This window comes from Methanobacterium aggregans (assembly GCF_017874455.1).
GTDB lineage: Archaea > Methanobacteriota > Methanobacteria > Methanobacteriales > Methanobacteriaceae > Methanobacterium_C > Methanobacterium_C aggregans.
In genome coordinates, this window is record NZ_JAGGLN010000008.1 from 1 (window position 1) to 57,274 (window position 57,274).

The following is a 57,274-nucleotide window of genomic DNA, read 5'->3' on the forward strand; positions in this document are numbered from 1 at the left end:
AAAGTAAGAAAGTAAGAAAGTAAGAAAGTAAGAAAGTAAGAAAGTAAGAAAGTAAGAAAGTAAGAAAGTAAGAAAGTAAGAAAGTAAGAAAGTAAGAAAGTAAATATTCAATAGGTTTATTATAAAATACTTTAAAATATTAAATACTGCTTTTATTTTGATGGTAAAATGAAGGTGTTAATATCCATGACAGCTGATAAAATCGTTTCTACAATCTTAATCGTTTTAATTATCCTTGGGGTTTCTGCAGTTATTTATATAGTGTTTAACCCTCAACCAAAGGAAGGATTCACAGAACTCTACATCCTCGGTGAAAATGGGAAGGCAGGAAATTATCCAATTAACATGAGTGCCGGTGAAACTGGTAAGGTGACTGTTGGTATTGTGAACCATGAATACAACAAAACATCCTACAAACTACTTGTAAAATCTGGAAACAAGACACTCTACCAAAAATCCAACGTAACACTTCAACCTAATGGAGAAATAGAGATTCCTGTTGAGTTCAGCCTGACAAAAACCGGGAACAGCACAGTTGAATTCCTGCTCTACAAAGTTCCAGATGAAATTAAGGTTTACAGATCAGTTTATTTAACTGTGAACATCTCCTGATCCAATATTTTATTGATCTGGATTTTTATTGATCTGGATTTACTTTCTAGGTAGGTTTTATTTTGAATTTTTTTATTAAAAATATTGAAAATTTAAATCGAAAAAAACCTGTAAATTCCCTAAAATTTTTTTTGGTATAAAAATTGTTTTAAAATTATTTTCGTTGCACAAGGATTATTAGTTATAAAATTAAAAGTCATTCAAGAGATTAAACTTAAAAAACCAAAGAAAACATATTTTTAAATATCCTTTATTTATTGAATAGATTATTGTGGATACTTTTAGGGATACAATTAAATATTAAGTTATTTTAAGTTATAAAAATTGAGAATTATAAGATTTGAGACTTAATAATTCTTACTTAATGAGACTTAATAATTCTTACTTAATGAGACTTAATAATTCTTACTTAATAATTCTAATTTGAAGGACAACTTGGAAGATATTAAAAAAATTAATCATAAAATGGAATCATTGAAATAAACTTCAATAACGTGGAGAAAATTATAATGAAGGACAAAAAGGTAGTTGTAACCGGCGGTCTTGGTTTTATTGGATCACACATAACAGAATCTTTGATTGAGGAAAATGAAGTCACAATAATAGATGACATGTCAACAGGGAAACTTGAAAACCTAGAACACCTCCCACAGGAAAATATTGATATAATAAAGGGAAACATAACTGAACTGAATCTCAAGGCAATATTTGATGATAAAGACTATGTTTTTCATGAAGCTGCAATGGCAAGTGTGCCTGAGAGTGTTGAACTCCCTGAAGAATACAACGATATTAACATCGGTGGGACTCTGAAGGTTCTTTTAGCTGCCAGGGATACTGATGTTGAAAAGGTGGTTATGGCCTCTTCATCAGCTGTTTACGGTGAAACAAAGAAACTTCCAATAGCTGAATCTGATGCAATCAGTCCAATGTCACCCTATGCAGTTACCAAGGCAACAGGAGAGCTTTACTGTAACTCCTTCAGGGAAGTTTACGGCCTCGAGACTGCAGCACTTCGCTACTTCAATGTTTTCGGGCCAAGACAGGACATCAATTCCCAGTACGCAGCTGCAATACCCAACTTCATCCATGCAATACTCCACAATGAAAGACCAGTTATATACGGTGATGGGGAACAGACCCGGGACTTCATCTATGTAAAACATGTTGTGGATGCCAACATCCATATATGCGAATCCAGTGCAGCCGGAATCTTTAACATAGCCCTAGGGAGGAGCACCAGCATAAACCAGCTCGTTGAGATCATAAATGAAGTTCTTGGAAAGGATGTTGAACCTATACATGAAGATCCAAGGCAAGGAGATATTAAACATTCCTTTGCAGATGTTTCCAAGGCCCGATCCATTGGTTTCAATCCAGAAGATGATTTTAAAGGGGAACTTGCAGAAACTGTGAAGTGGTTTACAGGTTGAATTTCAGGAACATTGAATGATCCTAATTTTATAATTTTTCTTAAAAATTTATTGTAGACAAATTTATTTGCAAGAGAAGAATTGAAACGATTTTTTTTTAAAGTAACAATAGATCCAAAGGGTGTATAAAATACAAAGGGTGTAAAAGTAATGACCACAGTTCAGAGAATAGCTAAAAACACCGGTGTGATGTTCATATCCCAAATCATGACCTATTTAATTGGCTTTTTCATTACCATGTACACTGCAAGGTATCTGGGAGCTGAAGGTTTTGGTATACTTTCCCTTGCACTGTCTATAACCGCAGTATTCGGAATTACTGCAGATCTCGGATTAACCACCCTGATGATAAGGGAAGTTGCCAGGAATAAATCACTTGTCAACACCTACATCTCCAACACCTTTCTTATGAAGATAGGTTTATCTGCGTTAACATTAGGTATTATGTTCCTGTTGGTGAATGTGATTGGTTACAGCGGCACAGTCAGCACCGTCATATACCTCATCACATTTTCAGTGATTGTAACGGCATTCACAGGAGTTTTAAGTGCTGTATTCCAGGCACATGAAAAAATGGAGTACATCTCAGTAAGTACAATACTGAACAGTATCTCAATGCTGGTAGGTACTGGAGTTGGTATATACTACCACATGGACGTTGTGTATTTTGCAGCACTTTACCTAATTTCATGTGGACTCGTTTTTATCTACATCCTCCTCATGTACCTGTGGAAATTCTCATTGCCCAATATCCACATCGACAGGACTTTCTGGAAGCCAACAATAAAGGAGGCATGGCCATTTGGAATAACCAGCCTCAGTGGAACGTTGTATACCTACATAGATTCAATAATGCTTTCCATAATTCAGGGTAACACAGTTGTTGGATGGTACAGTGCAGCCTACAGACTCATGCTAATAACTCTCTTCATTCCAAACACCGTGAACACTGCTATTTTCCCGGTTATGTCCAGGTTTTATACATCTTCAAGGGATTCTCTCAACCTCATGTATGAGAGGTACTTCAAATACATGATGATAATCGGTATTCCAATGGGCTTTGGAACCACGTTACTTGCAGATAAAATAATCCTGCTGGTATTTGGGCCAGGCTACACCCAATCTGTACTTGCTCTGCAGATACTCATATGGACCATGGTCTTCACATTTGCAGGAGCATCATTTGTACAACTTTTACAGTCCATAAATAAACAGATCGTAATAACCAAGATATCTGCAATATGTGTTATAATCAACATTCTGTTGAACCTGATCTTGATACCCAGGTACAGTTTCATTGGGGCAAGTTTTGCAACACTACTAACTGAAGTGGTACTTGTGGGTTACATCATTTCAACCAGCTACAAGTTAGGTTATGGGCTTCCTAAAAAAACAGTTTTCACAGATTTTCTCAAGGCCCTGGCTGCAACCATGATCATGAGCCTGTTTGTGATTTTCTTTAAAAATTTGAATCTGTTCCTCCTAACCATCACGGCCATAATAGTTTATTTCATCTCCCTTTACATATTGAGGGGAGTTGATGATGTGGATATGGCTTTAATAAAGGAATTAAGATAAAATTTAATGTTAGTAAAGGCCTCAACCAAAAAAAAATTAGCTTCAAAATACAGATTTTATCCCCCAAGGTGAATTTAACATGATTTCAATTGTATGTGTCTACAACAAAATGGATATTCTAGATGAATTTCTTATTAAAAGCTTAAAAAATCAGTCCGTTGAATATGAACTCATATTAATAGACAACACAAAGGGCAGGTTCAGTTCTGCTGCTGAAGCCCTTAATGACGGAGGTAGTAAAGCTAAAGGAGATTACATAATGTTCGTACATCAGGATGTGGACCTGAAATCAGATACATGGCTTGAAGATGCAGAAAAGATCATGAATTCCCTTGATAATCTGGGAATTGCAGGTGTTGCTGGTAGGATCAAAAATAGAAAGGGAACCATAACGAATATGGAAGATGGAACACCTCCAACAAGAATATCAGAGAGCACTGTTAAAGTACCTGTAAAGGTTCAAACATTAGATGAATGTCTTTTTATAATCCCTAAAAATCTATTTGATTCATCTAATTTTGATGAAAAAACTTGTGATGACTGGCATTTATACGCTGTGGATTATTCATTAAATGCAAAAAGAAGTGGGTTTGATGTTTATGTGATTCCAAGTTTTATATATCATAGGTCTCCAGGTTACTCCTATTCAGAAGGTTTTGATAGTACATTGAGCAAAATATTAAAGAAATATGAAAAGGATTATAAAATAATTTCCACATCAATGGGTGACTGGGTTACATTTTACCCCTTAAAACTTCAAAAACTGCCTTTATTAAATAGAATAACTAGGTATCTTTTAAAAAAACTCCAATGAATCTAAAAAAAAGTTTGGATCAGGACTTTTTCACATTCATAACCTCTATTTAACGCATGTAAAGAGAAAGATTCTTATAAATTTTTTATAAGTTTTTTAACTTCAATGGCCCATACATCCCAGTTTAAGCTTTCATCAAAGGTTTTTCTACTGCTTTCAATAAGTTTTGAGTAAATTTCATCGTCAGAATATACTTCCAGAATTATCTGGGCAAAATCTTTTCCCCCAGCATCCAGGGGCAACATGTAACCATTTTTTCCATTACAAATCACTGAGGAGATTCCCCCAGTATCCGTTGTTATAACTGGAAGGCCAAATGCATTTGCTTCACAAAAAACCACAGGAGTGCAGTCCCCCCTAGTTGGTAAAATCAGAAAATCATTCTCTAGAAAAAGTTGGTTCAGTTCTCTGCCTTGTTTTTCATCATTTTTATCCAAAAAGGGTATCACCATCAATGATTCGTGTTTAAACTCTTCTGGAGGAACACATCCACAGACAGTAAGTTCTGATTCAACACCCAATTTTTCAAGTTCTAAAAGAGCATCAAATGCTATACTTCCACCTTTTCGCTCCCAATCAACTCCTAAAAATAGTAATCTGCATTTATCCGATCTTTTCTTTTTAAAAACTTCTTCCTGAAGGGGTACATATTCAATATTTGCTCCAAAGGGCAGTACATGAACTTTAGATTCATCAGCACCATAATCTTTTATAGCAGATTCAGCAGCCCATCTTGAGGAATAAATCAGCAAAACAGATTTTTTTATTGCTTTTTTTTCTATTTTATTCCCTTCCCTAAGGGATACATCCCTGACATTAGATAGATCTCCATAATAATTTTGTAAAAGATGGAATGTTGTGTCTGAAATGTAGATCACAGGAATTTCAGTTTCTAAATAAGCTATTTCCGCAGATGCAGCTGGAGCAAAGATCAGATCAATATCCTGCTTTGAAATTCTTTTTTTTATGATCTGAGCATAACGCTTTGAAAGCAGAGTGCTGTGACCCCCTTCATATCCTTTTTTAGTAATTAGTAAGGATAACCTGTTTAAAAGTCCTGTGATCTTATTCACATTGGTGTTTATTGGACCAATGTACTGAACATCACCACAGTGCTTCTCCAGTGCTCGAGCAATGCTATAATTAGTTCCAGACCATGAAGATTTATTCTTTGGATCTTCTGCTGTTAAAAATGCTATTTTAAGATTTTTTTCCGTGAATTCCATGATTCCATCCTTTGAATTTAGAGCATGATCTTAGTTGCTGAATATTATTCTTAAAAATCCTTTGATACTCAAAATAAATATATGTTTAAGTCCAGATCAAATATTATCCAGATTAAATTTATTAAACCACATTGAAATAATAAAAAATTTAGTGAGTGCCCCATGGAACCCAAAGTTACAATAATAATACTCAACTGGAACGGCTGGAAAGACACCATAGAATGCCTGGAATCAGTTCAAAGGATAAATTACCAGAATTACCACGTTTTAGTTGTTGATAATGCTTCAGAAGATGACTCCATAGAAAAGATTAGGGAATACTCAAGGGGAGAAATAGATGTTAAATCAAACTTTTTTAAGTACGGTGCTGAAAACAAACCAGTGACCATATTTGAATTATTTAAAGAAGATGTGACGTCCCAAAAACCAATTCCAGATGAAATAGTTGAATTACCTCCAAACAGAGTAATCACCCTTATCAAAAACGATTTAAATCAGGGTTTTGCAGATGGTAACAACATTGGAATTGAATATGCATTGAAGAGTCTTGATTCAGATTATGTTCTCCTTCTAAACAATGACACTGTTGTTGATCCAAATTTTCTGGAGGAACTTGTTGATTTTGGGGAGAAAAATGAAAATGCTGGTTTTATAGGTCCAAAAACCTACTACTACTCCAATGATAATATGATACAGATGGCAGGTGGGGGTAGAATAAACTTAAAAACAGGGGAACCCTACGGAATTGACCTGGAAGAAGTGGATAATGGCCAGCACAATGAAAACAGGGAATTGGATTACATAAGTGGTTCCTGCATACTCTGCAAAAGAGCAGTGCTTGAAGAGGTGGGTTTGATGGATCCAAAACACTTCATGTACTGGGAAGAAACTGACTGGTGTTTCAGGGGCCGTAAGGCAGGATATAAATCTTTTTATGTTTTCAAATCACAGATATGGCATAAAGTAGGTAAATCGAGCCAAACTGAGCTTAAAATTTACTATCATAACCGTAACAGATTGTATTTCATGAGAAAGAATGCAGATAAAAGGAACATGTTCATATTTTTGTTGTACTTCTTTTTATTCTATTTCTGGTTTATGTCCGGAGTTTACCTCATATACAGACATGACAGAAACAAATTCATGTCATTTCTAAGGGGAACAAGAGAAGGTTTTAAGGTGAAACCAGATATTGAAATGATGAAGAATTTAAGGTGAAACCAGATATTGAACTGTGAAGATCTTTGCAGCTAGGAACTATAAATAATTAGGAAGGATAATAAAAAAATAATATATAAAGAATGATCAGTGATTAGTTTGATGGAGTCAATATAATATGAAAATTAACTTTACATTATGGTCCACAATGATGAATGGAGGTGTAAGGGCCACTTTTGAGATAATTAACGGCCTTTCAAGGAGGGGGCATGATGTGCAGGTTACAGCTCTGGATGGTGATCATTCCTGGTTTCCACTGGATGCAGAAGTTAACTACATAGAACCACCACGTCCTTTAAAAATATTAAACCCCCTTATCAGGAAAAGATATAGAAGGCCGTTGAGTTATGCAATGATGGATGATGTAACAGGAAAAATTGGTCTTAACTTTGACCTTGTAAAGAAATTATCAGCTGCCACACCCCAATGTGATGTAAACGTTGCAACTTGGTACCCCACATCATTTGCAGTTTATAAAAGTGGTAAGGGTGTTCCATTTTACTTCTTCCAGGATTTTGAAGAACTTGCTAAAATGGATGGTCCAGATGGCTACAAACTATTCAGGGAAAGCTTGAAACTACCCCTCCATATAATCACAATATCTGGCTGGCTTAAAGAATGGATAAAGCAGGAATATAACAAAGATGCCTACGTTTGTGGTGATGGTATAAACCACCATGTTTTCTATCCACGTAAAACCAGTTTAAATCTTAAAACCCCAAATGTAATGGGATTATTTGCTGAATTAGAGTACAAAGGTAACGTGGATCTGATAAAGGCCATGAACATCCTGTCAGAAAAGATTGAAAACATCCATTTAGTAGCTGTCAGTGCTAAAAAACGTACCTTTGAGGGATTAATTGAAAGGGAAAAACCTGAATTTGAGTACACCTTCTTTGAAAGACCTGATGATGATGAACTTGCAGAGCTCTACAGTTCTGCAGATGTTTTTGCATTCCCATCACATGTTGAAGGATTTGGATTACCTCCCCTTGAGGCCATGGCCTGCGGATGCCCAGTTGTAACAACAGACTGCCTTGGTGTGAGAGATTATGTGCTGCAAAACGAAAACGCCCTTATGGTACCTCCTAAAAATCCTTTAAAACTTGCAGAAAGTATTGAAAAAGTTTTAGATAGTACCGAACTCCAGGAAACTTTAAGTGAAAATGGTGTTAAAACAGCCAAAGAATTCACATGGGACGCTGCAGCAGCCAAATTTGAAGATTCATTGAAACATGTTCTGGATGAATTGTAAGAATTGAATCTGCAGTGGATATTTTAATCCTATGAATAATAATACAAGATTTAAATTAAAAAAAGTTTTACAGGGATAAATTTGACAGAAACCTACATAATAACTCCTGATTACAATGGAACCAAATTTCTTGAGGGTTACTTCCATTCCCTCTTCAATCAGACGTATCATGATTTCAAGGTAGTTTTTGTTGACAACTCTCCAAATGATGATTCAATCAGGTTCATAAAAGAGAATTACTCCCTTGAAATTAAAAATAAACAAATAATAATGGTAAAAAATCCTGAAAACTATGGATTTGCCAGGGCAAATAACATAGGTATTCAAAAAGCCCTTGAAGATAAATCCTGCAGGTACCTGATCTGTCTAAACAACGATACCACTTCTGAAAGGGATTTTTTAATGGAACTGGTGAACTGTGCTGAAAGACATCCCGATGCTGGAAGTATCCAATCAAAAATGATCTGGGGTTTGAATCAGGATATGCTTGATTCTGTTGGAATAGAGTATGCAAAAAATGGTCTGAGTTTTAACAGGGGAGAATACCAACCATCAAATTCTTACAATGAAGAGGAAGAGATCTTTGGATCTTGTGCAGGTGCAAGTTTGTACAGAAGAAAGGCCCTTGAGGAAATTGGGGATGATGGAGAATACTTCGATGCAGACTTCTTTGCATACTACGAAGACTTTGACCTTGCATTGAGATTGAGGTGGGCGGGCTGGTCTGCATGGTACTGTCCCCATGCCCTTGTTTATCATTACAAAGGCGGTACAAAGGATGCTAAGAGTGATTTCACTGTTTACCACAACTGGAGGAATTACACATGGACCTTGTTCAAAGAACTGCCCACAAGTTACATTATAAGAAACCTTCACAGGGTGTTGGTGGCAGAACTGGCACAGATAGGTATCAATCTTGTCCGTAGAAAACCCATAATTTTCAGGGCAAAGTGGGATGCCTACAGGAATATTGGAAAGTTTCTTAAAAAGAAGAAAAATATTAAAAGAGTTGTTCCGCTACAGGAACTGGAGAAATGGTTTATAGACCGCTGGAAATAAAAAAAATAGGTAAAAAATTGGCTTATTTAATATATGAATCTTGTTAAAGCGATATAGTTAACTGGTACTATTCAAACCACTCTTTCCCAGAAATATTTCAGATCCACCACTGTCGTACAATTTGTTTTTACCTTTAACAAATTCTGGGAAGTTTCTTATTTTAATAGGTGTATCTGGGTTTTTGTATATCTTAAGCTTTTTAACGTTGGCATAGCCAAGGTAAAGGTACATGTATTCTGTTTTATTTGTATTGTACATTCCCCTGTAACCTAAGAGCATTCTTGAATAGCTTATTCCATCTGCCTGGATTCCAATATCTTCCAGACCGAAGGTTTTAAGCCAGGAAGCTGCTGCAATCTCATTATCATGAACAAAATATTCATCCCTCAAGGGCCCATTTTTCTCGTAGTAAGGGGAGTAGGATGTTCCATAGAGATGGTACTGTAAATAGGTTCCTGTTGAGAACAGTGCTATTATTAAAAGAACAGCTATAACAATTCCTGCACCTGGTTTTTTAATAGTTTTTCCAATTGATCTGGTTCCAACAACGAATATTGGTGCTAAAAATATTAGAAGTTGCAGAAACAACCTTTGAGGTCCGTATGCCATTGAAATGTAGGGAAGAACTACAAATGTAACCAACAAACACACGGATAAAATTGCTCCAAAGAAGTATTCCTTTTCCATGACCCCTTCTTTTCCCCTTAAAAATTTGCGAAAAATGGATATGATTCCAATGCCCATGACAAGGAAGATCAGATCGTTGACTAGGACACTTATCATGTTTGGGACTGAACTCGTTCCTATTCCAAATATGGTTAAAACCGCACTGTCACGTGTGGGTATGGAAGATAAACCATGTGATCCTGGAGAGGCTGTTGCAGCCACTATTGTACTGCTCATTACATCATTACCAGCCTGTACCTGTACATCAGCCACCAAAAAGTACCATAAAGCCAAAAATATCAGTAAAACTATTATGATATCAAAATTTTTGAAATCAAGTTTATCTAAAAGATTTTTACCTGATGATTCAACCCTAGATCCTGTTTTCCTCATTAATTTAAACAGGCTTTTAAGGAAGGGTAAGATTAAAACTGGCAGTATCAATGCCATTGAGAAGTAGGAAGTGGAGTAATGTGAAACAACCACAGATATCATTAAAATGATAAAAAGCAGCTTTTTAATGTTTTTATTAATTTCAGAGTCAAACATTACCATCACTGCCAGGAAAAAGAATAGAAAGGCTATTTCCTGCCTTACCAACCCCAGGACGTATATAAAGTAGGTCTGGAATACCAGAAGGAAGGATGCTATAAATGCACCTCTCTTTCCAACGTACTTCTGGGACACAGTATAAAGAACCAGGGGAATGAATGATCCTATTATTCCAAAGAGTAATTTGAAGATGTACTCACTGTTCAACGCTGTGAAAACTTTGTAAATAACAGGGAGTATTGTAACACTCAAGCATACATTGTAAGGATTGTAATAGTCCATTAGGTTCCAGTGAAAGTTTTTAAGAACCAACTGGAAACAGTAAAATTCTGATTGAACATCTCTACCTATCACATGGTAGGATGTAAGGCCATGCATGAGGATCATGGTCATTCCAATCATCCAAACTGCGAATGGGTAGGTGGCACTGTGAACCCTGTCTTTGAGGTAGACAACTGAAACTAGGTACACTGGTATTAAAAATAGCATTACCATGAGGATTATGTTGTTCTGGTTGGTGTTCATGAGGTAAGTTCCAAGAACCACCATTAAAGGGAAGATAATTGGAAAGATCAGAGGGGCCAGTAGTTTGCCCTGCATTTCCATCTTGAAACTGGGTAATTTAAATGATCCCATGTTCTCTTTGTTTCTCCAGTATGCAAAGAAAACCAGAACCAGTGTTAAACAGTTGAAGGTAACCATAACAGGTACAAAAGATAGGGGTTTTATTAGGAATGGATAAAGACTGTTTAAAAACAGTCCTGTAAACATCAGAAAAGTTATACTTAATCCAACAGATAAAACAACTTTTTTTATAAGTTCTATTTTATTGAGTCTCAGTACGTTTAAAATTAAAAGTCCTGGAATAACTGTGAAGAACAAAAATGAGGTTATCTCCCTTAAAACTGGTACATTTAACAGTACAAGGATATCTGTAAGGAACAACATTGAAATTATGATTAGCAGATAGTTCCTGGCTTTGCTGTTTATTTTACTGAACATTTCCCCTATTTCTCCTAAAAACCTTACTTCCCTTAGTTTTCAGCATTATACCTCTTTAAATGTGATTATAGTATTTAGTTTACCTGGATTTATTTTTGAAAACCAAGACCGTATGCTAAACTAAAATGAGGAAGGATTCCTTAATACAGTATCACAATACTTCATTATAAACCTTTTCCATCATCTCTGCAACACCCTTCCAGGTGTATTTTTTTGAAACAAGTTTCCTACCATGTTCACCCATCTTCTTCTGAATAGCTCCATCTTTCAGTATTTGTATTATGGCATCTGCAAGGGCCGGAAAATCCTTGGGTTCAACTATTATCCCTGAATTGGAAGATTTAACATCATCTGCAACACCCACAATCTCTGTGCTTATAACGGGTGTTTTACATGCCATGGCTTCAAGGGCAACTATTCCAAAGCCTTCCTGGAGAGAAGAGATCGATGGAAGTACAAAAACGTTGCAGGTACTGTAAAATTCAACTATTCTTTCATCGGGAATGAATCCACAGAATTCAATGTTATCTCCAAGGCCCATTGAATCTGCCTGGGCTTTGTAATGATCCAGGAGAACACCTTTACCCCCAACTAAAAGTTTAACATCAGGAATTTCCTTCTTAACCAGCATAAGAGCTTTCAATAAGTAGTCAAGTCCCTTGTACTTGTGAAATTCATCCAGAAGACTTAAAAAGAATATTGTGTTCTCAGCCCTGTGTTCTGATAATGGTTTGAACCTTTCGATATCAACACCGTTGGGTATGACCTCAATTTTATCCCTGTAATCTTTGAGATGAGATGATGAGTTCATGTAGTTGGGCTGGGTTATTATAATTTTATCTGCCTGTTTTAGAATTGATTTGAGGCATGTTGAATTGTAGAAATTTGCTATGCTTCCTGCAAATCCCTCTCCAATTATATCGTTGTGGTAGGTTACGATCAATGGTTTTCCACGGATTTTGGATATGATTGAACTCCAGTCTGCACTCCAGGGGGTTGGGATGTGGGTGTGGATAAGATCAAAATCTTCCCGGAGCAATGTGAAGGGAAGTCCTGGAGTAACGTTGGTGTTTGCAATTTTACCAGTGTATGAAAGTCTTTTAACACTAATATCATTAACACTTTCATTATGTTCTGAATCAGGCTCATTTGCACATACAACAGTTACTTCGTGTCCAAGTTTCACAAGTTCCTTTGAAAGGTAGTGCACGTAATTTTCAACACCACCTATGAAGGGATAAAATCTGACTGGAGTTTGGATTATCTTCATTCAATCACTTACAATTTTTAATGATCCTAACAAGGGATTTTAATCAATCCTAATATAAATAAAACTATTCTTCTCTTTAAACTCTAATTTATCCCTAATTTTCGGTGCACGATGATCTGTACACATCTTCAAGGGACTTGACTATTCCATCCCAATCGTAACGCTTTGCAGAGGCTATGCATGCATCCTTCATGGTATCATGCCTAGTTATTCCTTTAATTATCTTTTCGGCCATGTCCTCAGGACCTGTTGATATGAAGCCATTCGAATCTTCAGTTATGAGGTCGCATGCAGCATTCATGTCATGTTTAAAAACAACAACAGGAAGTCCGCAGGCATTTGCTTCTATAACAACCATTCCAAATCCCTCTCGTTTTGAGGGGAGAACAAAAACTTTTGATGACTTCATAAGGGATATCAGGGTTTTCTGATTCTCCAGAAATCCCATAAATTCTATGTTCTGGTTTAAATTCTTCTTTGAAACAGTTTTTTCCAGTTTTTCCCCCTCTGGACCTTCACCAACGATCAAACACTTGATTTCAGGCCTTCTGGATCTTATGATTTCAATGGATTCCATTAGCAATCCAAGGTTTTTCTCTTTTATGAGTCTTCCTGCAAATATAACATCAGAACTACGTGCAGAATGCTTAGTTTCAGAATCACCTGTATCTTCTACTTTTATTGCTTCAATTTCTTTGAAGTCTATGCCGTTTGGTATTACAGTTGAGTTAACACCACTTAAATCTTCCAGATCCCTCATTGTCTTTTTGGAAACTGTTATGACATGATCTGTGAGTTTGAAGGTTAACTTTTCAACTACTTTACCGAATATTCCCATTTTTCCCAGGTATTCATACCAGTAATCACCCCAAACCTCGTGGAAGGTTATGAAAAGTGTGGATTTTCCAAGAAGTGAATGTAGCTTTGCTGTGAAACATGAAAAGAATGGAAATCCCTGACAGTCCACCACATCAAAATGTTCATTCATAAGGGGTCTTGTTAGTTTCAGAGCAAAATATATGGCTTCTTTTATGGATCTCCTCCCAGAAGTGTAGAGTTCAACAGGTTTACAGACACTGTGAAGATGTATTCCATTTAATTCCATATTTTCAGGCATTTGAGAAGTTTCATCCATCCAGAAGCCCATGGTGTACCAGTGTACCTCATGCCCATTCTCTACAAGCCTTTTAGCCAGTTCGTAAACCCTTCTTTCAGCGCCGCCCTTAACCCATGGATAAACAGAGTCATATATAAAAGCTATTTTCATTTTACTGCCTCTAAAACAATTAAAAATGGAATAAAAAAAAGTAGAGTTGGTTTATTGATGATTTCCATAGCTGTTTTCATTTGAATTTATTGATGATTTCCACAGCTGTTTTCATTGGAAATTCTGATGTTACTCACTTGAGAACTTCCTTTTCAGCATGTACTTGGAGTGTCTCCAACCGTCTTTAAAGGAGTTTAATTTAGCCTGTCCCCCTCCTCTTTTTCTGTAGATTATTGGGACTTCTTTAATTTTAAGGTTTTTAACTGATGCTTCAATAACCATTTCAATTGCAAATTCCATTCCTGGAGATTTCAGATCCATTTTTTTGAGTGCATTCCTTGTGAATGCCCTCATTCCACAGTGTGTATCTGAAAAATCTGCTTTGAAGAGTTGGTTCAACATCTTGGTTAGCATTGGATTTCCAATGTATTTGTGAAGTGCGGGCATTGCTCCATCCTGTATTTCTCCATTGAATCTAGAGCCTATAACAAAATCAACCCCTTCATCCAGTATGTATCTGACAAATTCTGGTGTTCTCTCAAGGGGGTAGGTTCCATCTGCATCACCCATTACAATTATGTCACCTTCTGCTTCCTTAAAACCACGCAGGTAAGCATTTCCATAACCTCTGTTGGACTCATAAACAACTCTGGCCCCTGCTTCCTCTGCTTCCTTTGCAGTGTTGTCTGTGGATGCATTGTTAACAACGATTATCTCTGTATCAAATCCCATATCATTTAATTGAGTTAAAGGGACTGATTTAACTGTTTGCCCGACAATTCCTTCTTCGTTTAGGGCTGGAATTACAATAGAAATCTTCATAAAATCACTTTCATTTTTTTTTATATGCCATGGAATGGCATTGAATTTTTTTTTAAAATATTTGGGTTAAATTAATGTTTAAACTATGGATTCATTTTCATTGATTGAACTCGTTGATCTTGGTAACTCGTTTCCTGAGTTTAGTTCAATCTGCTTTAAAAGGGTTTTTCATTAAATCATATGTATTGAGTTTCCTTAATAAAGTTTTATTTTAGATGTGATTAATTGGAACATCATCTCTCCCATTTTCTATAAATTCTTTGAAGGTTTTATCTGAAACCCCATCTCGAGAATAAGATATATGAAACAACCATTAAAATGATTGCAAGGATAATTGTAACAGTTACCATACCTTTATCTGTTCCGAATATTATGGGTATGGGTCCAACCATAACCACCCCTCCAGCTTTAACTTCTCCTGTTTCACCGGATTTTGAAGTAGTTTGTAGAGCTGTTCCAATGAATATTAAAATCATTCCAATTAAAACAATTACGATACCTGTTAAAATAAGTGTATTGAAGTTTAACATGGTTTTTCCTGGATGATGTTTTTTTTAGAAGGTATTAGGATAGATATTGGTTTTTTTTACCTTAAAAAGTTTTCAACCGGTACTCCCTTTCACCATGCAAGAGTCTGTACTCTAAAAGATCCATGCCACACATCCCATCCAACAGTTCCCTGAATTCACCTGCACAAACATTGAAATCCATTTCAGAACAAATTTTTATGCAACAGGGACATTTCATATTAGTTTCAATTGATTCTGCTGTTGACCATCCCTCTGTGCTTAAAATGTTGTAAATGGAGATGTAAAAGTTTATAATAGCAGTTAGTTCATGTTCCAGTTCTAAATCCTGGAGATGCCCCTTCAATTCCTTTACCACTGCTCCAAGATTTTCCAGTTCATTTTCTGGAAGGGCTATCATGACCCTAACTTCTTCCCTTAAAAAATAGGTTCCCCTACTTATCTGAAGGCGCTCTTCCCTGAATACAATGCCCCCTATGTCCTCAACAAATTCAACCAGTTCATTGAATTTGTAAGCACCACCACTGAAAAGTAGGATTTTGTACATAATTATTCCCTGTACACGAATCAAAGTTTTTTGAACAGTTCACCAGGTCTTAAAATACTGATTCCTGTGTTTTCACCAACCACCTCTAACTGAACAACCCATTCTGGATTTTGTTCATTTAACTTTAAATTCAATTTTTCAAGGAGTTCCTCTCTAACAGAACTCACCAGATCTTCGCTGGATTCAAAGTAACTTCTGCCCCTTAGATCGCACCTTACAACGAAGGATTCATTTTTTTCTATTTTTTCACCTGCAATTATTAGGACCTTCTCAAGTATGGCATCCTTCCTTGTTCTTACAACTTCTTCTATAGGTACAACCTTGGATATCACCGTGGTCTGGGCATCCTTAAGTTTCATTGCAGCTTCCAGAGGATCCATGTTCAGCTGGACCAGAACAACATTTATGAACTCAGTTCCCTCAATACTAACGATTGATTCATTGTTTTGAAGTGCCATTTCTATCTCTTCAATTCCAAGAAGTTCTTCACCTGCAGATTCGTTTTTGTGGCCCTGAAACGTTACAAGCAGGTTAAATCTTTCTGTGGGTTTAATGGTTTCACCTCCATAGAGAAACGTTCATAAGTAGGGAGTGGGGTTAACAGATTTTCTTTTCATTCCAGTTTCCTGAATTAACCCCTTAACTTCCCTAAATCATTGTATATTATTATGGAGAAACTTGTATAAATTTTAAACCCCTTGTCCAAACCATTTTTAATCTGTTTAAATATTTTTCAGTAGATTCTTTGGGTTGAAAATAATTATTCCTGTATTTTCACCAACCACTTCAAGCTGAACAACCCAGTCCGGATTTTCCTCATCACATCTTAAATTTAACTTATTTTTTATCTCCTTTGAAACTGCAGCGTTCAATTCTTCACTGGATTTTATATTTGTGCTCATTAAATTAGATATTACTCTGAAAGAATTTCCCTTACCAATTTTATCATCTGCAAGTTCCACAACCTTCTGTAGGATGCATTCAATTCTTGTCCTTACAACATCATCTATATGAACAGCGTAAGAGACTGTTTCACCATGATTTTCCCTTAATTTAAGGGCAAGATATTCAGAATCAAGGTTTGATTCCACTAAGAGAACCTTCAGAACCTCACATTCCTTTATATAAAACTCAGGTCTTTTTTTCTTCATTGCAGTCTCCATCTCCCTAATTTTCAGGAGTATATTTTCCAAGTCCTCAGGATCATGGTAGTGTAACATAACCAGCATATCGAAATTTTCGTTCGTGCACATTCAAATCACCCCCATCTTCGTACTAATATAATAGTAATTAATACTATATTAATATTATGAATTGTGTTTCTAGTATTATTGGATGTGGAGGTTCAATGAGTGTGGATCTTCTACTTTCAACACTGCTGATTCTATTGACGATAACTAGCATGGCTGCACTCGTAGAAGATAGAATGGGAGGTGTTGATGATGCAAAAGAACTTGGAAATGCAAGGATGATGGTTGAAAATGTTGCTGAAACTGTTGACAGTGTTTATAATGGTGGAAACGGCCACTCCACAGTTATAAGTCTTCCCCCCTCAATCAACGGTAAAACTTATAGTATTACCCTACGATCTTCAGCTGCCTTCATAGATGTGGGTGGGCTCCGTGGGAAGGCATGTATGGTTCCAAAGGCCATTTCAGGAAATGAATTCGAAATGCACCCACAAAGAACCTACAACATTTCAAACGTCCAGAAAAGTGAGAATTACAGTGAAATAGTCATAAGAGAGGTTTAGAAGGGGAGGTTTATGGAACTGAAGTTTTCATGTGGGAAACTGGATTCAAAGGGTCAACTTCCAATTGAATACATCATGACCATGGGTGTGATATTCCTTGTCTCACTGCTTTTTTTATCACAAGCAGGATGCCAAAGTGAACTCAACACAGCCCTGGCCTCTGCAAGAAGCGGTGCCATTGAAGGGGCAAATATGAATTCATTTGCACTCTACCCCGAAGAAACATTTCAAAACTACACATCAACCCATAACACATTAACAAAACCCGCAACTGTGAGGATAATCAGTATAGAATACAAAAATCAGGGTTTAAGTCCCACCTACAGGAAGGAGAAGATCCAGATCAAGGTCCATGCTTCAGCACCCTCAGTCAAAAACCCTGCTGACAGGAACTGTTTGGGAGACAGGATAAACTACCATGTGCGGATGAGCATCTCCCAGAGCTTCAAAACCGAGAATTTAACCAACAAAGTTTTCAATCCTGCATTCTCTCCAAGGTACGTTTTCACAACGTGTGATGTGGCTTGGGTGTGATTGAAGTGGCAGTGTTTTTGAGGGAAAGAGAAGAAGTATAAAAAAAGTATTTCAGGGAGATACCTGGTTCAGGGAGATACCTGCTTTAAAATGTAATAAACAGTTCTCAGGGGGATTTGGAGTTTTTGAGATATTTCCTTAACTGGAGCACCCTCTTCATGGAGCTTTTTAATTTCACCACGAACCTCGGGAGAATATTTGGATCTTCTTCCCCTTCTGAATTTAGAAGATTTAAGATAATAAACAGTTTTAACTGGAATATTAAGTTCTTCTGCAACTTCATCAGGACTTTTACCATCATCAAGTAGTTTTTGTATTAATTCAGGTTCCTTTTTATATTTTTTTGGCCTGCCCATTGTTTCAACGGGTTCAACTTCAATTCCAAGTTCTGAAAAGGCGTCGAGGTATTTCTTTGATGTTCGAAGGCATATGCTTCTGGGACATTTTATCCTTTCCAGATCTGGATGTTTATCCAGTAATTCCATTATCTTCCTTGAGGAAAGCAGCTGGGAAACATGAACTTCTTTAGCCAATAATAACACCTGAAACTATTTTTTTACCATTTCAAGGAATTTTTTAGCCTTCGTGGTTTGGGGTTTTCCAAAGGTTTTAAATTTCTCCACTTCTCCCTTAACATCTGCAGGTTCAACTGAAAAGACACTTGCAGCATCTTCAATTGATAGTTTTCCATGGGTGTGGAGAATTGCAGCTCCAGAAGCTGGAGTGTTCATCTGTACGTGGAGACCCTTCATCTTGTTTTCTATTTCAAACTTCCTTGAAACCACTGATTTGATGTTTGGGATGTAACAGATATTCTCTTTGATGCATCTCCCCAGGATATCAACCGTGAATTTATCGAAATCCTCAAAGGCCTTCATCTGGTTGGTGTCAAGACTTGGTCTGAGGTTCGGAAATGGACCTGAATATTTGCTTCGCCTGTCGTAGGAGGTTAAAAGGTAGTACCTTATGATGTCCCAGAGAATCAGTATCTTGGGCATTTCCACGAAAAGCTTCTGTTCAAGACAGTTATGGGTTTCAATATCTCCTTGAAGCTCCTCATCTAAGGATCCATTTTCAGAGTTCAGATTTTCTTTTTTAAGGATCTGGTGAAGGAACTCGTCCCTGAGATCTTCAACATCCCCCACATCCTCAGCTATTCTATGGGCACGTTTTTCACTCTCATCAAATGCTTCGTAGTATCTGTCCAGCTTTTCACGGTTGGATATTAAACCGTTCAGTACTTCATCAAATATTTTACGGGCGTTGTGTTCTGCAATTTTAACATATGCAATTGAAAGGGCTGTTTGAACGTGCTTATCATTTATGATTGCAGGTTTTTTTCTGTGAATCTGCATGAATTCTATACGGGCATTTGAACCATACTTCTTCCTTATTTCACGTTCGTAGTTCATCTCATCCTTGGCATCTATGTTAACCCTTTTTCTAACCCATTTTCCATCCTCAAAAACCTTCACAACCAGGGATAGGGTTTTAACTATGCCCCTTTTCTCGTGTTTTATGATACGAACTATGTTTCTGAAGGCTTCCCTTCCCATTGGGGAAAGATCAGACATTCTAAGCATGTACTCCCCGGATAATGGCAGATATTTAATGATGTTTAACCTGTAAACCCCATTATCATTGATGTTAAAGTTAAAATCCTTGGACCCGCATTCACATCTTTCCCTCATGAGGGATATTTCATGTCCCTTGAACTTTTTGCTGCAGGAGCTGCAGGTTAAAACTGCGTATTCCTCCAAGTGCCCTATTGCTATTTTATGGGAAGCTATGGATGATTTAACCCTGTCCAGTATGTTTTTTTTAGCAGCTGCCCTCATTCTGAAGTACTGGGTGTGACGGCCTACATCGTACATGTCTTCTGCCTTCATCTCAGTTGAATGAGTTCCACCGTAACGAATAAGGGATCTGTAAGGGGCTTTGTACCCCTTGATCTCCATGGTGTCCCGAAGATCTTGAAGTTCATCCAGATTATCCTGTAGATAATTGTAGGTGTCCCGGAATGTCTCAAAGTCGGAGATTTCCTCGGCGATGATCCTGTTATGTTTTATGTTATCCAGGAATCGTTCAGCCTTTGCTATGAGTACTGATTCGTTCATTTTATTTGTTCACCAATATCAGCGCCTTCAGCAGTTAGGAGACTCATATTGTCATCTGTTGCAAGTATCATGCCCTCAGATTTTATTCCAAATAGTTTTGCAGGTTCCAGGTTCACCACTACAATGACCTTCCTGTTTAAAACTTCTTCAGGGGAGTATTTCTTTGCAACACCTGCAACAACCTGTATCTTTTTAGAACCTATGTCCACAATGAGTTTCAGGAGATTTTTTGAACCCTTGACACTTTCTGCGCCTATAATCTTTCCAACCCTGAGATCCACCTTTGCAAAGTCATCTATTGTAATTATGTCCTTCATTGTTTCCACATCCTCTAAACTTTCGTAAAGCTTATTCTTCTCTTTTTCAATAATTTCATCATCTATCTTCTTGAATATTGGTTTTGCCTTTCCTATTTCCATACCTGCAGGAAGGGATACAGTTGCATCCTTCCATGTGATTTCACCATCTATGCCCAGTACCTTGAATATTTCCCCTGTTTTTTCTGGGATGTAGGGCACGAGTAAAACTGCAAGGGTTTTGGTAAGCTGGTTGCAGAGGTAAAGACAGTTTGCTGCCTCATCTTTACTTGTTTTCACAGCTTTCCATGGTTCTTTGTCGTTGAAGTATTTGTTGGCAAATTTAGCCAGTCTTATTATTTCAATGAGTCCTTCCCTGAACTTGAATTTTTCTATGTGATCAGAGACAGTGGCTGGAAGTTCTTTTATGCGTTTTTCAAATTCTTCATCGTTTTCATCGAACTTTGAGGGTTCTGGTATCTTCCCATCGAAGAACTTGTGGGTGAAGGTGAAGGTCCTGTGGAGGAAGTTTCCAAGTACGTCTGCAAGTTCATCGTTGACCCTTCTCTGGAAGTCGTCCCACGAGAAGTCAGTGTCCCTTGTCAGGGGTGCGTTTGCAATGAGGTAGTACCTCAGAAGATCTGCATCGAAGGTTTTAAGAAAGTCCTCGGCCCATATAACCCAGTTTTTACTGGTTGACATTTTCCTGCCTTCAAGGGATAGGTACTCCCCTGCTATTATTGTTGATGGAAGTTTGCATCCGTAGGCCATTAAGAGGGCTGGCCAGAATATTGAGTGGTGGTAGATTATGTCCTTACCTATGAAGTGAATTGCCCTGTCATTCCAGTAGTCTTCCCATGGTTTGTTTTCACGTTTTGACCACTGGGACGCTGAGGATATGTAACCAAGGAAGGCTTCTCCCCATACGTAGATGATCTTGCCCTCTGCATCATCAAGGGGTACTGGAATTCCCCATTCCATGTCCCTTGTGAGTATCCAGTCTTTTAATCCCTCTTTTAACCACTGGAGTGCGTAGTTTTTAACGTTTGGTGGAAGTTCATGGTTGTTTTCCATCCATTCCTGGAGGTCTTCCTGGAAGTGGCTGAGCTTGAAGAAGTACTGCTTGGACTCCCTTATCTCGGGTTTTGAGTTGCAGATGAGGCATGCTGGTTCAACAAGCTGTATTGGTTCTAAATGTCTTCCGCATGCTTCGCAGTGATCTCCTCTTGCTCCTTCAGCACCGCAGTGTGGGCATGTTCCTTCAACGTACCTGTCAGGTAAGAATCTGTTACATTTTTCACAGTAGGGCTGTTTTATTACCTGTTCATAGATGTATCCCTTTTCGTAGAGTTTTAAGAAGAAGTTCTGTGATATCTCGTAGTGGGTGGGGTCCGTTGTTCTGGTGAAGCTGTCCAGTGATATGTTGCAGGATTCAAGATCATGCTTTATCATGTCATGGTACCTGCCTGCTATTTCCTTAGGCGGTACACCTTCTTGTTCTGCTCGGACTGCTATGGGTGTTCCATGTTCATCGGTTGCACATACCATGAGAACATCCCTGCCTTTCATCCTGTTGTAGCGTGCGTATATATCTGCAGGTATGTAAGTTGATCTTAAATGCCCAAGGTGGCATGGACCGTTTGCATAGGGCAGTGCACACGTTATAAATACCTTGCTCAAATCTATTCCTCCTTACAGTAAAGATTGAAAATTTAATTAGTTTTAAAAGACTTATTCACAATTATAATCCTTTTAAAGTGAAAATTTGAAGTTAAAACCCGTTTCATGCGGGGTTATCATGGATGTATTGTGATACAGACACTAAATAGTTTTGTAGTATTCCATATATAAAATAAACACCATGAAAATTAGGGAGTTATCTGGATCAAAAAAAAGCATCATCTGGATTACTGGGTTCATCTAAATTAATTAGGTTATAAAAGGAATATTCTGATCATAAAACTTTAACTATTTTATCCATAAAGTCCAAAGGATTACCATGGTTTCAGCAGCATTTATAAACCCACTCTCTGAGGATGGTAAACAGATAGTACGGGAGATGGGATCCCTCGATGAAATATATGACCAAAATGCAGATTTAATTGAGGTAATAACCAGAAGCCAGTCACAGGAAATATCAGACATACCTGTTAACCACGTGGATCTGGCCATTAAAAGAATTGAATGGTACGTGACCCGTAACAACAAAGATCATGATTACAAGGTTTACAACTTCCTCTTCAACGAGGGCATCACCAGGTTCGATGTGATCTCATTCTACATACTCTGCCAGGCCATTGGAATCAGGTACGGGCCTAACTCAAGGGAAAGTAGGGTTATGGTTGAATCCCAGGGTAAGATCATTGAAAACCGCCTGGGAAAACTTTCAAAGGCTGAAAGGGGGGAGGTTGTGAACACCATACTCAACAGCCTCCTCACCCAGGCCACCATTAAATGGACCTTCTTCGAGGATCTTCTAAGCTCAAAGAAGCTCAAACTCCAGGACCTCATCCTTGATAAGGGCCAGATCATCCTGGACAGGGAGGAGTTTCTGGAACGCTTCAGTGATAGGATCAATCACCGTGACCCTGAGAAGATGTACGAACTCCTCATAGGTGAGAAGATCAAGGAGCTAATCACCATAAAGATGGTCATGCAGAAAACTGAGGATTACATGAATGCTGTCTATGAAAAGGCACAACGTGAAATAGAACCCAACCCCATGCTTCTTGAGGTTGCAGAGAAGGTGTCCAGGGTACTGTCTGAATCTGTGCAGACCTACGGCTACGGTGGTGGTGCTGGCGGAGTTGGTGCTAAAGCTTCACCCCTCGCTCCTAAGGCATTTCCTCCATGTGTTAAGAAGGTGCTTGAGGGCATGAGGTCCGGTGGAAGGAACGATGCAATAATCCTCTTTTTAACCCCCTTCATATCCTATGCCCGGCTTTACCCTGGGGTTTTTGCAGAGAACGTAACCAAGAGGGTTTCAGATGTTGACCCCAACCTGAACGCTGTTCAAAACGAGATCCTCCCCATGATATTCGGAGCTGCAGAGCGGTGCAGCCCGCCCCTCTTCGAGGACCAGCCCCAGGAGAAGGTGAACATCAACGCCAAGATGGGCTTTGGAATGCACGATACAATCGAGATTAAAAATGAGGGAGAAACACTCTGGTACACACCCATGAGCTGTGAAAAAGTTAAGATACACCTTCCAAGCCTATGCAAGCCTGATAAAACCTGTAAAACAATTGGGAATCCCCTCTCTTATTACAACAGGGTGAAGAGGGAGATTAAGAAGGGTGGAGCTGGTGAAGAGGGAGATAATGGAAAGGGTGATGATGGAAAGGGTGATGGAGCTGGGGAAGCTCCTTCTAAGGGTTGAGGGGATAAAGTTAGAATAAAATTAGGATAAAATTAGGATAACCTGACTTAATATTAAACTATTTACCTCAAAATAAAAATAAATTTGAGAAATTTGGTCTCTCCTAAAAGGTACAGGTTCATGAAGCCATGAATTCTGACCCTTTTTTAGGAAGGATCAAATTAACGATAGCTCCTTTTCTTGGAAAATTGCCTGTACATTTTTTTAAAAAGTAAAATTTTTCCATAAAGCTCTTCCATGTGGAATTTAACTCTTAAGAAGGGGTTATCCTCTAAGTATATGACTCCGCCTGTCAAGGAGCTTATTTTATAGTATCCCCGGGCATGAGAGGGATTTTGAATCTTCAATGTATCTCCAACTTTTAAATATGAACTGCGGTTCTTTATTTTAAGTTTTCTTTTTGGATTGAGAACTCTTTTCACTTTTTTTAACTGTTCCTGTCTTTTAAGATTAATTACTCTTCCCATTCACGAATCACCATACTTTTTTTCTTAGGAATCTATTTGAGATGACTTAGTATATTAATCTGTGTGTAGGTAACTTTAATATGTGGTCTGGGTTTTGGGTGAGTTTCAGGTTTTATAATTCTTAAAAGGAATTATTGCATTACATGAAAAGGGAAAATTTTAATTTAAATTGTACATATTTCTACAATTCCAAAAAAAAATAGCACATTAAATATGCTCAATCCCCTGAAAAAATATTTTCGAAAACTATAAAAGAAGATTTGCAATATTATTTTATGGAGGGGGTTATATTACTGATGGGATAGAATCATATTCCAAATTTGAGATGATATACAACATTTTAATGGCAGCTTTGATTGTTGCAGATCTTGTATTGATTACTATCTCTGATTTCTCAAAAGTAAGTGCTAGCCTCCTACAAGACATAATTATTTTTGATACTACCCTTTGTTTTATTTTATTTTGTGAATTTATTGTTCGCTTCCGTGCTGCAGATGATAAAAAGTCTTTTATTAAAAAGAATTGGCCGGATATAATTGCAATGATACCATTAGAATTTCTTGCACTTAGGGCATTCAGATTTGTAAGGTTAGTCCGAGTTTTAAGAGTGGTTCAACTGATAAGGTTAGGGGCACTGCTAAATAAAAGTTCAAAAAACTTTTTTAAATTTTTAAAAGAAACAAAACTGGATCTAAGTTTAGGTATAATAATACTGGCCATTATTTCTGGAACAATTTTCTTCTTTATTTTTGAACATGGAACCAATAATAAAATTCATAGTTTGTGGGATTCCTTTTTTTATGTTATGCCCACCATATTAACCGCCGGATCATCTAATATTGTCCCTCAAACTATTGAAGGTAGAATAATTGGAATTGTTCTTGTCATGATTGGTCTTTTATTCTTTGGAATACTAGCTGCAGCAATAGCATCCCATTTTCTAGAAATATCTGAAAATGAAGAAAAAATAGAAGTAGAAGACTTAAAAAAATCCATTGAAGACTTACAATCCGAAATCATAGACCTAAAAGAGGTGATTAAGAAAAGTAAATAAAATAATTAATTTTTTAGAATGTTAAATAAAAATTTTTTTATTTAATAGAAAATTTGAGAATTTATTGTATTATTATACCCAAATTAAGTAGGAAGCGATTGAATGGAATTAAATGATGAATTAAAAAAAGTTTCAGAAAAAATTGAAAACAAAAAGGATAATATAAAAACAGAAGAAGCCACCAAAACAGCGTTCATATTGCCTTTCTTAAAGGCGTTAGGATATGATATATTTGATCCTGCAGAGGTTGTTCCTGAATTTACTGCAGATGTTGGGACTAAAAAAGGTGAAAAAGTTGATTACGCTGTAATGATGGATGAGGAACCTATTATTTTGATGGAATGTAAAAGCTGCGGTTATGATTTAGATAAAACACATGCAGCTCAGTTATATAGATATTTTGCATTTACAAAAGCACGCTTTGGAGTTTTAACTAATGGTATTATTTACAGATTTTTCACTGATATTGATGAACCCAATAAAATGGATAAAAAACCATTCCTTGAATTAGATTTATCTAATCTTAAAGATACCCATGTTAAAGAACTTGAAAAATTCACAAAGTCTTCATTTGACTTGGATGAAATTTTAACCAGTGCAAGTGAATTGAAGTATCTTGGTGAAATGAAAAAGATAATGGAAAAAGAGATCTCAGATCCTTCTGATGATTTTGTAAAATTTTTCGCTAGACAAGTTTATCCAGGACCAATAACTGAAAGAATTCGCATAAAATTCACAGAAATCACTAAAACAGCCTTTAATCAATTTATTAAAGAACAAGTTAATGCAAGATTGAAATCAGCATTAGATGTAGCTTCAGATGATAAAAAAGACGAAGGAACCCAAGAAATACTCATCGAGCACAATAGAATAATTACAACAGAAGAAGAGTGGGAAGGTTACTATATCATAAAAACAATTCTTCACGAAGATATTGACATAGATAAAATCTACATTAGGGATAAAATTAGTTATTGTGGAATATTATTTGATGACAACAATCGTAAACCAATTTGTAGATTGCATTTTAACACTAGTCAAAAATATATAAGCCTCTTTGATAATGAACACGAAGAGAAAATACCTATTGAAAGTGTTAAAAATATCTATGATTACTCAGATAGGTTGAAAACTACAATACAAAAATATGAAGCTTAACAAGGGGCTTTTAGAAAAAAACATCTCCAATAAAAATCTTGAGCTTTTCATGGGGGAGTTTCCATCCCCCCTGAATTTCAACTGCAAGGGACCCAACCCATCAACAAAGCTTTTCATAAGCTGCAGCTGGAATATAATAATCAGTTTCCAAGTTTAGTTGGGTAAAAAAAGAGAAAATACAGAAATAACACACGTTGGACTAATCCCTCACCAGCAACATACTGTAAACTGTTTTTTCTAACTGTTTTCCATGAGGATCATGAGCTATGGAACAGGATACACAGTAAGTTTCCCATTTAGGAGTCCATGCCTCCTTCAGATATGTATTCAACTGTTGGGTGAACATGAGTTTTGATTCAGCACTTATCATTTCTACATCCATTAAAATCTCCTCCTTTAATCCTCAAATTTAACCTGAATCCTTATATCCATGATCTGTTAATTTTTCATATCCTTTTAGGAAAACAAATTAATAAATACTTATAGTTGTTGTACAGGTTATATTATTGTTTTAAGTAATCTTACAATTTGCCACAAGCATAGATAACTAAAACTCCTAATCAGATATGCTATTTTCAAGTCCAGAAATGGCTTTATATAGAAAGTGAAACTTTTTTAAAAAAATTCATAGATTTTATATTAATTCTTTAGATTTAAGAAAATTGAATCCAACCCACTCAAATCCAAGGCTTATAATGACTCATATTCTCAAGCTCCCTCTGAATTTCAACTGCAAGGGGCCTAATCCTATCAACAAAGCTTTTCATAAGCTGCAGCTGAAATATGCTTTCGTAGTCAGGTTCCAGGTTCAGGAGGCAGAGCGTGGCGTAGAAGAGGGATATCGCCGTGGTTTCCAGGGGATCTGCAAGTCCGTAATCGCTTGTTCCGCAGAGGAGAACCTTCTCCTGGTAATCATCCATGAGGCCCAGGCGGTAGAGTCCCCTTGGACTGCCATGTATGGATGCTGATGAGAACTTGTAGAAGGGACGAAGTGTGTTGAGGTTAACGTACTCCTCCAGATCCTTGAAGCTTCGCTTTGGAAGGATATCACTGGGTATCCAGCCGTAGCTCCAGTGAAAGTTGTCATCGTATAGTTCGCAGAGTCTTTCCTTTTCCATTTTGAGTTTTTCAAATTTTTGCTCATCTAATGGAGGATAACCCAGTTTTTCGCATTGATTCTTGTATTCCCTGGCTTCTTTGAATTTCTCAATAGCAACGTAGTCCATGTACCGCTTTGAAACTTTCTCATCATTTTCAAAGAGGAAGAATGCTGTTACAGCCAGTTCATGCAGACTTCTCCACCGTGCATTTGCACCATCTGCATAACCAGATTTAAGCAGAACCAGTACTTCACTGGCTATCTGAAGGGATCTGGCATGTATCCTTATTATTGCATCATTCTTCGGGCTTTTATTTTCCTCACAGGATAGGATCTTGTTGGCATGGACTTCTCCAGCTTCCATTGATATCCTGATTAAAGATTCAAGGAGATCCAGTGGTTCCCTCCATCGTTTGTAAAGAGAATCCTCAAATGTTTCCTGAATTCTTCTCTGATCCCTTATGATTGTTCTGCTTCTTCTTTCCATTGATTTGAAAAGATCTTCAGAGGATTCAACAACGTCCTTCATGGACACTATTTCCATGATCCCTGTGATGTTCTCAGCCATCTCATGGGGCGTGCCCATGCCCTCCAGAGCGTAGGCTTCGAGAGCTGTGGTTAGCATGAAAAGGTCAAAGTTGTGGTCCAGTTTACCAGTGTTCTTTATCTCCCTTCTTTTTTGATGGAGGTAGCGTTTCAGATGGTTTTTATCAACCCCTGCCTCAACCATTTCCATGGTTTCAGCGAGCCCTGGAAACTCTGCCTTAAAATCATCCCTGAAGCTTGTGTAGTAATCTTCATGAATCTGAGCTTCCTTTAAAGAGAAAAATAGGCCCAATTTTATTTCCTGCTGAACCTTCCCTGATTCAAGCCTGAAGAGTTCAATTTTGTCCCCAAGAACCTCATCCAGATCATCTCTATCTTTAACCTCTAAAAAGAACTTGTTTATAAGGTTGGAGTATGCGAAGGATTCAAATCCTTCAAAGAAGTAGTTCTGCAGGATTTCAGATCTGCTGTAGCAATCCAGAAAGTCAGCTACCCCCTTGAATACTTTGTTCAATCCATCGTAGAAAACAGCCATAAAATAACTAGGACAGCCTAATATTTAATTATTTTGACAAAAAAAGGATTATCCAATGGGATCATCCATGTTTAAACAGGAGTTATGATAAGGATAAGTAGTTAGTTGGTCATACAATAGGGTATCATAGATAAGTTTTTGATGATAATGAGTTTAAAAGGATTTAGTCTAATGAACTATTAGATAGAATCTTTAATTTCAAAAAGGTTAACAATAGATTCGAGAAGTGATAGAAATTCAAGTTTTAACACCTGCAAGTCCAGAGGAACGTAGAAGATACTACAGGGAAGAGTGGGACATTAAAAATCTTCCGGATTTTATAGCTAAATCCATTCACAACCGTGAATTTGGATTCGACCATTTCGGAAGGGGGCCTAACGATCGTTACAAGGTATTCCAAACCACAAATTATCTGAAACGTTTTTTAAGGGGTAAAACTCCATTTGCAGCCTACTGTTCCGTTGCATTCTATGAGAAGCCCAGAAGAAGGGATGGATGGATGAAGGCAGAGCTGGTTTTTGACGTGGATGCCAAGGACATTCCAGTTAGGACCTGCGACTGCGATGGGGTCTGTGAGATATGCCTCAACCAGGCCAAGGAAATTGTCTGCGGTTTGCTGGACACCTTAAAGGGAGATCTGGGTCTTAAAGATATTCACGTTGTTTACTCAGGCAGGGGCTACCACGTGCGTGTTCTGGATGAAGATGTCACTCCCATGGACAGTGATGTGCGTGCCCAGGTTGTGAAGTACCTTGTTGGGGCTGATGTGCCCCAGAACGAGTACGGATCAGACGGTATGACCTACAACCTTGAGCACTTCACAATACCCTTCGGATACCCCCAGGTATTCACAGACAGGGTGAAATATTCAATCATGCACCTTCAAAAGGATTCAAAGCTTGATGATGTGAATGATAAGCTCATAAAGGATGTACTGAAACACAGGCACCTTCTTGAGGATGATAAATGGGGCCTCTTCAAGAACCAGATAGGCCCTCTGAGGTACAGGAAGGTTGTGAAGGGCATAGCATCCCTTAACATGAGCCTTGTGGATGCAAAGGTTTCAATTGATCTTAAAAGGATTTTAAGGCTGCCAACATCCCTCCACTCCATGGTGAGTATGAAGTGCACCGAGGTTAAGAACGTTGAAACCTTCGATCCCTTCAGGGATGCAGTTCCCAAGTTCGTTTATGAAAGGGATGATTAAAAGAATTTTTTTTAAATTAAAAATTCAACATGAAATATTATGTAAATTTAAACATTTTTGTCCATGCAAAACTGAAATAATGGTTTATTAAAACTAAAAAAAATATTGGAGAACGGGATCAAGTAATATTTAAAAAGGTAGACAATTGAAAAAGGGTTATATACATTCCTCCAAAATAAGGATAAATTAATTTAAAGCATTGAGTTGACAATACGTTACCTAAACCCATCTGAAAGTTTTTAAAAATAATTAAATAGGGTTTAATTCCCCTATTTAAATTTTTATTTAATTTTTAGGGCAATTTAAATTTTTTCCGTAGTTTTTAGCACCTGTATTATTTTTTTTACCATACTGGTATTGGTGCTGGTCTCCCTCAGAATTGCCGCAGTTATTAGCACCGGCGTTAGTATTTTTGTTACCATATTTGTGCTGATCTCCGTCACAAGTGCCATTATTTTCTCCATTACAGTTTTTATGGCAGTTCTGCTGAGTAGTTCCTGCAGTATTCGTTTTTTGGGTCTGATTTTGGTCTTGTGTTCCATTGGTTACGTTGGTGTCGTTTAATGCAAATGCTGGTACTATGCTGATAATCAGCACCATAGCACTGATTATGGCTGCTTTTTTTAAATTTTTCATGCTCTTTTCACCTCCATCACTGTGGGTGAATAGAACATTGTATTAGAGCATATAAATGATTATTCCGAGTTTTTTCCGAGGTTTCACCCAGATTTGTACCAGTTTATTCCCATGTCACATAGATTAATATTAATAATGCGAAGAATTGTATGATATTTATAAAGAATATTGGGGTTCCCATACCTGGACCCCTGAAGCTTTGATACGTTATAAGGGCTCCTGTAAAAATTATATTCTGCAGCAGAAGTAAGAAAGCGAAGGCTAAAAGCCCAAAGGTAAATTTAGATTTAAAGTCCCGATAACTTCCTATGTACAGGTATAATAAAACCAGTAGAAGGCATATATTCCCAATTCCCACAATAATGTCTATTGTTATAATTTGAGAGTTTACAAGATGCATTGCTCCCATTCCTGTTCCATTTCCTCCCTGATATCCATTTCCTCCTGCCATTTTTATCACCTCTACTTAAAAATATAAATTTATCTATTTTTTCTCATTTTACTCATGATCTCTAGGAATAAGGGATAGTTATCTTCCATACGATCCGATAAGAAGATCATTTCACCGTACTTCCTCTCACCCTCAGAGTTAACAACAATATCATGATCTGATAAGACTTTGATATGATGCTGAATAGTTTTATAATCAAGATCAAGTTCTTGAGAAAGCTGGTTAACATTGTAAGGCCTATCATGAAGGGCTTCAATTATTCTAGCCCGATTCTTACCTCCCCTACTTCCAGCTATCAAATACCAAAGAACCCTCTTCATAAAAATCACTAGATATATTATATTTTTACATTATATGCATTTTATCAATCTTCATCATAAGGATAGAAGGAATTGAAAATGATGCTATGAAAAACTACCAAAAATCGTTAAAACTTAATTTTTATAGTTAATCCTATAATCAACAATAGCTCCTCCGTTTTTCAAGTTTGATTTGAACTTCTGAAGTTTAAAGTTGGTAAGATAAGAGATCTTTAGGGTTTTAGATTTTTCTTGTTGAAAATGAGAATTTTTAGTTTTCCACTTTTTTATGGGCCACTCCTAGTTTTGTTTTTAAAAATACTTTTTTATTTTATGAGAATAAGTGGGCTTCTATAGCGTTAAATTTAAGTATTTATAGAAAATCTGGGTCCTGTTCAGCAATGCAAAATCCACAGACAGCCCCAGGATTATCTTTCTGATTTTCTTTTACAGGACATAGGTAAGTTCCATTTTCATATTTAACCTTAAATCCTCCGGGAAATGGTGTTCCTGATGGATGAACAGATTCTGCTAAAATAAAGGTTGTGTAGATTGAGATTATTTTATATATCTTAAAAAAATTAGGATCAAACCCTTCACCAGCTTCTACCTGAATCTCTTGCTCGTTTAAAAGATTCACTGCTTCTTGAAGCTTCTCACAATCCACTTGCTCACTATAATCCTTTTTATCATCTTTGAGGACTTTGAGTCTCGTGATAAATGCTTCAGTGTATGAGTTGAGGTATTCTTTTCTGTAACTTCCAGGTACATATTTGGCATCTTCACCTAGAAAGGTGGAAGCTTTCATTATGTCCATTATACCCACGTTTGATGCTTCTTTTTTCAATATCTGCATCAGTTCATTTGATTTAACTCATCGATTGGATCTTTTGGTATCATGTTAATCTAGTTTTCATCAACACCATTAGGGCTAGATATTAATTATTAAGTTGATATCTCTCTTTGAAATAATAAATTGTAGTTAAGTTTAGTGAATGCTTTCTATTTCATCTAAACAATTTAAAAGGTTGTTCCGAACTAGGGTATATGCTGAAGCTCCCCCAAATTTAATGCCTATGGCCGCTGCTTCTATAACTTCTTCTCGTGTAGCGCCGGCATTTATGGCATTGTTTGCAGAAATAACCATGCAAGGCACACATTTAGTAGCTACAGCTGCTGTAACACTCATTAATTGTTTATATTTTGTACTTAAGGATCCTTCTTTGTAATAATGACTTGCCATAGCCATAAAGCCATTATAAAGGTCAGGAGCTTCTTGTTCTAGACGTTTTTCATTAATTTTCTTGTTTTCCAAAATTTCTTTTAATGAATTCATTTTTTTACCCCTATTTAACTCATTTCTTTTTGAATGTTTCATCAATCCAAAATATAATTTCGTCCCTCACTTCTCTGAATACGTTCATTTTTTCTTCTTGTGTCCCATTAACACATGCAGGATCCTTGAATCCCGGATGCATATAATTTTTAGCTCCGGGGAAGAAGGGGCATGCTTCTTTGGCTCCCCCACAAACTGTTATTACCTGATCAAATTCCTGATCTTCAAATTCCTTAAGGCTTTTAGAACGGTGATCTGAGATATCAATACCTAATTCCTTCATTACTTTAACAGCATAAGGATTAACAGTTGTTGGTTCTGTGCCTGCACTATGAACATCATAGTACTCCCCATGAGCATGTTTAAAGTATCCTTCTGCCATTTGAGACCTGCTGGAATTGTTCGTGCAGATAATTAATATTTTTTCTTTTCCAATCATTTTTTAAAACCTGCAAACATTGAACTTGTCAATAAATTAGTATATCTAAATATTTAAATATAATTATTTAGATAAAATGCTTTATGAAATCATGTGAAACTGGAAAAAATTGTCCAGATAATAAACAAATAGAAAAATTGAAAGAGAAGGTAAGTGAACTTCCCTCTGATGAAATATTACATCGTTATTCTGAGATAATAAAAGCAATAGCTGATCCTACAAGGCTTAAAATATTGTATTTATTAAATGATGATGAGTTATGTGTTTGTGAACTAATTTCAGCACTGGATAAACCCCAACCCACAGTATCACATCACCTCAATATTTTAAAAAACGCAGAACTCGTAAAATGGCGTAAAGAGGGAGTATGGATTCACTATAAATTATCAAATCCAAATATACTGGATATTTTAAAAAATTTATTAGAAACTGAATGAGGTATGCAAATGTCAAAGAGCGTCACTGATGAAGTTACAGGGCAAATGCGCAGTATAAAAAAGCTTAGTTTTCTTGATAAATATTTAACGTTATGGATTTTCTTGGCAATGGCTTTGGGAGTTTCAATAGGATATCTTATTCCAGGAGTGGAATCAGTTATTGGTATGTTTTCGGTTGGTACAACAAGCATACCCATAGCCATTGGATTGATTTTAATGATGTATCCTCCACTTGCAAAGGTAAAATATGAAGAATTAGGGGATGTATTTAAAAATAAGAAAATATTAGGTTTGGCTATTTTCCAAAATTGGGTTGTAGCACCTATTTTAATGTTTATACTAGCGATAGTCTTTTTGAGAGGATTTCCAGAATATATGACCGGTTTAATCTTAATAGGAATAGCGCCTTGCATTGCAATGGTAATAGTATGGAATGAACTTGCAGGCGGAAATACAGAATATGCTGCAGCTCTAGTAGCCTTCAACAGTGTATTTCAAGTGTTTTTTTATAGTGTTTATGCCTATATCTTTATTACCGTACTTCTTCCATTTTTTGGATTAGAGGGGAGCGCTGTAAATGTTAGTATAACTCAAATAGCTCAAAGCGTGTTTATTTACCTGGGAATTCCATTTTTAGCAGGAATGGCCACAAGATTCGTCTTAATAAGAAAAAAAGGTGAAGAATGGTATAATAATAAATTTATTCCTAAAATCAGCCCTATTACGCTGATAGCATTATTATTTACTATTATAGTCATGTTTAGTTTAAAAGGTAACTTTATTGTCCAAATACCTCTGGACGTGGTGCGTGTTGCAATTCCACTCTTACTCTACTTTGTAATAATGTTTTTTGTAACTTTTTTCTTAGGACATAGGATCGGAGCGGATTACTCTAAAACAACTACAATATCTTTTACAGCGGCAAGTAACAATTTTGAACTTGCAATAGCTGTTGCAGTAGCAGTTTTTGGAATAGGATCTGGAGTCGCATTTGCAGCAGTCATTGGTCCATTAATAGAAGTTCCAGTACTTATAAGCCTCGTAAATGTGGCATTAATCTTTAAGGACAGGTATTTCACAACATAAACATTGCACAATGTTTATCATTTTTTAAATCAACATATTTATATATTTCAATATATGAATATAATTTCAAGAAGGGGTCTTATGAAAGAGTGTGTTACTAAAGGCAGATGTCGTTTGTATATAGAGGATGTGGAAAAATTCAGGGCAATATTATCTGAAATAGATAACGAGGATACTTTGTCCAGTATAACAAAAGTATTCAAGGCCCTTTCTGACCCTACAAGAATTCAAATACTGTACCTACTGCAAAAGGGTGATCTATGTGTTTGTGAAATTAGGAGTATACTTGAAAAACCTCAATCAACATTATCTCATCACTTGAGCATACTTAAAAACACAGATCTTATAAAACCTCGCAAAGAAGGAATTTGGATTTATTACACGCTCTCAAAACCAGAAATTGTGAAATTAATAGATTTTTTCAACCCAAAAGATACACTGGAAAAAATTAATGTAGTTAAATGAATAATAAAGCTAAATTCTAAGGATAAATTGTATAGGGAGATAAAAATTATGGTAAATGATAAAAAAGGATGCTGTGAAGGTACCGGATATGAAGAAGAACCACTAAAAAATTCAGAAGAAAATAGAAACTGTTGTTGTGGAGATGAATCAACTGCAAAAAACACTGAAAAACCAGAAGTAGCCCCGGACTGTGGCTGCGGATCTGGTAATGATGATTTAGAAGAGGATGCTGGATGTGGTTGTGGTTGTGGAGCTACAGAATATCCAGATGAATCACTTATAAACAATCCAGATAAGCCCAAAGTCATAGCTGATGATAAGTTTATTAAGGAATTTGAAGACCTTGCGCATTCTAAAGGTGTTAAAAGTATAGGATACACACAACTTACCCCTGAATTGTTAATTAAGGATAAATTTATACAGTATCCCAATGTCATTGTATTGACCATGGAAATGAGTAAGGAACTAATTGAAACACCCCCTGGAGACAAAACTCAGGAATTGAATGATGCACATTATGCAAAGTTAGGTAACTTAACCTATGAACTCTCTGATTATCTCAGACAGAATGGTTATGCAACCGAAGTTGCCCACCCGTATGGAGGTGTTGTAAAATTCTCTGCACTTGGTCAAAAAGCAGGTTTAGGATTTATAGGACAAAGTGGCCTTTTAATAACCCCTGAAATAGGTCCAAGACAAAAAATTTCTGCAATATTCGTTAGTATAGCTAATTTACCAATAAAAGATGAGAATGAACATGCATGGATATCAGAGTACTGTGAGAAATGCGGTAAATGTATTAAAGCCTGCCCTGAAAAAGCATTGATAGAAAAAGAGACTTGCTGTGGTGGCAAAGAGGTTGAATTTATACAAAAGGTTTGTATAGGCTGCAGTCAGGGTTGTACTTACTGTATAGAAGCATGTCCATTTGATGAAAAGGGATACGCGCATGTTAAAAATAAATTTGACAAAATGAACGCCAAATTAAAGGAAAAACAGAATAAGAAATTTAAACCAGAATTATGGAGTAACTGGGCAGAACAAAACTCTCAAATGTTCGCTGGCTTAGTTAATGGTGCCACTATCGCCATATCAATGGCCCAAAACGAGGAAAAATTAATTCTTTTAGAAAAAGCAGACCATGATCTAAATGTGAGTATAAAAGAATTAGAGGAGTTAGAACGTCCTGTAGCTGATTTAATGTTCCTTATTGATGAGAAGGACATTAAAGAAATATTGAATGACACAGCTTCTATAAAATTCATGGATATGCTTTCTTCTGGAAAAATAAAGGTTTATGGATTTATAAGCCAAACACAGCTAATTGATAAGGGATACATGGCCTTTTTAAACAGGTTAGGTCTTAGCCTGGGTGGAGGCGGATGTTGCTGTTAAATTTTCATTTTTTTGAATATGTGAAAGTTTGTGATAGGGTATTCAAAACAATGAATATCTATATATCTGCCCAGATTGCCAAAAAAGAGAGAGAATAGATAATCAAATAAGGAATTTAAGTGATGAATATGCATGTTGGATTTATATTAACAAAATCTCCTTCAGAACAGGGTTTTGATACGTTTTTTAAATTCGCATGTTTATACCTTTTTAAAAACCAGATCTCGATTTATCTTGTAGGAAATGGTGTTTACTGTGCAAGAAAAAACCATGTTGCATCGGACAAACTAACGAAGCTTCTTCAAGGTTCAAAAATTTATGCAAAGAATAATGATCTTGAAGCAAGGGGAATTAAAGAAGAAGAGTTGATAGAAGGAATAATCCCCTTTTATCAATATGATAAAATGGTAATAGATGTTATGGAAAATTTTGATCAAGTTTTAAGTTTTTAGAATACATTAATTGCATTTAAAAATATGAAATAGGGTTAGATGATACTATGGGCTTGGATGTTGAATCGTATGGTAACACATTGATCATTGTGTTATTGGATGGATCTTATGTTTCAGAGTATGCGGATATTGGTTATAACATAGCAAAAAGCGCTTTAGGAAATGGTTGTGCTGTTAAAATATTTTTATACATGGAAAGTGTGCATATACCTAGAAAAGACAACGATCCACGGGCACTTCCAAATATTTCCATGCTTTTTGAAGAATTAATCAAAAAAGGTTGCGAAGTAAAAGCATGCATAAGATGTGCTGCTGCAAGGGGTTATATGGATAAATCACAATATATCGATGGAATAGAAATAACAAGTGTCTACGACCTTGCAGAATGGGTAGGGAAAACAGATAAAGTGATTACTTTGGGAGGATAGGATGGATTCAATATTGGTTCTTCTAAATAAAGCTCCTTATGGACGTGAAAATGCTTTAGGTGCTTTATACGTTGTAATTGCCTGTTTAGATAAAGAATTTGATGCAGATATACTCTTACTTGATGATGGAGTTTATGCTGCACTGGATAATCAAAATTCAGAATCAACCATAAATTATCCTAATATCGCTGAACTGATGTATTCCATTTTTCCACAAGGTAAAATATTTGTTCATATAAATTCTTTAATTCAACGTGGTTTGGATTATCCTGATTTAATTGATATAGTTGAAATTGTTGATGATAACGCTCTTTATGAGATAGTTAAATCTAAAAGTAACGTAATTACTATTTAGGGGGTTGTTTCAATGGAAATGGATGAAATTAAATACGATGTTTTTGAAGATGGTGCACTTGTAAATAGTGTTTCAATTAAAAAAATTTTGCCTTGTCTTGCAACTAAAGGTAGAATCCGGCTTTCAATGCAGCTTGATTCATCTTTAGATGGAAATGTGATACCTACACTTGTGTCTAAATTTCCTCCAGGAAAAGTTAACTTCATCAAACATAAAAAAATTCTTACACTTTCTGACTACGATCGCATAATTACCTTTTATCCCTCAGGTAAAATCACCTTGAATAATACAAGGGATAAAGAAGAGGCAGTTGAAATAATAAGTGGATATATGGGTAAAATTAATGAATCCTATGTTGAATCTCAACGTGGCGGTCCTGTAGGTGATGATTTATTTCAAAAATTATCAAAAATTGGCCCTATTGCAATTTACAATTGTCTACCAAAGACAAATTGTGAAAAATGTGGAGAAGCCACTTGTTTAGCATTTGCAATAAAATTGCTGTCTGGGGACTCTAAAATTGATCAGTGTTCTCCATTATCTGAAAGTAAAAATAAGGCTTGTGTTGAAAGTTTAAGAGATTTACTTGGAGAACAGTTGATGAAAACTCTTGGATGGAGTAAATAATTATAGAATATTACTATTTTTTTTAAAGGTTATATTGATACATTTGAATATAAGAATACTCATAAATCAATATATTTATATATTTGAATATATGAATATAGTTGTAGAAGGCAGTCCTATGAAAAGTGTAGTACTAAAGGCAAGGTAGTACTTAAGATTTTTTTTAGACACTTTCGATCTGGAAAAGGGTATATGTGAGGCGGTTAGATGAAAGAAACCATGAAAAATACTAAAGATACAGATAAAATCAAAGCAATAAGCAAGGAAATGATATCCATTCTAAATCTTGGTAGTTCGCCAGTTGGAGTTAGATTCTTAGAAGATAGTGAACAAAAACCAGAAGGTGCAGAAATACTCGAAAAACACAGATATTGTCAAGCTTTAATGAAAGCCAGAAACGGTGCAAACGTTATTTTAACTGGTGAAGAAATTTCATGCCCTGCTGCTGCCTCAGCTTTCGGATTCCGTCCTTTACCAGAAAAACTTGAATCTGGAAAGGGTCTTATAGGATTTGGCATAGTATCAGACCCTGCAGTTGGAAAAAAAATGTTTGAAGGTATGTCTAAATTAAAATCTGGACAGATCCAATATTTACATATTTTTCCATTAAACCAGGCAGAATATATTCCAGATATTGTCATTGTGGAAGATGATCCTGAGAAACTCATGTGGATTGCTCTTGCTTATCTACATGCTACGGGTGGGGAGAGAATACAAAGTTCCACTGCAATACTGCAGGCAACATGTGTTGATGCAACAATCATTCCATTCCTCAGTCAACGCTTAAACTTTGTATATGGATGTTACGGCTGCAGAGATGCCACAGATTTAGGCGAACATGAAGCCGTAATGGGATTTCCAGGATCCATGCTTCCAGAAATTATTGAACATTTAAAATATTTAGGTAAAAAAGCAATACCCAGATCCCGTTCAAAGGGAGCACTTTCTCTTCTAGAAGGGAAAGATGTTGAGGTAAAAAGTTGTTAAAAAGTGGAGGAATAAAACATGGCATGGTTTGCTGAATACCCAAGGGAAAAAATTGAATGGTACCCAACTATAGACTCTGAAAAATGTGTTAAATGTGGAATGTGCATGAACTGCGGTCAGAAGGTTTACAAATGGACTGGAGACGTGCCAATAGTGGCCAACCCCTACAAATGTGTTGTTGGCTGCACAACCTGTGCAACCCTCTGCCAGGGAAAGGCAATCTCATTCCCAGATAAAGAAGCACTTCGCGAACTTTACAAAAAAGAGGGAATATGGGCAAAAGTCAAAAAAGAATTAACAGAGGAAGGTAGATTAGAAGTAACCGACTAATTAAACCCTTAAATTATTTTTTTTAATTGATTTGACGTGATATTATAAATTAAATACTGAAAATTTTTATTATAACCAAATAATGGGGTAAAATCATGGCAAACGATAAAAAAGGATGTTGCGGAGATGCAGAATCAAAAGAAGTGCCAATTAAAGAAAAAAGCACAGAAAGTTGTTGCGGATCTGAAGATACTGATCTAGAAGAAGATGAAGAATGCGGTTGTGGATGTGGGGGCTTTAAATATCCAGATACATCCACTAAAAATAATCCCAATAAGCCTAAGTTCATAGCTGACTATGAGTTCTTTAAAGAATTTGAAAACTATGCATATTCATTAGGTTTTAAAAGTGTAGGATATACACAACTTACTCCTGACTTATTAACTAAAAATAAATTCATGCAGTATACAAATACTATTGTACTAACCATTGAAATGAATAAAGAGATCATTGAAACTCCTCCTGGCGAAGAAGCACAGAGATTAAATGATTTAGCTTATGAAAAAACAGGCCACCTTACTTATATGCTCTCTGACTATCTTAGAGAAAAAGGTTATGCAACAGAGATCGCCCATTCTTATGATAGTATAGTAAAACTGTCTTCACTTGCTCAAAAAGCAGGTTTAGGATTTATTGGAAACAATGGCCTTCTGATAACACCAGAATTAGGTTCAAGATTAAAAATTTCAGCCATAACAGTTAGTATAGCTAATCTGCCAATGAAAGATGAAAATGAACATGCTTGGATACCAGAGTACTGTGAAAAATGCGGTAAATGTGTAAAAGCATGTCCTCATGAAGCTTTAATAGAAAAAGAAACATGTTGCGGTGGTAAAGAAGTTGAATTTGTACGAAAACAATGTATAGGCTGCAGTCAGGGTTGTACCTACTGTATAGAAGCATGTCCATTTGATGAAAAGGGATACGCGCATGTTAAAAATAAATTTGACAAAATGAACGCCAAATTAAAGGAAAAACAGAATAAAAAATTTAAACCAGAATTATGGAGTAACTGGGCAGAAAAAAACTCTCAAATGTTCGCAGGATTAGTTAATGGTGCCACTATCGCCATATCAATGGCCCAAAACGAGGAAAAATTAATTCTTTTAGAAAAAGCAGACCATGATCTAAATGTGAGTATAAAAGAATTAGAGGAGTTAGAACGTCCTGTAGCTGATTTAATGTTCCTTATTGATGAGAAGGACATTAAAGAAATATTGAATGACACAGCTTCCATAAAATTCATGGATATGCTTTCTTCTGGAAAAATAAAGGTTTACGGATTTATAAGCCAAACACAGCTAATTGATAAGGGATACATGGCCTTTTTAAACAGGTTAGGTCTTAGCCTGGGTGGAGGCGGATGTTGCTGTTAAATCATATTTTAACCCAAGAATAGAGAAATAGGGTTTTCATAATAATTGACCTTTTTTAGAAAATAAAGTTCCTTAATACATTAAAAAAATGATATGGGGGAGAAAAAAGTGAAAATGAATGAAACCAATAGAAAAACTCTAAAAATCAGGTGGCAAAGGCTTGTAGATGCGGGAGAAACATGTCCACGATGTGGATCAACGGAAGAGGAAGTTGAAAATGCAGTGTTAACACTCGAAAAATCCCTCAATCCACTTGGAATAAAAGTCGTTCTAGAAAAGAATGTGCTATCTGTTGTGGAATTCAAAAAAGACCCATTACAATCTAATCAAATTCTGATCAATGAACGACCATTGGAAAATTGGATTGGAGGAGAAGTTGGAGAAAGCCCATGTTGTGAAGTCTGTAACTCAGATTGTAGAACGATTGGAGTAGAAGGAGAAGTCTACGAAACAATCCCTGCGGAATTAGTAATTAAAGCAGGACTTCTTGCAGCCACACAACTAGTTGAAGCTAAGACAAAGGAATCTTGTTGTGGAACTGCACCAAAAGATCCTGAAGATAATTGCTGCCCAAAATAGATAAAGAAAACCTTCGTGAACTTTACAAAAAAGACAAACTATGGACAAACATCCAAAAAGCATTAATAAAGGAAGGCAAATTAGAATTTAAGGATTAATATTTAATTCTTTTTTATTTTAAGACTTTAGAGTAGTTAAAAAATTATTAAATCTATTGAATAGGGATTAATATCCAATAATGCCTATGAAGTCTTTTCATCTGTTTTTGATGAGTTCATCTATGTTACCTGGAATCATCTCATTGGAAAGCCTGTAATGTACCCACACACCTTCTTTGTGCCATTTTAGGAATCCTGCATTTTTCAGGATGTTCAGATGGTGGGAAACGGTTGCCTGGGGTTTTTCAAGGGCTTCCATTATTTCACAGACACAAAGTTCCCCTTGCTTCAGGAGGTAGACTATTTTCAGTCTCGTGGGGTCTGCAAGTGCCTTTATTGCTTCAGAACTTTTATATATTTCATCGTCATCTGGTATTTCAGACAGGATCTTTTTGAGGTTTTTAATCTGTTCACAGGTGGGTTTGTTCCCATTTGTCTGGCATGATTTCATGGTATCAACTATCAGCACTGATATATTTAAATATATAGATACTTCATTAGTTACTAATGTGAAATTAGTAGGGAGTTTAGAGGTGTAAAAGAAATGTTAAAAGTTGCAGTGGTTACAGATGGTCCCTACGGTGACAGGGCCTTTGAAACAATGAATGAAATGTTCAACACGGCTTTTATAGAGCTGGAACAGCCGTCGTCAATGTTCCTTGATGAGATAGATGTGCCTGAAAGGGATTTAAAGCTTCTTGAAAATGCCAACATCCTCATAACCTACACAACACATCCAGACCTCACCTTGGAGCTGGTGGATAACCTCCACAGTAAGGTGGACTGGGTGATAGTTGCTGCATGGAAGGGGGATGGATTTAAAAACCAGTTAGAATCCCATGGAAATGTTACATGTCCCTACGTAATGTGCGAACTTGAAGAAAATGGAAATCCAATATTCGATGAATTCGTGTCAAAAATTGGAAAGCCTAAAGTTGACCTGAAGCTCGATGGTAATAAACTCAAGGATGTAACAGTTTTAAGGTCATCACCCTGCGGATCAACTGCCTTCGTTGCAGAGTACATAAAGGAGGAATATCTGAACAAAACATTAACTGAGGAACTTCCAGTTGAAGCTGGGCTCAAACTGCAGCATTACCCCTGCAGATCATCCAAGATAAGGCTTTTTTCTGATGATGAATGTAAAAAAACCATGGCATCTGGATTTCACAGGGATGCCTTTGAGGAGGCAGCTGCATTTGCAAAGAGGGGTTTGGAGAACAGGGAAATAAAGATGTGATTAAAAACCCTTCCATAATCAACTTTTTTTTGTATTATATTTAAAATAAAAAATAATCTGAGTTTCAACATCCCTTTTTTTCATATTCGCATTGGCAAAGTCTTTTTATGCAGTTTTACAGCTAGATAGAAGAATAAAACTGTGAAGAGGAGAAGAACTGCGAAATCAACTGTCAGTGGATAGTGGTGGGATCCCTGGAGTGAGTACCGGGTTAGATCTGTGAAGTAGGTTAGGGGAGAGAGGGATGCAACGACCTTACCCCAGTAGGGCATGTTCTCTACTGGGATGAATATGCCGCTTATAAAGACCAGGGGAAACTTCACCATGGTTGATAGCATCATGACGTTTGAGGGTGCGTTGGTTGGAATGGTTGACATCAAAAGGCCCAGGAATGAAAAACACACTGCAGCCACAAAGATTCCCATTGCAAGGACAAAGGGATGGATCACACCCACCCCAAGGATCAGTCCTATTGCTACGGGTACTGAGGTTACTCCAACCCCAAATATGAAGGATGCCATCATGTCCCCCATTAGAATGGTTGAGATGGATACTGGACAGGAGGCCAGCCTTTCAAGGGTGTTCATCTGTGCTTCCCATGGCATGATCACAGGGGATACAGATGTGGCTGTGAAGAGAATGGTCATTGATATAAGACCAGAAACCAGGAATTCAATGGGCAAATTCCTGCTGCCGGTTAAAAATGCCAGAAACAGGAATAGGGGTATGAGCACTCCAAATATGATTACAGGACCCTTCAAATAATAGATTCGTATGTCCTTCTTCATGATTCCCAGGGAACGCTTCAACTGGTCTAAAGTTTCCTGAAACATTAGGAACCTCCAGTGAGTTCAATGAAAACTTCTTCAAGTGAGGGTAACAGGGTGTTCATGGTCATTATCTTCAATCCACGTTCCTCTGCAAAGTGGGTTAATGATAGGATGAGATCGTTGATGTTCTTTGTGTAGATCCTGAACTTATCACCTTCCATCTTTACTTCAGCAGCATCTGAAATTTCTGAAAATTCCTGGATGTTTATGCTTCTATCAAAACTTATTTCAACAGAGTTTAACTTTTTGATCCTGTTTTTAAGGGTTTCTGGCCTGTCAATTGTTGCAATTTTGCCCCTGTTGATGATTGCAACCCTTTCACAGAGCTGGTTTGCTTCCTCCATGTCATGGGTTGTGAGGAAGATGGTTTTTCCTTCCCCTGATAGTTCCTGAAGTATGTCCTTTATGAGGCGTCTGCTCTGGACGTCAAGGCCGCTTGTGGGTTCATCAAGAAATAGCAGGGTTGGATCGTTTATCAGGGCCATGCAGAGTATCAGCCTCTGCTTCATGCCCTTGGAAAAGCCTTTAACTTTCTGATCTTTCCTTTCGTAGAGCCCTAATTTATCTAGAAGATTTTTTGCACGAGTTTCAGCATCTTTTTTGGGTATTCCATATAGTTCTGCCATTAAGATGATGTTCTGCCATGCAGACAGATCCACGTAGGCATTGGATGTTTCAGGAACCACACCAAAATGCTGTTTCACCTTCAATGGTTCATTTTGAATGTTGTAGCCTAAAATATGGGCTTCTCCTTCATCAGGATTTATTATGCCCGTTAACATTCTCCATGTTGTGGTTTTACCAGCACCGTTGGGTCCTAAAAATCCAAAGATCTCCCCTTCATTGACCTCAAAATTGATATGATCAACTGCAGTGAAACCATGGTAAACCTTGGTGAGATTCTGAACTTCAACAATCTTCATGAACCAATACCCCGTTTTTATTAGATAAGGTTAATTATTTCTTTGTATCACATTTCCAACAGTATTCAGTGTCTCTGTTGGTCTTAAATACAGCGCCGCATTTTTTACATACAACCTCTCTGAGTGAGGATTTCTTTTTTTCAGTGAATCCTGTTTGACACGGACAGGTTCCCCCACTGTATTTAGCTTTTATTTCTGCTTCAAATGCTTTATCATCATCTTTTGTCATGGATTTCACCTAATTTTTCCTTTACCTTCTCTTTAATTATTTCAACACAGATTTCGCCTTCATCATCCAGCCTTGAAACATCGTTGGGTTTATAATCTGTTTTTTCCAGTTCTTCCATTACATTTATGGTTTTGGCAACTTCAACACCCTTTTGCTTCATTATCTTGTTTACACAGTTACTTTCACAGCCGTTTATTGCCAGGATTGGATATTTTCTTATTAACTCTCTGAATCCCTGCCTATCTGCAGAAGTTGCACCCATACATATGGATATGGTGTTATCAGTTTCTGAAGCTGTGTCTGTAGATGCTACTCTACTTACAAGGCCGTAAGGACTCATTCCACTGCATGCTGCAAGTGCGACTTTATCTTTTTCCATTTCATTTCCTCCTCAGATTTTAATGGTTCATTCTGTTATCATTTCAATAATTCTGATTATATCATGATTTTTAAGCCCATATTTTATCCAAATTCCTTCTTTATGGGATTTTATAAAATCAGCGTTCTTCAAAACGTTTAAGTGATAGGATACTGTGGATTGAGGTTTATTTAGGGCTGTGATTATTTCACAAACATATAAATCTCCATGTTTCAAAAGATACAGTATCTTAAGGCGCGTAGAGTCTGAAAGTGCTCTAAAACTTTTGGATTTAGTATATAATTCACCATTACCATCCAAATTCTGCACAATATCCCCTAATTTTTTTATATCTTCAGAATCCAGACATAATTCTCTAGCTTTACATATCCTTGTAGGATCATCCAAAGAATCAACCCCCACCTAGAAAATTGTTGGCCATTCCACCATTAATCCAATATCCCTATCTCATTCATGATCTTCAATTATTCATATATCCAAATATGTAGATATATAAATAAATATGATTAAGTGGCATATAAATTTATCGAAATATCAGAAGTTTAAGAAAAAAATGGAAATAACGAATGATTATTAAAAATAAAGTTAAATAAAAATCCATTGATATAAAATAGATGAAATATTACGAAGATTTTAAAAAATTACCTCCAGAGAAGCTCATTCTTATTCAGGTAAAGGTAAAGGAACCTTAAAACTTCACCATCACACTGGGATTCCAGAAGCTCGTTGATGTCAAGAAGCTGGTGTTCTTTGAGGATCTCAGTCTTTACGTGCTTACCAAATCTGAGGTAACCTATTTTATTTGGGGTTAGAACACCCTCAAAGAATGCTTCAACAGATTCATAGGTTCTTGGAACCTCAACTACCCATCTGTCACCTTCAACCCATGCTTTACCAGAATATTTCTCTAAGAAGCGTTCCTGGTGTTCTTTAAACCATATCTGAGGACCTGAATGTTTCCTCATAGTTGGGAGCTTCCAGGTTTCAAATTCAACCAGTATCATGGCTTCATCATCCTCATCTGTCCAGGAGTCACTTCCTGTAACTGTGAATCCATGGCTTTCTGCAACCTTCACAATGGATTTCTCAGTCTTCCTGATCTGGGGGTAAACAGCATCTGCAGGAATATCAGGGGGTCTGAATGTTAAGATAAACGTTTTTGTACCCCTCTTCAAAAATTCCTTTTTCACTGATTCTGAATGGAACTCCAGATCCTTTGGATAGAAGTATCTCTCTGAAGGGTTTTTGAGGAAGTTTTCAGATGCAACAATAAAATCTGACATCTTCTGAAGGTTCAGTGCTGCTGCAACGTTCCTGTTTTTGTCCACAGGGTCAACTGCAACCAGTGGATCCTTGAAAAGTTCTGCTGTACCATGGTTTTCAAGGTCAACTATCTGACCGTACCTCCAGGAACTGGATGCTGCCCCTAAAACTCCCATGAAGGTTCCGTATTCAAGTACCATGAGTTCGCAGAGGTAGCCTGAAAATCCCCCCACCTTGAACTCTGATCCGTAGGTGCCAACGCATTCCATGAAGCGTTTGAGTAGGAGAACTTCATCTTCCTGCTTCTTGTCCAGGTGTTTTTTGATGTACTGGGTGTGGAGTATGGTTCTGTCCACTGCAGATTTAAGCTGGGAGGCATCCTCTATGAAATAGCAGGGCACAAAATCTACTTCGTACCCTTCTATGGTGCCTGTAACGTATGGATGTGATGCGTATCGTTCTTCAGCTGTGCCTCCCATGGTTTCTATGCAGTTGTGGCCGAGTTTGAGTCCGCATCTTTTAAGGTAGGACTCATCTGTATCCAGAGAAAATTCCATGAATATGTCTATGTCTGCCTTGCCTGCAAGCCATGTTGATTTTGCAACAGACCCTACAAGAACTGCTTCTGCTTCTGCACCTTTGCGGGATGCAGTTTCATTGAGATTTTTTATGAGCTCGTCTGATAATTCCATTACCCTCTTTTTTTCGGTTTCTGTGGGTTTTATATCCTCCAGAATCCTGTCGAAGTTTATATCTGCCAAATTAGTCACCTGTAATCAACTGAAATTCACTGATCCCCTGATCTTTAAGGATGTACTGTTTATTGCTTAATTTTTTTTATTTTTATAGTTGGAAATCTTTAACATCCGTGTATATTGGCCCTGCTGGTGTTAGTTCGCTTTCTTTGAGAACCAGATTTTTTATGGTGGTTTTTCCGATTTCAACAGTTTCAAGTTCATTTATTACTGAAACCAGGGCTTCTTTGTTTTGTGCTCCCTTCACCCTGCCTATTGTGAGGTGTGGAATGTAGCTCCTCTCCTTTTTAAATCCCATCTTGATGAACTCCCCATCGAAATCCATCTGCATCTTTGAAAACTGGTCTGGATCTTCAACACCAATCCATACAACCCTTATGTAACCCAAATGTGGGAAAACACCCACTCCTTTGAGTGAGACTTCAAATGGATGGTAGTTTTTGGTTTTCTCTGATAGCATTCCTACTATTTCATCTGCCTTTTCCCTGGAGATATCTCCAAAGAATTTGAAGGTAAAATGCAGGTTTTCTGGTTCAACAAACTTAATAGGGGCTTCTGCCTTGGCAAGTTGCTTCTGAACTTCACCTATTTTTTCTAAGAGTTCCTTATTCACATCCACAGCTAAAAAAGCTCTCATATTATATCACCTTGTTGCAAGATCTTTTATTCTACTGAGACTTTCTTCTGGTGTTTCCACAGTGTTTAGAAGGTAAACCTGGAGTTTTGAGAACAGGTCCATGAAGAAATTCCGTCTGAGATTGAATTTTCTCCCATCACGAATGAGCTGGTGGGGATTGCAGAAATCATTTAAAACCATGAATTCCAGTGCCTCTTCAGGAGTTAATTTTCTGAACGGAGGATTTCCAGGATTTCTCTCAAGGAGTACAACTGTTTGAAGCGTTGAACTCTCCCTTATGCGGCCGTTGAACAGGGTGTTCACATCTGCAATACCCCTCCCCTTAGAATCGAGTTTAACTTCCTCTATTTCCTTTGAAAATTCTGCCCATACCTCTGCGATATCATCCCTTATGTAGGAATTCTTTTCTGAGGAGTATACAACCACTGCATTGTCAAATAGGCGTGTGAAAAACCAGTCATCTGATATGTAGTTGAAGTAATCATCCTGAAGCAGTCCATAGGTCATGGTGGTTTTTCCAGTGCCTGGTGGGCCAATTATTGCCATTGCATGACCTTTGTAGTCAACAACAGAACCGTGAACTGAGTATCTTCTGTGTATGGAGTGGTAATCCTCAAAGAAGTCAGAAATAGCTGCAAGGGCTATGCTTTTTATCCAGCCATAGTAGTTGCAGTTTTTGATTATGCAGGCCTTTGAAATGGGTTCATAGAAAACCTGGAGGTCACCACCGTCTTCAACTGAGAAAATCTTGGTGTGGGGTCTTATATCTTCGTTCATGAATTTGAAGTTGTCTTCCCATTCCTCCTTAAAACTGGAGTTGTCTGTTAAGAGTTTAACACAGGCCCCATGGATGTTGGCTTTTCTCTCGAATTTAACCATATCCACAAGTTCAAGAAAGAATTCTTCCTTTTTTTCAGGATCTATCAGCTCAACATCGTACCCTGACAACCATAAAACCTCCAGAACTTTTAAAGTTTAATTTCTTAAAGATTTTAAATAATAATTCAAAGACTTTAAATGCGTTTTAAAAAATATTTGAAGGTGAAATAAGGTTAATCCAGTGAAACACACCTTTCAGTGCCCTGTGATTTGTTACGGACATCTTTACATGGTGCGTTTAATTGGATTTACTTCTCAATTATGGTTTCATCTATTGCCATTCCAAAGTGCCTTGCATTTTTGTCAAGGTAAACCATGACCTTGTCACCTGTTTTAAGGTCTGCAACGGATATTGGTTTTCCATCTTCTCCAACAAGCCTTATTGTTTCTGCATTCTGAAGGATGGTTTTAAGTACTATTCCATCGTACTCTGCCTCAATAAGCATCAAAGGTCTTTTCTCGATTTTAACCCGTCCAACAACTGTTGTTTTGGTGTTTCCATCCTTATCAACTGTTAAAACCTCATCGCCTGTTTCTATTTCAGAGAGGTAGCGTGTTCTGTTACCTGGGGTCATGACATAGGCGTGTACAGGTCCTGCATTGACTCTGAATGGTCTTGATGCAACGTATTCACTTTCCAGTGATTCACTGTGTACAAGGAACATTCCCTTGGAGTAGGATCCAATGAGCATTCCTTCACCAGGGGTCATCATGGAGCATGTGTCAACACATACCCTGTCACCGGAACCAACAGGTTCAACCCGTGTTACAGTTGCAGGTTTCAGCTGGTAGCTCTCAGAGTCTATTTTTTCAATGAGTTCTGAAACCTTTTTTATCTGGGAGATATCTCTTGGACAGAGGAGTACTCCATCTGTACCGTATTCAAGTGTTTCAAGTGCCACCTTGGCTTCATCATAATCTGAAACTGCTGCTATGAGTTTCACATCTTCTTTTTGAAGGTCTGCTATGATATTTTCAAGAGGTATGACTGTCCAATCCTTTCCAAGGAGTATGAGGTAGTCTGCAGTTCTTCCCAGGTAAGATGCGAGTTCTTCATGTTTTTTACTTGTTATTTCCACGTATGCAGCTACTTTTTTCCCCTTTCTTTTAAGGCTTGATATTGCTGCAAGATCCTTTGATTCTGACAGGTCCGTGGGTATTATAAGGGTTCCATCACCCTCTCCATTCCTTCCAACAAGAACTATATCTGCGCCTTCAACATCAGAGATGATTGTAACGTTTCCAAGTTTTTGAATCTTTTCAACATCTGTGAAGTCAACGATGTGATCCGTGCCTGATTCCAGGGCCGTTGTTATTGCTTCCTTTTTCCTGTCCCAGTTTGTACCCTCAACCATTATCCATGCGAATTTCATGAGTTTAACCTTCCCTTGAGCTTAAAAAAAATGAACTCTGTTACCCATTTAATATTTTAAGGGCTTCATCAACATCTAAATTGTTGTGAACTATTCCTGCAATTGCCATTGTTGTTTTTTGTGGTGATCTGGCCTGGAATACATTTCTTCCAATTGCAACTCCTGCTCCACCAACATCAACTGAGTTTTTAACCATTTCAAGAAGTTCACGGTCTGTTTCAACCATTGGACCGCCTGCTATTACAACTGGAACTGGACATCCATCAATAACCTCTTTGAAGGTATCAGGGTCTCCTGTGTAGTTGGTTTTTATGATATCTGCACCGAGTTCTGCTCCGGCCCTTGCAGCGAGTTTAACAACCTCAACATCGTGTTCGTTTGTGATGTTCTGTCCGCGTGGGTACATCATGGCTATGAGGGGCATTCCCCAGTTGTCACATATCTCTGAAATGCTTCCAAGCTTCATGAGCATTTCAGGTTCTTTTTCTGATCCAATGTTCACATGAACTGATACTGCATCTGCACCTATTTTAAGGGCTTTTTCAACGGATGTTACAAGCACCTTGTTGTCAGGGTCAAGTCCCAGGGATGTACTTGCTGAAAGGTGTATTATAAGACCTATATCTCTTCCATATCCTCTGTGGCCGCATCCAACCATTCCTTTGTGCATGAGAACTGCGTTTGCTCCGCCGCTTGCAACTTCATCTATCGTGTCGGTCATGTCAATAATTCCAGGGATTGGGCCTACAGATACTCCGTGGTCCATTGGTACTATTACACATCTTCCTGTTTTTCTGTTCAGTATCCTTTCAATCCTGATTCTTTTACCTATCATGAAAACACTCCTATAAACACTCTTAGTTGATTTTTGAAGACCAAAGTTTGAATTCCTTCAACCTTGGTGGGATTCCATCATTTCCAGATGATTCCAGCCATCCCTCACGAGATTTTATCACCTCATCTGTTGAAGATGAATGAACGAAATCTAAAAGTCCTCTGTTTCTTATTATGGTATTTTTGGGTTTTAAAGTTGACGACCATATGAAAAAGACCTTGAAAACTGTGTCGGGATGGTATCCCCCTCCAAGATCCACGGATAAAAGGTCACACCGTCCAACTTCCCTGATTTTCTCAGCCACAGCTTCCAGTGTTTCATGGAGCCTGACATCGGCTTTGGTGAATTCAAGGTTTGGATTTTCTTTTTCAAGTGATTCCATTGGCTTGACTGCCTCTGGACTGTTGTCAAGGGCAAATATTTTTCCATCCTTGTTGAGTTTTGAGATGATCCTTGTGGAGTTACCAACGTGGCATCCAAGCTCCACAACCACATCATCTGCTTGTATAATATCTCTTAATACTTCCCTATAAACTTTGATATCGTAAACTATCTTTATCATACGAGGCCTCAAATCTTGTATAGTACCACCTTTTTGTTATAAAAGAATTTAAAAGGGCACTCTTTTGATTATGAGTTTCTTTTTTATGGTTCTAATCATTTACTAATGGGATTACCATTGCAATAAGTTAAATTACATTTATATCGGTTTTTATTAATTTATGCTTCAGCTTTAAATTATTTTTTATGAAAGTAACAACCATCTTTATATATTATTTCCATTTCAATTAGATTATCACAACGTTAATCAATGTGATAATAACATAAAATTTCAATTGTTTAATGACGTTTGTAAAGAAAAAAATCTATTGTACAGGCTAAAAGAAAAGTTTATTTACTACTTTGCTATAATTAAAATAATTACGTATTAATATAATGAATAAACATGATGAATTAGTATTTCATGTTTGTACTGATTTTTATATTCAATCTCAAAAAAAAATTAGATAAAATTTGGATAACTCATATAAGAGGTGATAGACATGCGTGATATGTTCAATGCAAAATCAGTTGCAGTGATAGGTGCATCGGAGACAAAGGGTAAAATCGGATACGATATTATGAAGTCCCTTTTGAATTACTACAAGGGAAAAATTGTCCCGGTGAATCCTAAAGGTGGTAAAATACACGGAATTCCCGCGTATACCTCCATAAAGGAACATGGTCCTGTAGATCTTGCAGTTATAACCATACCATCCCATATAATCCCAGCAACAGTTGAAGAATGTGGAGAAACTGGAATAAAAAATATCGTAGTGATCTCAGCCGGATTCAAAGAAGTTGATGAAGAGGGAGCCAGACTTGAGAACCAGCTGGTGGAGATATGCAAAAAATACGGTATAAAACTCGTTGGTCCTAACTGTTTGGGTATAATGAATACTTACAACGATATGAATGCATCTTTTTCTTCTGATATTGCTCATAAAGGTAAAATATCATTCATGACTCAGTCCGGAGCCATAATGGCTGCTATTCTTGATTATGCTGATAAAAAGAATATAGGATTTTCCAGAATCGTCAGTCTTGGAAACAAGGCAGTCATCAATGAAAACGATTGCATGAAGGACTTCATGGAAGATAAAAACACCAACGTTATAACAGCCTACCTTGAAGGTATCGTTGATGGTCCGGGTTTCATAGAAGCCAGTAAAAAAGCTTCAAAGAAAAAACCTGTTCTCGTTATAAAATCTGGAAGAACATCCAAGGGATCTGAAGCAGTTTCCTCCCATACAGGTACAATCGCTGGTTCTGACTCTGCATATGAAGCAGCATTCTCCCAGTGCGGAATCATACGTGTAAATTCCCTTGACGAGCTCATGGATTACAGTAGTGCCCTGGCATTATCCCCACTTCCAAAGGGAAATAGAATAGCCATACTCACAAATGCAGGTGGTCCTGCAATTATGACCACAGACGTTGCAATAAAAACTGGTCTTGAACTTGCTCAGCTCACCTGTGAGACCAGGCAAAAGTTGAAGGATGGATTACCTGAAACTGCAAGTGTTAAAAACCCAGTTGATGTACTGGGGGATGCAAGTCCAGAGAGATATGCATTTGCCCTTGACACTGTTTTAGAGGATCCCAACGTGGATGGAGTGATCTACCTGGTAACACCACAATCAGTTACCGATGCTGAGGGAATTGCCAACGTTGCAATTGAACACGCTCAGAAATCTGAAAAACCAATTCTGTGCAGTTTCTTTGGAGGAACCAGCTTTGAAGGTGCAGAAAAACTTCTAGCAGAAAAACAGATACCCAATTACCTGTACCCTAAACGGGCTGTAAAAAGCATGAAGAAACTCTACGATTACAGCATCATCAAGGATCAGGAATATCCTAAAGCTCAGGAATTCAACGTTGATAAGGTTGCAGTTAAAAACATAATTGAAGATGCTAAGGAAAAGGGTATGCACACCCTTGGTCTTGAATCATTTGATATACTGAAGGCCTATGGAATTCCAACAGTGGGCACTGCCATCACAACAACAGTTGAAGATACAGTAAAAGCTGCTGAGGAAATTGGATATCCCCTGGTTATGAAAATTGTTTCTCCACAGATCTCACATAAATCTGATGTTGGTGGAATCAAACTCAACCTCACGAGTGCAGAGGAAGTCAGGACAGCTTACGAGGATATGATGGAAAACATACCTAAGAAAGAACCTGAAGCCAACCTTGAAGGTGTTCAACTACAGCAAATGCTTTCAGGTGGTATGGAGGTTATCATAGGTATGGTTCAGGACCCTGCCTTCGGCCCAATGCTCATGTTCGGACTGGGCGGTATATACGTTGAAGTGTTGAAAGACGTTAAATTCGCAATTGCACCTGTAAATGAAATGGACGCCGAGGATATGATAAGTGGAATCAAAACTCATGAACTCCTTGAAGGTGCAAGGGGAGATAGTGCAAAGGATATTGAATCCATTCTGGACATAATACTAAGAATTTCACAGCTCGTCACAGACTTCCCAGAGATCAACGAATTTGAAATCAACCCATTGATGGTATTTGATGAAGGAAAAGGAGCATTAGCTGTTGATATGAGGTTGATGTTGAAAGAAGGCAAATCTAACGACCTTTTACAGCCTTCTGAGAGATCAATGAAATTGAAATCATCCCATTAAGGTCTTTGATATAAATTGGATCACTTATAGGGATTGATCTGGTATATTAATCCCCTTTAAATCCTTTTTTTTATCAACCTTCCAAATAGGATCATCCCACTATTTTTTTTGTCCCACTATTTTTTTTCAAACCTGCATTCTAATTTATAAATCTTTAAAGTGGATGTGCTTTATAGGTTAATATAGTTGAATCCATTAAAATGCTATTAAAAAAAGTTTTAATAATGATCCATCTCATGAATGGGTTTGGGAAGGCACACAATTTTCTATAATTGATTTAATAATATTATAAACTTAAATATCATGTCGAATAAAAAAATATTAATAAAAAAAATAGAAAATTAAGCTAATGAGCAATTTAATGTCACAATACGGGCTGAGGGAAAAATATGACAGAAGCTGAAAAGAAAGAGTTGGGAAATGAACTTGAAGAACTTCACAGGGAAAAAGAAGAGTTAGTAGAACAGATCCGTGAGCTTGACAGATTAAAGATTGAAAAACTGACAAAAGAAAATGAAGACCTAGAAAAAAGGGTTGAATGGCTGGATAAAGAAGCTAAAAAAGCTGAAAGGGAAAAGGATAACTTTTTAAGGCAAGTTAAAAATTCCAGGCACAGAAAATGGTTCAACAGCTTTAAAATGATAAGTCTTATTGGAATAATTGATCTTTTAATAATTCCAATTGTTGTTTTCCTTCTCGGACTTCACATGCAGTGGATATTCATAGGAATGGGCCTTGTAACCTTCTTTGGTATACTTCTCGTTGCAAACTACATGTCTGGAACTTCACCCTTCGACACAGGTGAAATACGCAAAGCACTTACAGGTGCATTCATAACAGTCTACTTAACCTTTGTGCCCATTGTAACCTTTGAAGGAGCAAAAATAACCGGAACATCTGCAAATACAGTTATAGCCAACTTCACATGGATCGTTGGGATCATAATCATATTCTACTTCGGATCAAGGACAGTTGAAGCCTACGTAAATGGTAAAGGTAAATAAAGAGGATAATACCAAAAATAAATTCAAAAAAAGTAGAAGAACTAAAATCTTCTAAACCTATTTTTTTATATTTCTTTTAAAAGGGATTCAGATTAAATGACAAAGACATTGTAAATGTCTAAAAAAAAATCTACTGAAACCTTGGAGGATTTCTAGTAAAAGAAATACTTTCCATAATGACCTGAAAAAAGTAGGAAACTGAGATCAGGTTGTTTCTTAAATTTCGCATGTTTTTTTTACATGTTTTCCAGCTTTGAACCTGCTTTTTTATAGATCTCATTCATCTGATCTTGCAGCACTATCACCTGCAAGGTAACCTGTTGAAAAGGCTTCCTGCAAATTGTAGCCACCTGTGGGTGCGCAAAGATCGATTATTTCACCTGCAAAATATATTCCCTGACATATATTTGATTCCATTGTTTGAGGGTTTATCTCTTTCTTTGAAACACCCCCACAAGTTACCATGGCCTTTTCAAGTGGTAAATGTCCTGTTATAGTCAAGGGCATGGATTTTAGGATGTTTAACATGGAATTTCTTTCATGCTTACTTATCTGGTTGAGGGTTTTATTTGGATCAAGATCTCCAAGTTCTAGAAATACAGGGATAAGGCGGTTGGGCATTAAAAACTTAAGGAAATTCTTCATGTAAGTTTTTCCATGTTTTTCAAATTCTTTTAAGAGTTCCTCTTCAAGGTCTTCCCTTCCAATTTCAGGTTTCAGATCCATGAGAAGCTGAACTTCCCCTTTTTCAAGTGCTGAAACTACCTCCAGACTTAAATCAAGAACTGCAGGTCCTGAAATTCCAAAGTGGGTAAATATAACATCACCCTCACCAGAGGCTATCTTCTTTTTGCCCCTCTTAAAGGTTAAGCCAACATCTTCAAGGGATGTTCCCTGAATATCCCAAATCCATTTCTCCAGGGTTTTAAGAGGTACTGAACCCGGTTTCAATGGAAGGATCCTGTGGCCCAGTTCACTTGCCACCCTGAAGCCGTCACCTGTGGATCCTGTTGCAGGATAGGAAGCTCCACCAGTTGAGATAACAACACATTTTGCCTTTAAAGAGCTATTATCAAAATTGAGTTTAAAAGAAGTTTCATCTTCATTTCCCAAAACATCAACATGGGACAGACGATGATCGTAAAGTATTGAAACACCGGCTTCTTTTAAACATGATCTTAAAAGATTTAAAACAGAATCTGCATCATCTGTAACTGGGAAAACTCTGCCCCCATCTTCAACCTTTAAATTCAGACCTCTGGATTTGAAAAATTCCATTGTATCCTTGTTTGAAAAGGATTTAAATGCAGATCTTAAAAATGACCCCTTTCTACCGAATTTTTCTATAAATTCACTGGTCTCTGCAGTGTTTGTGAGGTTGCACCTGCCACTTCCTGTTATGAGAAGTTTTCTTCCCAGTGAATCGTTCCTCTCAATCAGCACCACATCTTTTTTAAGTTCTGCTGCATGGATTGCAGCCATGATACCTGCAGGTCCTCCTCCAACAACAGCCACATCATAGTTTTTCACGTAAATCCCTCTCCTTAAGTTCAGTATTATTTCTATCTTTATTCTATCCACTTAATTAATGAATTATCTGTATGATTAAGAAAATTTTATTAAAAAAATTGATTTAAACACTTAAAATTACGGTAATTACTATTAAAATTAGTTTTAATAAAAGAATGTAAACAAAAAAAATGATGCAAAAGTTTTGAACTCCATTTAAGGAGTTTACCTTTTGATCAACATTTTCTTGCAAATGAAAATTTGCAAGTTTGCAGAACTTGTTCCGCAATTTTAAAAAGATTGTTTTGAAGGTTGGTTATGGTGTTAACCGCCTTCTGTCCCTTGGGAAGAGCACTGTTTCCCTTATGTTCTTTGCACCGGTCAGGCACATTGTGAATCTTTCAGCTCCAAGTCCCCATCCTGCATGTGGTGGCATTCCGTATTCAAATGCTGCAAGGTACCTG

The 57,274-nt window shown here is 37.0% G+C and carries 63 protein-coding genes (1 of these 63 cut by a window edge); 28 read left to right on the forward strand and 35 right to left on the reverse strand.

Annotated elements, in window-relative coordinates; all coding sequences use genetic code 11:
* The first annotated feature begins 168 nt into the window (after positions 1-168).
* The 4 genes from J2756_RS10435 (at position 169) to J2756_RS10450 (ending at position 4,437) form a co-directional block, all read left to right on the forward strand.
* Positions 169-612: a DUF1616 domain-containing protein gene (locus J2756_RS10435; RefSeq protein ID WP_245316043.1), complete on the forward strand. Its 444-nt coding sequence runs from the start codon at positions 169-171 to the stop codon at positions 610-612.
* Between the two features lie 509 nt (positions 613-1,121).
* A complete protein-coding gene (locus tag J2756_RS10440; RefSeq protein ID WP_209585400.1) occupies positions 1,122-2,045 on the forward strand; it encodes an SDR family oxidoreductase in 924 nt (307 codons plus the stop codon).
* A gap of 150 nt (positions 2,046-2,195) precedes the next feature.
* Entirely contained in the window at positions 2,196-3,623 is a 1,428-nt protein-coding gene (locus J2756_RS10445) for a flippase (RefSeq protein ID WP_209585401.1), read from the forward strand.
* A 79-nt stretch (positions 3,624-3,702) separates the two neighbouring features.
* Positions 3,703-4,437 (forward strand): glycosyltransferase, encoded by a 735-nt coding sequence (locus tag J2756_RS10450; RefSeq protein WP_209585402.1) that lies wholly within the window; start codon positions 3,703-3,705, stop codon positions 4,435-4,437.
* 74 nt (positions 4,438-4,511) lie between these two features.
* Here the strand turns inward: J2756_RS10450 and J2756_RS10455 are convergent, their stop codons facing one another.
* Positions 4,512-5,663: a glycosyltransferase family 4 protein gene (locus J2756_RS10455; RefSeq protein WP_209585403.1), complete on the reverse strand. Its 1,152-nt coding sequence runs from the start codon at positions 5,661-5,663 to the stop codon at positions 4,512-4,514.
* A 162-nt stretch (positions 5,664-5,825) separates the two neighbouring features.
* Between J2756_RS10455 and J2756_RS10460 the strand changes: the two genes are divergently transcribed.
* From J2756_RS10460 to J2756_RS10470, 3 genes are all read left to right on the forward strand, one after another.
* Positions 5,826-6,881, forward strand: a complete 1,056-nt coding sequence (locus tag J2756_RS10460) for a glycosyltransferase family 2 protein (protein ID WP_209585404.1) — start codon at positions 5,826-5,828, stop codon at positions 6,879-6,881.
* A gap of 118 nt (positions 6,882-6,999) precedes the next feature.
* Positions 7,000-8,136: a glycosyltransferase family 4 protein gene (locus J2756_RS10465; protein WP_209585405.1), complete on the forward strand. Its 1,137-nt coding sequence runs from the start codon at positions 7,000-7,002 to the stop codon at positions 8,134-8,136.
* An 81-nt stretch (positions 8,137-8,217) separates the two neighbouring features.
* Complete coding sequence (locus J2756_RS10470) at positions 8,218-9,195, forward strand: glycosyltransferase family 2 protein (protein ID WP_209585406.1); 978 nt, start codon at positions 8,218-8,220, stop codon at positions 9,193-9,195.
* 57 nt (positions 9,196-9,252) lie between these two features.
* Here J2756_RS10470 and J2756_RS10475 read toward each other — a convergent pair whose 3' ends face one another.
* The 8 genes from J2756_RS10475 to J2756_RS10510 all read right to left on the reverse strand — a co-directional run bounded on the left by J2756_RS10475 (position 9,253) and on the right by J2756_RS10510 (position 17,101).
* Positions 9,253-11,415, reverse strand: a complete 2,163-nt coding sequence (locus J2756_RS10475; protein WP_209585407.1) for a DUF2206 domain-containing protein — start codon at positions 11,413-11,415, stop codon at positions 9,253-9,255.
* 151 nt (positions 11,416-11,566) lie between these two features.
* Positions 11,567-12,685, reverse strand: coding sequence for a glycosyltransferase family 4 protein (locus J2756_RS10480; protein ID WP_209585408.1), 1,119 nt, complete (start codon positions 12,683-12,685; stop codon positions 11,567-11,569).
* 94 nt (positions 12,686-12,779) lie between these two features.
* Positions 12,780-13,952: a glycosyltransferase family 4 protein gene (locus tag J2756_RS10485; RefSeq protein ID WP_209585409.1), complete on the reverse strand. Its 1,173-nt coding sequence runs from the start codon at positions 13,950-13,952 to the stop codon at positions 12,780-12,782.
* A 129-nt stretch (positions 13,953-14,081) separates the two neighbouring features.
* Entirely contained in the window at positions 14,082-14,774 is a 693-nt protein-coding gene (locus tag J2756_RS10490) for a glycosyltransferase family 2 protein (RefSeq protein ID WP_209585410.1), read from the reverse strand.
* Positions 14,775-15,043: 269 nt separating this feature from the next.
* Positions 15,044-15,304, reverse strand: a complete 261-nt coding sequence (locus tag J2756_RS10495) for a TIGR00304 family membrane protein (protein ID WP_209585411.1) — start codon at positions 15,302-15,304, stop codon at positions 15,044-15,046.
* A gap of 61 nt (positions 15,305-15,365) precedes the next feature.
* Positions 15,366-15,848, reverse strand: coding sequence for a methyl-coenzyme M reductase family protein (locus tag J2756_RS10500; RefSeq protein ID WP_209585412.1), 483 nt, complete (start codon positions 15,846-15,848; stop codon positions 15,366-15,368).
* A 20-nt stretch (positions 15,849-15,868) separates the two neighbouring features.
* Positions 15,869-16,306 (reverse strand): THUMP domain-containing protein, encoded by a 438-nt coding sequence (locus J2756_RS10505; RefSeq protein WP_245316044.1) that lies wholly within the window; start codon positions 16,304-16,306, stop codon positions 15,869-15,871.
* A gap of 264 nt (positions 16,307-16,570) precedes the next feature.
* The gene (locus J2756_RS10510) at positions 16,571-17,101 is read right to left on the reverse strand and encodes a THUMP domain-containing protein (RefSeq protein ID WP_209585413.1); all 531 of its coding nucleotides are present in this window, start codon (positions 17,099-17,101) and stop codon (positions 16,571-16,573) included.
* 95 nt (positions 17,102-17,196) lie between these two features.
* Between J2756_RS10510 and J2756_RS10515 the strand changes: the two genes are divergently transcribed.
* Positions 17,197-17,601, forward strand: a complete 405-nt coding sequence (locus J2756_RS10515; protein ID WP_209585414.1) for a hypothetical protein — start codon at positions 17,197-17,199, stop codon at positions 17,599-17,601.
* Between the two features lie 12 nt (positions 17,602-17,613).
* Positions 17,614-18,135 carry a hypothetical protein gene (locus tag J2756_RS10520; RefSeq protein ID WP_209585415.1) on the forward strand — a complete coding sequence of 174 codons (522 nt, stop codon included), beginning with the start codon at positions 17,614-17,616 and terminating at the stop codon, positions 18,133-18,135.
* Positions 18,136-18,203: 68 nt separating this feature from the next.
* On the opposite strand, the gene J2756_RS10525 is transcribed toward J2756_RS10520, so the two are convergent.
* From J2756_RS10525 to metG, 3 genes are read right to left on the reverse strand one after another with little or no spacing between them, the layout of a single operon-like run.
* Positions 18,204-18,668, reverse strand: a complete 465-nt coding sequence (locus J2756_RS10525; protein WP_209585416.1) for a helix-turn-helix domain-containing protein — start codon at positions 18,666-18,668, stop codon at positions 18,204-18,206.
* 15 nt (positions 18,669-18,683) lie between these two features.
* A complete protein-coding gene (locus J2756_RS10530; RefSeq protein ID WP_209585417.1) occupies positions 18,684-20,252 on the reverse strand; it encodes a DUF530 domain-containing protein in 1,569 nt (522 codons plus the stop codon).
* Positions 20,249-22,228: a methionine--tRNA ligase gene (gene metG, locus J2756_RS10535; protein WP_209585418.1), complete on the reverse strand. Its 1,980-nt coding sequence runs from the start codon at positions 22,226-22,228 to the stop codon at positions 20,249-20,251. The genes J2756_RS10530 and metG overlap by 4 nt, the downstream gene beginning before the upstream one ends.
* Before the next feature lie 319 nt (positions 22,229-22,547).
* Between metG and J2756_RS10540 the strand changes: the two genes are divergently transcribed.
* Positions 22,548-23,927, forward strand: coding sequence for a DNA primase (locus J2756_RS10540; RefSeq protein WP_209585419.1), 1,380 nt, complete (start codon positions 22,548-22,550; stop codon positions 23,925-23,927).
* Positions 23,928-24,088: 161 nt separating this feature from the next.
* On the opposite strand, the gene J2756_RS10545 is transcribed toward J2756_RS10540, so the two are convergent.
* Positions 24,089-24,394: a hypothetical protein gene (locus tag J2756_RS10545; RefSeq protein WP_209585420.1), complete on the reverse strand. Its 306-nt coding sequence runs from the start codon at positions 24,392-24,394 to the stop codon at positions 24,089-24,091.
* A 325-nt stretch (positions 24,395-24,719) separates the two neighbouring features.
* On the opposite strand from J2756_RS10545, the gene J2756_RS10550 reads away from it, so the two are divergent.
* Together J2756_RS10550 and J2756_RS10555 are read left to right on the forward strand one after the other, a co-directional pair.
* Complete coding sequence (locus J2756_RS10550) at positions 24,720-25,448, forward strand: potassium channel family protein (RefSeq protein WP_281063397.1); 729 nt, start codon at positions 24,720-24,722, stop codon at positions 25,446-25,448.
* 102 nt (positions 25,449-25,550) lie between these two features.
* On the forward strand, positions 25,551-26,606 hold the full coding sequence (locus J2756_RS10555; protein WP_209585422.1) for a type I restriction endonuclease: 1,056 nt from the start codon (positions 25,551-25,553) through the stop codon (positions 26,604-26,606).
* A 199-nt stretch (positions 26,607-26,805) separates the two neighbouring features.
* On the opposite strand, the gene J2756_RS10560 is transcribed toward J2756_RS10555, so the two are convergent.
* Together J2756_RS10560 and J2756_RS10565 are read right to left on the reverse strand one after the other, a co-directional pair.
* Positions 26,806-26,988, reverse strand: a complete 183-nt coding sequence (locus tag J2756_RS10560; protein WP_209585423.1) for a hypothetical protein — start codon at positions 26,986-26,988, stop codon at positions 26,806-26,808.
* A gap of 295 nt (positions 26,989-27,283) precedes the next feature.
* Positions 27,284-28,786 carry a DUF5677 domain-containing protein gene (locus J2756_RS10565; protein ID WP_209585424.1) on the reverse strand — a complete coding sequence of 501 codons (1,503 nt, stop codon included), beginning with the start codon at positions 28,784-28,786 and terminating at the stop codon, positions 27,284-27,286.
* Positions 28,787-29,012: 226 nt separating this feature from the next.
* Here J2756_RS10565 and priS point away from each other — a divergent pair, with 226 nt between their 5' ends.
* Complete coding sequence (priS, locus tag J2756_RS10570) at positions 29,013-29,993, forward strand: DNA primase catalytic subunit PriS (RefSeq protein WP_209585425.1); 981 nt, start codon at positions 29,013-29,015, stop codon at positions 29,991-29,993.
* Between the two features lie 285 nt (positions 29,994-30,278).
* Here priS and J2756_RS10575 read toward each other — a convergent pair whose 3' ends face one another.
* The 6 genes from J2756_RS10575 to J2756_RS10600 form a co-directional block, all read right to left on the reverse strand.
* Entirely contained in the window at positions 30,279-30,629 is a 351-nt protein-coding gene (locus J2756_RS10575; RefSeq protein WP_209585426.1) for a DUF6520 family protein, read from the reverse strand.
* A 103-nt stretch (positions 30,630-30,732) separates the two neighbouring features.
* Positions 30,733-31,080, reverse strand: a complete 348-nt coding sequence (locus J2756_RS10580) for a hypothetical protein (protein ID WP_209585427.1) — start codon at positions 31,078-31,080, stop codon at positions 30,733-30,735.
* 29 nt (positions 31,081-31,109) lie between these two features.
* Entirely contained in the window at positions 31,110-31,400 is a 291-nt protein-coding gene (locus J2756_RS10585; RefSeq protein ID WP_209585428.1) for an ArsR/SmtB family transcription factor, read from the reverse strand.
* 352 nt (positions 31,401-31,752) lie between these two features.
* Positions 31,753-32,235 (reverse strand): DUF2115 domain-containing protein, encoded by a 483-nt coding sequence (locus J2756_RS10590; protein ID WP_209585429.1) that lies wholly within the window; start codon positions 32,233-32,235, stop codon positions 31,753-31,755.
* 132 nt (positions 32,236-32,367) lie between these two features.
* The gene (locus J2756_RS10595) at positions 32,368-32,715 is read right to left on the reverse strand and encodes a carboxymuconolactone decarboxylase family protein (protein ID WP_209585430.1); all 348 of its coding nucleotides are present in this window, start codon (positions 32,713-32,715) and stop codon (positions 32,368-32,370) included.
* A gap of 19 nt (positions 32,716-32,734) precedes the next feature.
* Positions 32,735-33,154 carry an arsenate reductase ArsC gene (locus tag J2756_RS10600; RefSeq protein WP_209585431.1) on the reverse strand — a complete coding sequence of 140 codons (420 nt, stop codon included), beginning with the start codon at positions 33,152-33,154 and terminating at the stop codon, positions 32,735-32,737.
* A gap of 83 nt (positions 33,155-33,237) precedes the next feature.
* Between J2756_RS10600 and J2756_RS10605 the strand changes: the two genes are divergently transcribed.
* The 12 genes from J2756_RS10605 to J2756_RS10660 all read left to right on the forward strand — a co-directional run bounded on the left by J2756_RS10605 (position 33,238) and on the right by J2756_RS10660 (position 41,671).
* Positions 33,238-33,591 carry an ArsR/SmtB family transcription factor gene (locus J2756_RS10605; RefSeq protein WP_209585432.1) on the forward strand — a complete coding sequence of 118 codons (354 nt, stop codon included), beginning with the start codon at positions 33,238-33,240 and terminating at the stop codon, positions 33,589-33,591.
* Positions 33,592-33,600: 9 nt separating this feature from the next.
* Entirely contained in the window at positions 33,601-34,677 is a 1,077-nt protein-coding gene (gene arsB, locus J2756_RS10610) for an ACR3 family arsenite efflux transporter (RefSeq protein WP_281063398.1), read from the forward strand.
* A gap of 114 nt (positions 34,678-34,791) precedes the next feature.
* Complete coding sequence (locus J2756_RS10615) at positions 34,792-35,142, forward strand: ArsR/SmtB family transcription factor (protein ID WP_245316045.1); 351 nt, start codon at positions 34,792-34,794, stop codon at positions 35,140-35,142.
* 48 nt (positions 35,143-35,190) lie between these two features.
* Positions 35,191-36,537 carry a 4Fe-4S binding protein gene (locus J2756_RS10620; RefSeq protein WP_209585434.1) on the forward strand — a complete coding sequence of 449 codons (1,347 nt, stop codon included), beginning with the start codon at positions 35,191-35,193 and terminating at the stop codon, positions 36,535-36,537.
* Between the two features lie 128 nt (positions 36,538-36,665).
* Entirely contained in the window at positions 36,666-36,989 is a 324-nt protein-coding gene (gene tusB / locus J2756_RS10625; RefSeq protein WP_209585435.1) for a sulfurtransferase complex subunit TusB, read from the forward strand.
* A gap of 47 nt (positions 36,990-37,036) precedes the next feature.
* Positions 37,037-37,417 carry a DsrE/DsrF/TusD sulfur relay family protein gene (locus J2756_RS10630; protein WP_209585436.1) on the forward strand — a complete coding sequence of 127 codons (381 nt, stop codon included), beginning with the start codon at positions 37,037-37,039 and terminating at the stop codon, positions 37,415-37,417.
* A gap of 1 nt (position 37,418) precedes the next feature.
* On the forward strand, positions 37,419-37,772 hold the full coding sequence (locus J2756_RS10635) for a DsrE family protein (protein WP_209585437.1): 354 nt from the start codon (positions 37,419-37,421) through the stop codon (positions 37,770-37,772).
* A 12-nt stretch (positions 37,773-37,784) separates the two neighbouring features.
* Entirely contained in the window at positions 37,785-38,399 is a 615-nt protein-coding gene (locus J2756_RS10640; RefSeq protein ID WP_209585438.1) for a (Fe-S)-binding protein, read from the forward strand.
* Positions 38,400-38,618: 219 nt separating this feature from the next.
* Positions 38,619-39,386, forward strand: coding sequence for a DUF169 domain-containing protein (locus tag J2756_RS10645; protein WP_209585439.1), 768 nt, complete (start codon positions 38,619-38,621; stop codon positions 39,384-39,386).
* Between the two features lie 18 nt (positions 39,387-39,404).
* Complete coding sequence (locus J2756_RS10650; RefSeq protein WP_209585440.1) at positions 39,405-39,716, forward strand: ATP-binding protein; 312 nt, start codon at positions 39,405-39,407, stop codon at positions 39,714-39,716.
* A 95-nt stretch (positions 39,717-39,811) separates the two neighbouring features.
* Positions 39,812-41,092: a 4Fe-4S binding protein gene (locus J2756_RS10655; protein WP_209585441.1), complete on the forward strand. Its 1,281-nt coding sequence runs from the start codon at positions 39,812-39,814 to the stop codon at positions 41,090-41,092.
* A 114-nt stretch (positions 41,093-41,206) separates the two neighbouring features.
* Positions 41,207-41,671: a DUF2703 domain-containing protein gene (locus tag J2756_RS10660; RefSeq protein WP_245316048.1), complete on the forward strand. Its 465-nt coding sequence runs from the start codon at positions 41,207-41,209 to the stop codon at positions 41,669-41,671.
* A gap of 195 nt (positions 41,672-41,866) precedes the next feature.
* On the opposite strand, the gene J2756_RS10665 is transcribed toward J2756_RS10660, so the two are convergent.
* Positions 41,867-42,220: an ArsR/SmtB family transcription factor gene (locus J2756_RS10665; RefSeq protein ID WP_209585443.1), complete on the reverse strand. Its 354-nt coding sequence runs from the start codon at positions 42,218-42,220 to the stop codon at positions 41,867-41,869.
* 93 nt (positions 42,221-42,313) lie between these two features.
* Between J2756_RS10665 and J2756_RS10670 the strand changes: the two genes are divergently transcribed.
* The gene (locus tag J2756_RS10670; RefSeq protein WP_209585444.1) at positions 42,314-43,009 is read left to right on the forward strand and encodes a DUF166 domain-containing protein; all 696 of its coding nucleotides are present in this window, start codon (positions 42,314-42,316) and stop codon (positions 43,007-43,009) included.
* Between the two features lie 80 nt (positions 43,010-43,089).
* Here the strand turns inward: J2756_RS10670 and J2756_RS10675 are convergent, their stop codons facing one another.
* From J2756_RS10675 to J2756_RS10725, 11 genes are all read right to left on the reverse strand, one after another.
* Positions 43,090-43,842: an ABC transporter permease gene (locus J2756_RS10675; protein ID WP_209585445.1), complete on the reverse strand. Its 753-nt coding sequence runs from the start codon at positions 43,840-43,842 to the stop codon at positions 43,090-43,092.
* Complete coding sequence (locus J2756_RS10680; RefSeq protein WP_209585446.1) at positions 43,842-44,762, reverse strand: ATP-binding cassette domain-containing protein; 921 nt, start codon at positions 44,760-44,762, stop codon at positions 43,842-43,844. The genes J2756_RS10675 and J2756_RS10680 overlap by 1 nt, the downstream gene beginning before the upstream one ends.
* Positions 44,763-44,796: 34 nt before the next feature.
* A complete protein-coding gene (locus J2756_RS10685) occupies positions 44,797-44,991 on the reverse strand; it encodes a hypothetical protein (protein WP_209585447.1) in 195 nt (64 codons plus the stop codon).
* On the reverse strand, positions 44,978-45,370 hold the full coding sequence (locus tag J2756_RS10690; protein WP_209585448.1) for a putative zinc-binding protein: 393 nt from the start codon (positions 45,368-45,370) through the stop codon (positions 44,978-44,980). The genes J2756_RS10685 and J2756_RS10690 overlap by 14 nt, the downstream gene beginning before the upstream one ends.
* A 27-nt stretch (positions 45,371-45,397) precedes the next feature.
* A complete protein-coding gene (locus tag J2756_RS10695; RefSeq protein ID WP_245316046.1) occupies positions 45,398-45,757 on the reverse strand; it encodes an ArsR/SmtB family transcription factor in 360 nt (119 codons plus the stop codon).
* Between the two features lie 254 nt (positions 45,758-46,011).
* Positions 46,012-47,394 (reverse strand): CCA tRNA nucleotidyltransferase, encoded by a 1,383-nt coding sequence (gene cca, locus J2756_RS10700; RefSeq protein ID WP_209585449.1) that lies wholly within the window; start codon positions 47,392-47,394, stop codon positions 46,012-46,014.
* Positions 47,395-47,476: 82 nt separating this feature from the next.
* The gene (gene thpR / locus J2756_RS10705) at positions 47,477-48,025 is read right to left on the reverse strand and encodes an RNA 2',3'-cyclic phosphodiesterase (RefSeq protein WP_209585450.1); all 549 of its coding nucleotides are present in this window, start codon (positions 48,023-48,025) and stop codon (positions 47,477-47,479) included.
* 6 nt (positions 48,026-48,031) lie between these two features.
* Positions 48,032-48,973 carry a hypothetical protein gene (locus J2756_RS10710; RefSeq protein ID WP_209585451.1) on the reverse strand — a complete coding sequence of 314 codons (942 nt, stop codon included), beginning with the start codon at positions 48,971-48,973 and terminating at the stop codon, positions 48,032-48,034.
* Positions 48,974-49,152: 179 nt separating this feature from the next.
* Positions 49,153-50,277 (reverse strand): 3-dehydroquinate synthase II, encoded by a 1,125-nt coding sequence (locus J2756_RS10715; protein WP_209585452.1) that lies wholly within the window; start codon positions 50,275-50,277, stop codon positions 49,153-49,155.
* A gap of 40 nt (positions 50,278-50,317) precedes the next feature.
* The gene (locus tag J2756_RS10720) at positions 50,318-51,112 is read right to left on the reverse strand and encodes a 2-amino-3,7-dideoxy-D-threo-hept-6-ulosonate synthase (RefSeq protein ID WP_209585453.1); all 795 of its coding nucleotides are present in this window, start codon (positions 51,110-51,112) and stop codon (positions 50,318-50,320) included.
* Between the two features lie 22 nt (positions 51,113-51,134).
* Complete coding sequence (locus J2756_RS10725) at positions 51,135-51,674, reverse strand: class I SAM-dependent methyltransferase (protein WP_209585454.1); 540 nt, start codon at positions 51,672-51,674, stop codon at positions 51,135-51,137.
* A gap of 481 nt (positions 51,675-52,155) precedes the next feature.
* Here J2756_RS10725 and acs point away from each other — a divergent pair, with 481 nt between their 5' ends.
* Complete coding sequence (acs, locus tag J2756_RS10730) at positions 52,156-54,297, forward strand: acetate--CoA ligase alpha subunit (protein ID WP_209585455.1); 2,142 nt, start codon at positions 52,156-52,158, stop codon at positions 54,295-54,297.
* Between the two features lie 389 nt (positions 54,298-54,686).
* On the forward strand, positions 54,687-55,301 hold the full coding sequence (locus J2756_RS10735; RefSeq protein ID WP_209585456.1) for a hypothetical protein: 615 nt from the start codon (positions 54,687-54,689) through the stop codon (positions 55,299-55,301).
* 276 nt (positions 55,302-55,577) lie between these two features.
* Here the strand turns inward: J2756_RS10735 and J2756_RS10740 are convergent, their stop codons facing one another.
* Both J2756_RS10740 and aspS read right to left on the reverse strand, forming a co-directional pair.
* The gene (locus J2756_RS10740; protein WP_209585457.1) at positions 55,578-56,831 is read right to left on the reverse strand and encodes a BaiN/RdsA family NAD(P)/FAD-dependent oxidoreductase; all 1,254 of its coding nucleotides are present in this window, start codon (positions 56,829-56,831) and stop codon (positions 55,578-55,580) included.
* A gap of 295 nt (positions 56,832-57,126) precedes the next feature.
* A protein-coding gene (gene aspS, locus J2756_RS10745) for an aspartate--tRNA(Asn) ligase (protein ID WP_209585458.1) crosses the window boundary here: on the reverse strand, positions 57,127-57,274 show its end. It continues 1,172 nt past the right edge of the window; 148 of the gene's 1,320 nt are visible here — the last part of the coding sequence; its start codon lies beyond the right edge, outside the window; the stop codon is at positions 57,127-57,129.

Excerpts from the sequence above, each read along its gene's own strand:
- J2756_RS10490 (WP_209585410.1), bottom strand. The coding sequence starts at position 14,774 with ATGAAGATTTCTATTGTAATTCCAGCCCTAAACGAAGAAGGAATTGTC.
- J2756_RS10550 (WP_281063397.1), top strand. The coding sequence starts at position 24,720 with ATGATATACAACATTTTAATGGCAGCTTTGATTGTTGCAGATCTTGTA.
- J2756_RS10670 (WP_209585444.1), top strand. The coding sequence starts at position 42,314 with ATGTTAAAAGTTGCAGTGGTTACAGATGGTCCCTACGGTGACAGGGCC.
- J2756_RS10515 (WP_209585414.1), top strand. The coding sequence starts at position 17,197 with ATGAGTGTGGATCTTCTACTTTCAACACTGCTGATTCTATTGACGATA.
- J2756_RS10555 (WP_209585422.1), top strand. The coding sequence starts at position 25,551 with ATGGAATTAAATGATGAATTAAAAAAAGTTTCAGAAAAAATTGAAAAC.
- J2756_RS10530 (WP_209585417.1), bottom strand. The coding sequence starts at position 20,252 with ATGAACGAATCAGTACTCATAGCAAAGGCTGAACGATTCCTGGATAAC.
- J2756_RS10540 (WP_209585419.1), top strand. The coding sequence starts at position 22,548 with ATGGTTTCAGCAGCATTTATAAACCCACTCTCTGAGGATGGTAAACAG.
- J2756_RS10480 (WP_209585408.1), bottom strand. The coding sequence starts at position 12,685 with ATGAAGATAATCCAAACTCCAGTCAGATTTTATCCCTTCATAGGTGGT.
- J2756_RS10685 (WP_209585447.1), bottom strand. The coding sequence starts at position 44,991 with ATGACAAAAGATGATGATAAAGCATTTGAAGCAGAAATAAAAGCTAAA.
- J2756_RS10665 (WP_209585443.1), bottom strand. The coding sequence starts at position 42,220 with ATGAAATCATGCCAGACAAATGGGAACAAACCCACCTGTGAACAGATT.
- J2756_RS10605 (WP_209585432.1), top strand. The coding sequence starts at position 33,238 with ATGAAATCATGTGAAACTGGAAAAAATTGTCCAGATAATAAACAAATA.
- J2756_RS10735 (WP_209585456.1), top strand. The coding sequence starts at position 54,687 with ATGACAGAAGCTGAAAAGAAAGAGTTGGGAAATGAACTTGAAGAACTT.
- tusB (WP_209585435.1), top strand. The coding sequence starts at position 36,666 with ATGCATGTTGGATTTATATTAACAAAATCTCCTTCAGAACAGGGTTTT.
- J2756_RS10640 (WP_209585438.1), top strand. The coding sequence starts at position 37,785 with ATGGAAATGGATGAAATTAAATACGATGTTTTTGAAGATGGTGCACTT.
- J2756_RS10440 (WP_209585400.1), top strand. The coding sequence starts at position 1,122 with ATGAAGGACAAAAAGGTAGTTGTAACCGGCGGTCTTGGTTTTATTGGA.
- J2756_RS10510 (WP_209585413.1), bottom strand. The coding sequence starts at position 17,101 with ATGTGCACGAACGAAAATTTCGATATGCTGGTTATGTTACACTACCAT.
- J2756_RS10580 (WP_209585427.1), bottom strand. The coding sequence starts at position 31,080 with ATGGCAGGAGGAAATGGATATCAGGGAGGAAATGGAACAGGAATGGGA.
- J2756_RS10450 (WP_209585402.1), top strand. The coding sequence starts at position 3,703 with ATGATTTCAATTGTATGTGTCTACAACAAAATGGATATTCTAGATGAA.
- arsB (WP_281063398.1), top strand. The coding sequence starts at position 33,601 with ATGTCAAAGAGCGTCACTGATGAAGTTACAGGGCAAATGCGCAGTATA.
- J2756_RS10630 (WP_209585436.1), top strand. The coding sequence starts at position 37,037 with ATGGGCTTGGATGTTGAATCGTATGGTAACACATTGATCATTGTGTTA.
- J2756_RS10485 (WP_209585409.1), bottom strand. The coding sequence starts at position 13,952 with ATGAAAATAGCTTTTATATATGACTCTGTTTATCCATGGGTTAAGGGC.
- J2756_RS10575 (WP_209585426.1), bottom strand. The coding sequence starts at position 30,629 with ATGAAAAATTTAAAAAAAGCAGCCATAATCAGTGCTATGGTGCTGATT.
- J2756_RS10520 (WP_209585415.1), top strand. The coding sequence starts at position 17,614 with ATGGAACTGAAGTTTTCATGTGGGAAACTGGATTCAAAGGGTCAACTT.
- J2756_RS10680 (WP_209585446.1), bottom strand. The coding sequence starts at position 44,762 with ATGAAGATTGTTGAAGTTCAGAATCTCACCAAGGTTTACCATGGTTTC.
- J2756_RS10545 (WP_209585420.1), bottom strand. The coding sequence starts at position 24,394 with ATGGGAAGAGTAATTAATCTTAAAAGACAGGAACAGTTAAAAAAAGTG.
- J2756_RS10500 (WP_209585412.1), bottom strand. The coding sequence starts at position 15,848 with ATGTACAAAATCCTACTTTTCAGTGGTGGTGCTTACAAATTCAATGAA.
- J2756_RS10495 (WP_209585411.1), bottom strand. The coding sequence starts at position 15,304 with ATGTTAAACTTCAATACACTTATTTTAACAGGTATCGTAATTGTTTTA.
- J2756_RS10655 (WP_209585441.1), top strand. The coding sequence starts at position 39,812 with ATGGCAAACGATAAAAAAGGATGTTGCGGAGATGCAGAATCAAAAGAA.
- J2756_RS10505 (WP_245316044.1), bottom strand. The coding sequence starts at position 16,306 with ATGGCACTTCAAAACAATGAATCAATCGTTAGTATTGAGGGAACTGAG.
- J2756_RS10435 (WP_245316043.1), top strand. The coding sequence starts at position 169 with ATGAAGGTGTTAATATCCATGACAGCTGATAAAATCGTTTCTACAATC.
- J2756_RS10560 (WP_209585423.1), bottom strand. The coding sequence starts at position 26,988 with ATGGATGTAGAAATGATAAGTGCTGAATCAAAACTCATGTTCACCCAA.
- J2756_RS10650 (WP_209585440.1), top strand. The coding sequence starts at position 39,405 with ATGGCATGGTTTGCTGAATACCCAAGGGAAAAAATTGAATGGTACCCA.
- J2756_RS10635 (WP_209585437.1), top strand. The coding sequence starts at position 37,419 with ATGGATTCAATATTGGTTCTTCTAAATAAAGCTCCTTATGGACGTGAA.
- J2756_RS10660 (WP_245316048.1), top strand. The coding sequence starts at position 41,207 with ATGAATGAAACCAATAGAAAAACTCTAAAAATCAGGTGGCAAAGGCTT.
- J2756_RS10455 (WP_209585403.1), bottom strand. The coding sequence starts at position 5,663 with ATGGAATTCACGGAAAAAAATCTTAAAATAGCATTTTTAACAGCAGAA.
- J2756_RS10445 (WP_209585401.1), top strand. The coding sequence starts at position 2,196 with ATGACCACAGTTCAGAGAATAGCTAAAAACACCGGTGTGATGTTCATA.
- J2756_RS10725 (WP_209585454.1), bottom strand. The coding sequence starts at position 51,674 with ATGATAAAGATAGTTTACGATATCAAAGTTTATAGGGAAGTATTAAGA.
- J2756_RS10465 (WP_209585405.1), top strand. The coding sequence starts at position 7,000 with ATGAAAATTAACTTTACATTATGGTCCACAATGATGAATGGAGGTGTA.
- J2756_RS10645 (WP_209585439.1), top strand. The coding sequence starts at position 38,619 with ATGAAAAATACTAAAGATACAGATAAAATCAAAGCAATAAGCAAGGAA.
- J2756_RS10715 (WP_209585452.1), bottom strand. The coding sequence starts at position 50,277 with ATGAAATTCGCATGGATAATGGTTGAGGGTACAAACTGGGACAGGAAA.
- J2756_RS10565 (WP_209585424.1), bottom strand. The coding sequence starts at position 28,786 with ATGGCTGTTTTCTACGATGGATTGAACAAAGTATTCAAGGGGGTAGCT.
- thpR (WP_209585450.1), bottom strand. The coding sequence starts at position 48,025 with ATGAGAGCTTTTTTAGCTGTGGATGTGAATAAGGAACTCTTAGAAAAA.
- J2756_RS10675 (WP_209585445.1), bottom strand. The coding sequence starts at position 43,842 with ATGTTTCAGGAAACTTTAGACCAGTTGAAGCGTTCCCTGGGAATCATG.
- J2756_RS10460 (WP_209585404.1), top strand. The coding sequence starts at position 5,826 with ATGGAACCCAAAGTTACAATAATAATACTCAACTGGAACGGCTGGAAA.
- J2756_RS10585 (WP_209585428.1), bottom strand. The coding sequence starts at position 31,400 with ATGAAGAGGGTTCTTTGGTATTTGATAGCTGGAAGTAGGGGAGGTAAG.
- J2756_RS10600 (WP_209585431.1), bottom strand. The coding sequence starts at position 33,154 with ATGATTGGAAAAGAAAAAATATTAATTATCTGCACGAACAATTCCAGC.
- J2756_RS10620 (WP_209585434.1), top strand. The coding sequence starts at position 35,191 with ATGGTAAATGATAAAAAAGGATGCTGTGAAGGTACCGGATATGAAGAA.
- J2756_RS10595 (WP_209585430.1), bottom strand. The coding sequence starts at position 32,715 with ATGAATTCATTAAAAGAAATTTTGGAAAACAAGAAAATTAATGAAAAA.
- J2756_RS10690 (WP_209585448.1), bottom strand. The coding sequence starts at position 45,370 with ATGGAAAAAGATAAAGTCGCACTTGCAGCATGCAGTGGAATGAGTCCT.
- acs (WP_209585455.1), top strand. The coding sequence starts at position 52,156 with ATGCGTGATATGTTCAATGCAAAATCAGTTGCAGTGATAGGTGCATCG.
- J2756_RS10720 (WP_209585453.1), bottom strand. The coding sequence starts at position 51,112 with ATGATAGGTAAAAGAATCAGGATTGAAAGGATACTGAACAGAAAAACA.
- J2756_RS10590 (WP_209585429.1), bottom strand. The coding sequence starts at position 32,235 with ATGCAGATATTGAAAAAAGAAGCATCAAACGTGGGTATAATGGACATA.
- J2756_RS10475 (WP_209585407.1), bottom strand. The coding sequence starts at position 11,415 with ATGTTCAGTAAAATAAACAGCAAAGCCAGGAACTATCTGCTAATCATA.